Origin of the sequence: Roseinatronobacter monicus, assembly GCF_006716865.1 — a bacterium.
Classification (GTDB): Bacteria; Pseudomonadota; Alphaproteobacteria; order Rhodobacterales; family Rhodobacteraceae; genus Roseinatronobacter; species Roseinatronobacter monicus.
In genome coordinates this window covers 615,001-672,671 of the sequence record NZ_VFPT01000001.1, presented here as the reverse complement: position 1 = coordinate 672,671, position 57,671 = coordinate 615,001, and the positions used below count along the sequence as shown (strand labels likewise).

52 protein-coding genes, 1 tRNA gene, 2 rRNA genes and 1 pseudogene (2 of these 56 only partly in view) are annotated in these 57,671 nt (G+C 57.9%); 28 read left to right on the top strand and 28 right to left on the bottom strand.

Annotation, left to right across the window (positions count from 1 at the left end):
• Window positions 1-946, top strand: partial view of an NAD(P)/FAD-dependent oxidoreductase gene (locus BD293_RS02960; RefSeq protein ID WP_246086193.1) — the 3' portion only. 332 nt of this gene lie to the left of the window's left edge; 946 of the gene's 1,278 nt are visible here — the last part of the coding sequence; its start codon lies beyond the left edge, outside the window; its stop codon occupies window positions 944-946.
• A gap of 21 nt (window positions 947-967) precedes the next feature.
• Here BD293_RS02960 and BD293_RS02955 read toward each other — a convergent pair whose 3' ends face one another.
• The 3 genes from BD293_RS02955 to BD293_RS02945 form a co-directional block, all read right to left on the bottom strand.
• Complete coding sequence (locus tag BD293_RS02955; protein WP_142079792.1) at window positions 968-2,035, bottom strand: 5-(carboxyamino)imidazole ribonucleotide synthase; 1,068 nt, start codon at window positions 2,033-2,035, stop codon at window positions 968-970.
• On the bottom strand, window positions 2,028-2,516 hold the full coding sequence (purE, locus tag BD293_RS02950; protein ID WP_142079791.1) for a 5-(carboxyamino)imidazole ribonucleotide mutase: 489 nt from the start codon (window positions 2,514-2,516) through the stop codon (window positions 2,028-2,030). The genes BD293_RS02955 and purE overlap by 8 nt, the downstream gene beginning before the upstream one ends.
• Window positions 2,517-2,578: 62 nt before the next feature.
• On the bottom strand, window positions 2,579-2,797 hold the full coding sequence (locus BD293_RS02945) for a YdcH family protein (RefSeq protein WP_142079790.1): 219 nt from the start codon (window positions 2,795-2,797) through the stop codon (window positions 2,579-2,581).
• A 190-nt stretch (window positions 2,798-2,987) separates the two neighbouring features.
• Between BD293_RS02945 and BD293_RS02940 the strand changes: the two genes are divergently transcribed.
• Window positions 2,988-3,404 (top strand): Hsp20 family protein, encoded by a 417-nt coding sequence (locus BD293_RS02940; protein WP_142079789.1) that lies wholly within the window; start codon window positions 2,988-2,990, stop codon window positions 3,402-3,404.
• A 14-nt stretch (window positions 3,405-3,418) separates the two neighbouring features.
• Entirely contained in the window at window positions 3,419-3,643 is a 225-nt protein-coding gene (locus tag BD293_RS02935) for a DUF1150 family protein (protein ID WP_142079788.1), read from the top strand.
• Window positions 3,644-3,780: 137 nt separating this feature from the next.
• Here the strand turns inward: BD293_RS02935 and groL are convergent, their stop codons facing one another.
• Both groL and BD293_RS02925 read right to left on the bottom strand, forming a co-directional pair.
• Window positions 3,781-5,433 (bottom strand): chaperonin GroEL, encoded by a 1,653-nt coding sequence (gene groL / locus BD293_RS02930; RefSeq protein WP_142079787.1) that lies wholly within the window; start codon window positions 5,431-5,433, stop codon window positions 3,781-3,783.
• Window positions 5,434-5,479: 46 nt separating this feature from the next.
• A complete protein-coding gene (locus BD293_RS02925; protein WP_142079786.1) occupies window positions 5,480-5,767 on the bottom strand; it encodes a co-chaperone GroES in 288 nt (95 codons plus the stop codon).
• 240 nt (window positions 5,768-6,007) lie between these two features.
• Between BD293_RS02925 and BD293_RS02920 the strand changes: the two genes are divergently transcribed.
• The 4 genes from BD293_RS02920 to BD293_RS02905 all read left to right on the top strand — a co-directional run bounded on the left by BD293_RS02920 (window position 6,008) and on the right by BD293_RS02905 (window position 9,461).
• The gene (locus BD293_RS02920) at window positions 6,008-6,925 is read left to right on the top strand and encodes a manganese-dependent inorganic pyrophosphatase (protein ID WP_142079785.1); all 918 of its coding nucleotides are present in this window, start codon (window positions 6,008-6,010) and stop codon (window positions 6,923-6,925) included.
• Window positions 6,922-7,803 (top strand): TIGR01459 family HAD-type hydrolase, encoded by an 882-nt coding sequence (locus BD293_RS02915; protein WP_142079784.1) that lies wholly within the window; start codon window positions 6,922-6,924, stop codon window positions 7,801-7,803. The genes BD293_RS02920 and BD293_RS02915 overlap by 4 nt, the downstream gene beginning before the upstream one ends.
• Before the next feature lie 259 nt (window positions 7,804-8,062).
• A complete protein-coding gene (locus tag BD293_RS02910; RefSeq protein WP_142079783.1) occupies window positions 8,063-8,506 on the top strand; it encodes a MaoC family dehydratase in 444 nt (147 codons plus the stop codon).
• Window positions 8,507-8,534: 28 nt separating this feature from the next.
• The gene (locus BD293_RS02905; RefSeq protein WP_142079782.1) at window positions 8,535-9,461 is read left to right on the top strand and encodes a bifunctional riboflavin kinase/FAD synthetase; all 927 of its coding nucleotides are present in this window, start codon (window positions 8,535-8,537) and stop codon (window positions 9,459-9,461) included.
• 9 nt (window positions 9,462-9,470) lie between these two features.
• Here the strand turns inward: BD293_RS02905 and BD293_RS02900 are convergent, their stop codons facing one another.
• Together BD293_RS02900 and BD293_RS02895 are read right to left on the bottom strand one after the other, a co-directional pair.
• Window positions 9,471-11,081 (bottom strand): peptide chain release factor 3, encoded by a 1,611-nt coding sequence (locus tag BD293_RS02900; RefSeq protein WP_142079781.1) that lies wholly within the window; start codon window positions 11,079-11,081, stop codon window positions 9,471-9,473.
• 36 nt (window positions 11,082-11,117) lie between these two features.
• Window positions 11,118-11,435 (bottom strand): TraR/DksA family transcriptional regulator, encoded by a 318-nt coding sequence (locus BD293_RS02895; RefSeq protein ID WP_142079780.1) that lies wholly within the window; start codon window positions 11,433-11,435, stop codon window positions 11,118-11,120.
• Between the two features lie 112 nt (window positions 11,436-11,547).
• On the opposite strand from BD293_RS02895, the gene hisF reads away from it, so the two are divergent.
• From hisF to BD293_RS02880, 3 genes are all read left to right on the top strand, one after another.
• Entirely contained in the window at window positions 11,548-12,309 is a 762-nt protein-coding gene (gene hisF, locus BD293_RS02890) for an imidazole glycerol phosphate synthase subunit HisF (protein WP_142079779.1), read from the top strand.
• Window positions 12,306-12,620, top strand: a complete 315-nt coding sequence (locus tag BD293_RS02885; protein WP_142079778.1) for a phosphoribosyl-ATP diphosphatase — start codon at window positions 12,306-12,308, stop codon at window positions 12,618-12,620. The genes hisF and BD293_RS02885 overlap by 4 nt, the downstream gene beginning before the upstream one ends.
• A 67-nt stretch (window positions 12,621-12,687) precedes the next feature.
• Entirely contained in the window at window positions 12,688-13,596 is a 909-nt protein-coding gene (locus tag BD293_RS02880; protein WP_142079777.1) for an SMR family transporter, read from the top strand.
• Here BD293_RS02880 and BD293_RS02875 read toward each other — a convergent pair.
• Both BD293_RS02875 and BD293_RS02870 read right to left on the bottom strand, forming a co-directional pair.
• Window positions 13,591-14,061: a CoA-binding protein gene (locus BD293_RS02875; protein WP_425467941.1), complete on the bottom strand. Its 471-nt coding sequence runs from the start codon at window positions 14,059-14,061 to the stop codon at window positions 13,591-13,593. The two genes, BD293_RS02880 and BD293_RS02875, sit on opposite strands and share 6 nt — an antisense overlap.
• A gap of 235 nt (window positions 14,062-14,296) precedes the next feature.
• The gene (locus BD293_RS02870) at window positions 14,297-15,370 is read right to left on the bottom strand and encodes an AbrB family transcriptional regulator (RefSeq protein WP_142079775.1); all 1,074 of its coding nucleotides are present in this window, start codon (window positions 15,368-15,370) and stop codon (window positions 14,297-14,299) included.
• A 264-nt stretch (window positions 15,371-15,634) separates the two neighbouring features.
• On the opposite strand from BD293_RS02870, the gene BD293_RS02865 reads away from it, so the two are divergent.
• A complete protein-coding gene (locus tag BD293_RS02865) occupies window positions 15,635-16,051 on the top strand; it encodes a PaaI family thioesterase (protein ID WP_142079774.1) in 417 nt (138 codons plus the stop codon).
• Between the two features lie 195 nt (window positions 16,052-16,246).
• On the top strand, window positions 16,247-18,523 hold the full coding sequence (locus BD293_RS02860; protein WP_170207044.1) for a mechanosensitive ion channel domain-containing protein: 2,277 nt from the start codon (window positions 16,247-16,249) through the stop codon (window positions 18,521-18,523).
• 142 nt (window positions 18,524-18,665) lie between these two features.
• Here BD293_RS02860 and BD293_RS02855 read toward each other — a convergent pair whose 3' ends face one another.
• Entirely contained in the window at window positions 18,666-20,129 is a 1,464-nt protein-coding gene (locus BD293_RS02855; RefSeq protein WP_170207043.1) for an ATP-binding protein, read from the bottom strand.
• A 504-nt stretch (window positions 20,130-20,633) separates the two neighbouring features.
• Between BD293_RS02855 and BD293_RS02850 the strand changes: the two genes are divergently transcribed.
• The 10 genes from BD293_RS02850 to BD293_RS02805 all read left to right on the top strand — a co-directional run bounded on the left by BD293_RS02850 (window position 20,634) and on the right by BD293_RS02805 (window position 31,613).
• Complete coding sequence (locus BD293_RS02850) at window positions 20,634-21,656, top strand: LacI family DNA-binding transcriptional regulator (RefSeq protein WP_142079771.1); 1,023 nt, start codon at window positions 20,634-20,636, stop codon at window positions 21,654-21,656.
• Between the two features lie 90 nt (window positions 21,657-21,746).
• Window positions 21,747-23,060 (top strand): ABC transporter substrate-binding protein, encoded by a 1,314-nt coding sequence (locus BD293_RS02845; protein ID WP_142079770.1) that lies wholly within the window; start codon window positions 21,747-21,749, stop codon window positions 23,058-23,060.
• Between the two features lie 98 nt (window positions 23,061-23,158).
• Window positions 23,159-24,025, top strand: coding sequence for a carbohydrate ABC transporter permease (locus tag BD293_RS02840; protein ID WP_142079769.1), 867 nt, complete (start codon window positions 23,159-23,161; stop codon window positions 24,023-24,025).
• Between the two features lie 15 nt (window positions 24,026-24,040).
• Window positions 24,041-24,871, top strand: coding sequence for a carbohydrate ABC transporter permease (locus BD293_RS02835; RefSeq protein WP_142079768.1), 831 nt, complete (start codon window positions 24,041-24,043; stop codon window positions 24,869-24,871).
• 11 nt (window positions 24,872-24,882) lie between these two features.
• Window positions 24,883-25,887, top strand: a complete 1,005-nt coding sequence (locus tag BD293_RS02830) for an ABC transporter ATP-binding protein (RefSeq protein ID WP_142079767.1) — start codon at window positions 24,883-24,885, stop codon at window positions 25,885-25,887.
• Window positions 25,884-26,657 carry an L-iditol 2-dehydrogenase gene (locus tag BD293_RS02825; protein ID WP_142079766.1) on the top strand — a complete coding sequence of 258 codons (774 nt, stop codon included), beginning with the start codon at window positions 25,884-25,886 and terminating at the stop codon, window positions 26,655-26,657. The genes BD293_RS02830 and BD293_RS02825 overlap by 4 nt, the downstream gene beginning before the upstream one ends.
• A complete protein-coding gene (locus tag BD293_RS02820) occupies window positions 26,645-28,150 on the top strand; it encodes a mannitol dehydrogenase family protein (protein ID WP_142079765.1) in 1,506 nt (501 codons plus the stop codon). The genes BD293_RS02825 and BD293_RS02820 overlap by 13 nt, the downstream gene beginning before the upstream one ends.
• Window positions 28,151-28,266: 116 nt before the next feature.
• Window positions 28,267-29,337 carry a LacI family DNA-binding transcriptional regulator gene (locus tag BD293_RS02815; RefSeq protein WP_211840983.1) on the top strand — a complete coding sequence of 357 codons (1,071 nt, stop codon included), beginning with the start codon at window positions 28,267-28,269 and terminating at the stop codon, window positions 29,335-29,337.
• Between the two features lie 80 nt (window positions 29,338-29,417).
• Complete coding sequence (locus BD293_RS02810; protein ID WP_142079764.1) at window positions 29,418-30,470, top strand: sugar phosphate isomerase/epimerase family protein; 1,053 nt, start codon at window positions 29,418-29,420, stop codon at window positions 30,468-30,470.
• A 3-nt stretch (window positions 30,471-30,473) separates the two neighbouring features.
• The gene (locus tag BD293_RS02805) at window positions 30,474-31,613 is read left to right on the top strand and encodes a Gfo/Idh/MocA family protein (RefSeq protein WP_211840982.1); all 1,140 of its coding nucleotides are present in this window, start codon (window positions 30,474-30,476) and stop codon (window positions 31,611-31,613) included.
• A gap of 117 nt (window positions 31,614-31,730) precedes the next feature.
• Here BD293_RS02805 and BD293_RS02800 read toward each other — a convergent pair whose 3' ends face one another.
• From BD293_RS02800 to BD293_RS02755, 10 genes are all read right to left on the bottom strand, one after another.
• Window positions 31,731-33,644: an SLC13 family permease gene (locus BD293_RS02800; protein WP_142079763.1), complete on the bottom strand. Its 1,914-nt coding sequence runs from the start codon at window positions 33,642-33,644 to the stop codon at window positions 31,731-31,733.
• A 130-nt stretch (window positions 33,645-33,774) separates the two neighbouring features.
• A complete protein-coding gene (locus BD293_RS02795) occupies window positions 33,775-34,542 on the bottom strand; it encodes a glutaredoxin family protein (protein ID WP_142079762.1) in 768 nt (255 codons plus the stop codon).
• 112 nt (window positions 34,543-34,654) lie between these two features.
• On the bottom strand, window positions 34,655-35,203 hold the full coding sequence (locus BD293_RS02790) for a response regulator (protein WP_142079761.1): 549 nt from the start codon (window positions 35,201-35,203) through the stop codon (window positions 34,655-34,657).
• A 3-nt stretch (window positions 35,204-35,206) separates the two neighbouring features.
• Window positions 35,207-36,270 (bottom strand): IS630 family transposase gene (locus BD293_RS02785; protein WP_142079576.1). Its coding sequence is split into 2 segments (ribosomal slippage): window positions 35,207-35,782 and window positions 35,785-36,270, totalling 1,062 coding nucleotides; the frame shifts between segments, so codons are not numbered across the junction.
• Between the two features lie 36 nt (window positions 36,271-36,306).
• Window positions 36,307-39,792, bottom strand: coding sequence for a PAS domain S-box protein (locus BD293_RS02780; protein WP_142079760.1), 3,486 nt, complete (start codon window positions 39,790-39,792; stop codon window positions 36,307-36,309).
• Between the two features lie 180 nt (window positions 39,793-39,972).
• The gene (locus tag BD293_RS02775; RefSeq protein ID WP_142079759.1) at window positions 39,973-41,325 is read right to left on the bottom strand and encodes a TadE/TadG family type IV pilus assembly protein; all 1,353 of its coding nucleotides are present in this window, start codon (window positions 41,323-41,325) and stop codon (window positions 39,973-39,975) included.
• Window positions 41,326-41,363: 38 nt separating this feature from the next.
• On the bottom strand, window positions 41,364-42,284 hold the full coding sequence (locus tag BD293_RS02770; protein WP_170207041.1) for a type II secretion system F family protein: 921 nt from the start codon (window positions 42,282-42,284) through the stop codon (window positions 41,364-41,366).
• Window positions 42,285-42,307: 23 nt separating this feature from the next.
• Complete coding sequence (locus BD293_RS02765; protein WP_142079758.1) at window positions 42,308-43,267, bottom strand: type II secretion system F family protein; 960 nt, start codon at window positions 43,265-43,267, stop codon at window positions 42,308-42,310.
• Window positions 43,268-43,301: 34 nt separating this feature from the next.
• Window positions 43,302-44,750: a TadA family conjugal transfer-associated ATPase gene (locus tag BD293_RS02760; RefSeq protein ID WP_142079757.1), complete on the bottom strand. Its 1,449-nt coding sequence runs from the start codon at window positions 44,748-44,750 to the stop codon at window positions 43,302-43,304.
• 65 nt (window positions 44,751-44,815) lie between these two features.
• Complete coding sequence (locus tag BD293_RS02755; RefSeq protein ID WP_281286610.1) at window positions 44,816-45,007, bottom strand: Flp family type IVb pilin; 192 nt, start codon at window positions 45,005-45,007, stop codon at window positions 44,816-44,818.
• Between the two features lie 548 nt (window positions 45,008-45,555).
• On the opposite strand from BD293_RS02755, the gene cpaB reads away from it, so the two are divergent.
• From cpaB to BD293_RS02725, 6 genes are all read left to right on the top strand, one after another.
• A complete protein-coding gene (gene cpaB / locus BD293_RS02750; protein WP_142079756.1) occupies window positions 45,556-46,380 on the top strand; it encodes a Flp pilus assembly protein CpaB in 825 nt (274 codons plus the stop codon).
• A gap of 63 nt (window positions 46,381-46,443) precedes the next feature.
• A complete protein-coding gene (locus BD293_RS02745; protein WP_142079755.1) occupies window positions 46,444-47,634 on the top strand; it encodes a CpaE/TadZ family protein in 1,191 nt (396 codons plus the stop codon).
• Complete coding sequence (locus BD293_RS02740; protein ID WP_170207040.1) at window positions 47,634-48,071, top strand: response regulator; 438 nt, start codon at window positions 47,634-47,636, stop codon at window positions 48,069-48,071. The genes BD293_RS02745 and BD293_RS02740 overlap by 1 nt, the downstream gene beginning before the upstream one ends.
• Window positions 48,072-48,102: 31 nt before the next feature.
• The gene (locus BD293_RS02735; RefSeq protein ID WP_211840981.1) at window positions 48,103-48,546 is read left to right on the top strand and encodes a TadE/TadG family type IV pilus assembly protein; all 444 of its coding nucleotides are present in this window, start codon (window positions 48,103-48,105) and stop codon (window positions 48,544-48,546) included.
• 2 nt (window positions 48,547-48,548) lie between these two features.
• Complete coding sequence (locus BD293_RS02730) at window positions 48,549-48,944, top strand: TadE/TadG family type IV pilus assembly protein (protein WP_170207038.1); 396 nt, start codon at window positions 48,549-48,551, stop codon at window positions 48,942-48,944.
• 283 nt (window positions 48,945-49,227) lie between these two features.
• A complete protein-coding gene (locus BD293_RS02725) occupies window positions 49,228-49,716 on the top strand; it encodes a response regulator (protein ID WP_142079751.1) in 489 nt (162 codons plus the stop codon).
• Between the two features lie 31 nt (window positions 49,717-49,747).
• Here the strand turns inward: BD293_RS02725 and tnpC are convergent, their stop codons facing one another.
• The 8 genes and pseudogenes from tnpC to BD293_RS02685 all read right to left on the bottom strand — a co-directional run.
• Window positions 49,748-51,430, bottom strand: coding sequence for an IS66 family transposase (gene tnpC, locus BD293_RS02720; protein ID WP_142079750.1), 1,683 nt, complete (start codon window positions 51,428-51,430; stop codon window positions 49,748-49,750).
• A gap of 63 nt (window positions 51,431-51,493) precedes the next feature.
• The gene (gene tnpB, locus BD293_RS02715) at window positions 51,494-51,847 is read right to left on the bottom strand and encodes an IS66 family insertion sequence element accessory protein TnpB (protein WP_142079749.1); all 354 of its coding nucleotides are present in this window, start codon (window positions 51,845-51,847) and stop codon (window positions 51,494-51,496) included.
• Window positions 51,844-52,302: an IS66-like element accessory protein TnpA gene (gene tnpA / locus BD293_RS02710; RefSeq protein ID WP_142079748.1), complete on the bottom strand. Its 459-nt coding sequence runs from the start codon at window positions 52,300-52,302 to the stop codon at window positions 51,844-51,846. The genes tnpB and tnpA overlap by 4 nt, the downstream gene beginning before the upstream one ends.
• A gap of 89 nt (window positions 52,303-52,391) precedes the next feature.
• Window positions 52,392-52,969: pseudogene (locus BD293_RS02705) on the bottom strand (transposase); the annotation flags it as partial.
• Window positions 52,970-53,038: 69 nt separating this feature from the next.
• Window positions 53,039-54,322 carry an IS4 family transposase gene (locus tag BD293_RS02700; RefSeq protein ID WP_142079747.1) on the bottom strand — a complete coding sequence of 428 codons (1,284 nt, stop codon included), beginning with the start codon at window positions 54,320-54,322 and terminating at the stop codon, window positions 53,039-53,041.
• 409 nt (window positions 54,323-54,731) lie between these two features.
• A tRNA-Met gene (locus BD293_RS02695) sits at window positions 54,732-54,808 on the bottom strand.
• A gap of 48 nt (window positions 54,809-54,856) precedes the next feature.
• Window positions 54,857-54,971 (bottom strand): 5S ribosomal RNA (gene rrf, locus BD293_RS02690).
• Window positions 54,972-55,077: 106 nt separating this feature from the next.
• A 23S ribosomal RNA gene (locus tag BD293_RS02685) occupies window positions 55,078-57,671 on the bottom strand (it continues 288 nt past the right edge of the window).

Genomic DNA, 57,671 nt, shown 5'->3' with positions numbered 1-57,671 from the left:
GCGCGAGGGGATCGACTGCGAAGCCACTTGCGACGGCACCCTGCACCTTGCGCATTCTGCGGCAGGGTTGCGCGACGTGCAGGACCGCCACCGACAGGGTGTCGCCTTGGGCGCGCCGTTGCAGGTGCTGGATGCGGCTGAAACACAGCGCCGTGTGGGCAGTGACAGGTTTTGCGGCGCGCTTTTTGATCCGCGCGCAGGCACCATACAGCCGCTCTCTTATGTGCGCGGGTTGGCACGGGCGGCAGTGGCGGCGGGGGCCGCACTGCACACCCACAGCCCTGTTTCCGCATTGTCGCGCAAGGGCGGTGACTGGGTGCTGAGCAGCCAAGGGCACACAGTGCGGGCGCGCAAGGTGCTGATGGCCACAAATGCCTATCATCTTGGGCTGAGTGATCCGTTTCAGCCACAATTCGTGCCGGTGAATTTTTGCCAATTTGCCACTGCCCCTTTGCCCGACGCGCTGCGCGCCACCATCCTGCCGCAGGGTGAAGGGTGCTGGGATACTGCGCTTGTCATGTCCTCGCTGCGGATGGATCAGGCGGGGCGCCTGATATTGGGGGGCATTGGCAATGGCGCGGGGCCAGTGGGGGGCGTCCATCACGCATGGGCACAGCGCAAACTGGCAACGCTGTTTCCCGCGCTGAAAGGGCAGGCCCTGCACCACGGATGGAGCGGGCGTATCGCCATGACCAGCGACCATATCCCCAAAATCGTGGCTTTTGGCCCTGATGCGCTGGCCTGTTTCGGCTATTCGGGGCGCGGCATCGGACCGGGCACTGTATTTGGCATGCAGGCCGCACATGCTTTGTTGACAGGCGACATGGAGAGCTTGCCTGTGCGCCCTGTTGCCCGGCATGATGAGCGTTTCACCAGCACCCGCGCCCTGTGGTATGAAACCGGCGCTGGCCTGATCCACGCCACTGCCGCAAGGTTCAGCACCTAACACCCACGCTACGCTTTGGGCTTACCGGATAATTCGGTTCACATGCCCCATCTTGCGGCCTGCCCGCGCTTCGGGTTTGCCATAGAGGTGCACGGCCGTGTCCTTGGCGCGCAGCAAGTCTGGCAAGCGGTCCAGATCATCGCCAATCAGGTTTTCCATCACCACATCGGCATATCGCCCACCATCGCCCAAGGGCAATCCCACAACGGCGCGGATATGCTGCTCAAACTGGTCTACGCTGCATCCGTTTTGTGTCCAATGGCCGGAATTGTGCACGCGGGGTGCTATCTCATTTACGATCAAACCCTGCGGTGTGACAAACATTTCCACGCCCAACACACCAAGATAATCCAGCGCGTTCAGCACCTTCGCCGCTACAAGTACAGCGTCGCTGCGCTGTCGTGCACTGACGCGAGCGGGGACACGCGTTTCGTGCAAAATACCGGATTTGTGCAAGTTCTCACCGGGGTCAAAAGCCGCGACTTCACCGCTCAGGCCACGCGCTGCGATGACAGATATTTCAAGCGAGAAGGTCACGAACCCTTCGAGGATCGCGGGTGCGCCTTGCATTGCGTCCCACGCGGGCTGGATATCAGCGGCCCCGTCAATCCGCGCCTGCCCTTTTCCGTCATAGCCCATGCGGCGGGTTTTCAGTATTGCAGGGGTGCCAATTTGGGCAACCGCGCGTTCCAGCGCCTCTGCGCTGTCTACGAGTGCGAAGGGGGCGGTTTCCAGACCAAGAGTTTGCAGGAACTCTTTCTCATGCAACCGGTCCTGCGACACGGCAAGCGCACGGCGTCCGGGGCGGATGGGGCGCAATGCCTCCAACAGAACAAGGGTCGCTGTCGGGATATTCTCGAATTCGAAAGTGATGACATCGACACTGGCGGCAAACTCCGTCAGGGCTGCAGCATCATCCCAAGGGGCAGTGGTGACGTATTCGGCAACCTGACCCGCTGGTGGTGCCACACCGGGATCATAGATATGGCAGCGATACCCCAGTCGGGACGCGGCGACCGACAACATCCGCCCCAATTGCCCGCCGCCAAGTATGCCGATCACGCGGCCAGGGGCTAATGCGTCAGTCATCAACCGGCACCTCCGGGATTGAGGCCGAAAGTTCAGCGCGCCACGTGTCCAACCGTTCGGCCAGCGCGTCATCGTGCAAGGCCAGAATGCCGGCGGCCATCAGCCCGGCATTCGCCGCCCCCGCAGCGCCGATGGCCATGGTCGCCACGGGATAGCCGCGCGGCATCTGCAAAATCGAATACAGGCTGTCGACGCCTGACAGGGCCTTGGTCTGCACGGGCACGCCAACCACCGGCACGCGGGTTTTCGATGCCATCATGCCAGGCAGATGCGCAGCCCCGCCCGCCCCTGCGATGATGACCTGCAAACCGCGGGCAACCGCCTCGCGCCCATATTCCCACAACCGATCCGGTGTGCGGTGGGCGGAAACGATGCGCGTCTCATAGCTGACACCCAAGTCATCGAGTATCTGTGCGGCTTCGCGCATTGTCGGCCAGTCTGACTGGCTGCCCATGATGATCCCTACCCGAATGTCGGTCATACGGCCCCTCTTGGCTGATTATCTTCGCACTTATAGCGATGGTGGGCACAGGCGCAATTGCGTCAGGCAATGATATCGGGGGTCAGTTCATCTTCGATCCGCGCGATCTGGTCTTTCAGCTGTAGCTTGTCTTTCTTCAGACGCTGAATCGTCAATTGCGCGCTTGGCCCTTTTTCCTGAAGCGCATTGATCGCCTCATCAAGGTCGCGGTGCTTCTGACGCAGCACTTCAAGTTTGACGCGCAACACATCTTCATGGTTCAGTTCCTGCGGAGAATTCATGGGCGCGATTCTGTTCTTGTTACTTCTGCCGCGACGATAGCCGGAAAAACCCCGCGGCAAAAGCCTTTGATCCCGCAGGGCGCGGCACCTTGCCCCTTGCGAGTCGTAAATTTGACCCCATATCTTTACCAATAGGGTCGCCGCATATGGGGCCCGCAGCATTGTCGCTTATCTGAGAGGGCTATCGCTGATGACAAAACTGAATTTCCCGTCGCACCCGCTACTGCTGGGGTTCGACAGGCTGGAGCGGCTGGTTGAACGCACGGCACGCGCGGGCACAGACGGATACCCGCCCTTCAATATCGAAGTGACCGAGCAGAACAAATTTCGCATCACTCTGGCTTTGGCCGGGTTCCGTGAGGAAGACCTGTCCATAACAGTCGAGAAACGCCAATTGCTGGTGCATGGACAGCAGCATGACACAGACAAGGACACGCGTGTGTTCCTGCATCGCGGTATCGCAGCCCGCCAGTTTCAGCGTGCATTCGCTTTGGCCGATGGTGTTGATGTTGCCCAAGCATGGCTTGCAGACGGGCTCTTGCATATCGACCTGATCCGCAAAGAGCCTGAAGATACAGTGCAGACCGTTCCCATAACCCGAGGCTGAAGCGAGGTAAGCAAATGAACAGCGAATTCCCCATCAACACTTCGGGCCGCCCGATTGCGTATGTCCGCCCTATCAAGGCAAGTGAGTTGCCCGAAGATATCCGCGACCAGCTTCCCGGTGTGACGGATTTATATGCGATCCACCATGAAGAAGGCGAGCGTCTGGCGCTGGTGACAGACCGGACAATGGCATTTGTCATGGCGCGCCAAAACGACATGGAGCCGGTTAGCGTGCATTGACCCCGCGGAACAAACACTGCGGAAACTAATGAAAAAAGCGCCCCTATGGGCGCTTTTTTTCGTGGGCAACAGCGCAAAGTATGAAAAAGGGCCGGGAAATTCCCGGCCCTTAATCGTCAATCTTGCGAGGCCGCAGCTTACATCATGCCGCCCATGCCGCCCATGCCACCCATATCAGGCATGCCGCCGCCACCGCCTTGGCCTTTCGGCTCTGGCTTGTCGGCGATCATGGCTTCTGTTGTGATCAACAGGCCAGCAACCGAAGCTGCGTCCTGAAGTGCAGTGCGCACAACTTTCGCGGGGTCGATCACGCCGAATTTGAACATGTCGCCATATTCTTCGGTCTGCGCGTTGAAGCCGAATGTCTTGTCGTCGCTTTCGCGGATTTTGCCCGCAACAACGGACCCGTCCACACCAGCGTTTTCAGCGATCTGACGCAGTGGCGCTTCGAGTGCCTTGCGTACGATCGAGATACCGACAGTCTGGTCGCTGTTTTCGCCAGTCAGCCCACCGAGCGATTTGCCCGCCTGAATCAGCGCCACGCCACCACCGACAACAATGCCTTCTTGCACGGCTGCGCGGGTTGCGTTCAGAGCATCATCAACGCGGTCTTTGCGCTCTTTGACTTCGACTTCCGACATACCGCCGACGCGGATGACCGCAACGCCGCCAGCCAGCTTGGCCAGACGCTCTTGCAGCTTCTCTTTGTCGTAGTCAGATGTTGTTTCTTCGATCTGCTGACGGATCTGCGAAACACGTGCCTCGATCTCGGCTTTCTCGCCTGCGCCATCGACAATAGTTGTGTTGTCTTTGGTGATCGTGACTTTCTTGGCGCTGCCAAGCATGTCCATGGTCACGCTTTCCAGCTTCATGCCCAGATCTTCGCTGATCACCTGACCACCGGTCAGAACTGCGATATCCTGCAACATGGCCTTGCGACGGTCGCCAAAGCCGGGTGCTTTTACAGCAGCAATTTTCAGGCCGCCGCGCAGCTTGTTCACAACCAGAGTTGCCAGCGCTTCGCCTTCAACATCTTCAGCGATGATCAGAAGCGGTTTTTGCGACTGGATCACCTGCTCCAGAAGCGGAACCATCGGCTGCAGCGACGAGAGTTTCTTCTCGTGAATCAGGATGATTGCATCATCCAGATCTGCGATCATCTTGTCGGGGTTGGTGACGAAATAGGGGGACAGGTAGCCGCGGTCGAACTGCATGCCTTCGACAACATCGGTTTCTGTTTCCAGACCCTTGTTTTCTTCGACAGTGATCACGCCCTCATTGCCAACTTTCTGCATCGCGTCCGCAATCTGGCGGCCAATTTCAGCTTCGCCATTGGCGGAGATGGTGCCGACCTGCGCAACTTCGGCAGTGTCATTTACCGGACGTGCAGCAGCTTTGATCGCGTCAACAACTTTGGTGGTTGCCAGATCGATACCGCGCTTGAGGTCCATCGGATTCATGCCAGCGGCAACCGATTTCAGACCTTCGCGCACGATTGCTTGTGCCAGAACGGTCGCAGTTGTGGTGCCGTCGCCCGCTTCGTCATTGGTGCGCGAGGCCACTTCTTTGACCATCTGCGCGCCCATGTTTTCGAACTTGTCTTCCAGTTCGATTTCCTTGGCAACAGTCACACCGTCTTTCGTGATGCGCGGTGCACCGAAAGATTTGTCGATCACGACATTGCGACCTTTGGGGCCAAGCGTGACCTTCACCGCATCAGCGAGAGTGTTCACACCGCGCAGCATGCGGTCGCGGGCATTGGTATTAAATTTGACGTCCTTAGCAGCCATTTGGGTGCCTCCTGGTTGTCTATGTTTTCAGTGGAATTCAGCGAAATCAGGCCATAACGCCCAGGATGTCGCTTTCTTTCATGATCAGCAGCTCTTCGCCATCGATCGTCACTTCGGTGCCCGACCACTTGCCGAACAGAACGCGATCACCGGCTTTTACAGCCATGTCGATCAACTCGCCCGAATCCTTGCGCGCACCATCACCAGTGGCGATGATTTCGCCTTCTGCCGGCTTTTCCTTGGCGCTTTCGGGAATGATCAGACCGCCTTTGGTTTTTTCGTCGCCTTCGACACGACGGACGAGAACACGGTCATGCAACGGTTTAAATGCCATCTGAGAACGCTCCTTTGGTTCCAGGTTAAAATTCTGTTATCACTCGCACTGGCCGAGTGCTAACGACGCAGAGATAGGCGCGCATCTCTGCCCTGTCAACATCAATGTCTGGAAAAAATAGGCGGCCTCGGTGGTTGTAATTTCAAGACGGTGCACCGCGTGACAAGCCCAACGCGCAGGGGTATAAGCGGCGCGAACCGTGCACCCTTGGCACCTCTCACAACACACGGAATTGCAGCGATGATCAAAGTTTTCGGCCATTTCTCTCCAGATGTGGATTCGACCGGCTCCCCCCTGATCTGGGCGTGGTATCTGACCCAGATCCGCAACACCCCAGCCGAGGCAGTGCTTCTGGGCCAACCGAATACCGAAGCGAAGTTTGCGCTGTCACATTGGGGTTTCGAGCAACCAGCGATTTTGCAAGACTTGGCGCCGGGCACCCCGGTCGTGATCGTCGACACCAACAATCCCGACGAGTTGCCAAAGGGCATCAATGATGCCGATATTCAGGCGATCATCGACCACCATAAACTTGTAGGCGGGCTGGAAACGAAAGGCCCGATCGACATTACGATGCGCCCGCTCGCCTGCACGGCGACCATCATGTATGACATGATTGGCAAGCACATGGCGCAGGCTCCGCGCGGGATCAAGGGCATGATGCTGTCATGCATCTTGTCCGACACGCTGGAATTCCGGTCCCCCACCACGACCCAGACAGACCGCGCTGTCGCACATGCACTGGCAGAGGAACTGGGCGTCGAGATCAGCGAGTTGGCGGCGCAGATGTTTGCCGCGAAATCTGACGTTTCGGCCTTTTCTGACGCCGAATTGCTGAAGATGGACGCCAAGAAATTCAATGTCGGTGACAAGAATTTCCGCATCTCGGTTCTGGAAACCACTTCGCCCGATCAGATCCTGTCGCGCAAGGCCGCGCTGATGGCCGCAATGCCCGATGTCGCCGCAGAAGATGGCGCAGATGAGGTGATGCTGTTCATCATCGACATTCTCAAGGAAGAAGCCACATTGCTGATCCCCAATGAGGTGGTCAAATCGGTGGCCGAAAAATCCTTCAACGTGACAATCAGTGGCGATACAGTTGTATTGCCGGGGGTCATGAGCCGTAAGAAACAGATCATTCCGGTGCTGACACAGTGACACGTATCCTTTCAAATTTCGCTGAAATCTCTGCCAACTACAATCTGGCTCTGGTTGATCTATGGGGCTGTGTGCACAATGGGCAGGCCATTTATCGGGCAGCCGAAGCGGCCTTGCAGGGCTTTCGCAAAGCAGGCGGCTGCGTGGTGCTTGTCACCAACTCGCCCCGGCCCACAATCGGCGTTCAGGCGCAGCTTGATGGCATGGGGCTGGCGCGCGACGCCTATGACGGGATTGCCACATCGGGCGATGCTGCGCAGGCGGGCATGCTGATGGGGGCTGTTGGTCGGCGCGTGTGGCATCTGGGTCCGGAGAAAGATGACGGCTTTTTCACCAGCCTGCCCGACTGGGCCAAGGACCAGCCCCCGATTGAACGGGTGCCGTTCGATGAGGCGGAAGGCATTGTCTGCACCGGCCTTTTTGACGAGACGACAGAAGCCCCCGAAGATTATCGCGGGCGCTTTCTGTCTGCGAAAGCGCGCGAATTGAAATTGCTCTGCGCCAATCCAGATATCATCGTTGATTACGGTGACACACGGGTCTATTGCGCGGGGGCCTTGGCGCAACTCTATGACCAGATGGGCGGCGAAAGCTTCTATTTTGGCAAACCACATCCGCCGATCTACGATCTTGCGCGTCGTGTCGCCACAGCGACCGGCCTGAAATTCTCGGAAGAGCGTACAATCGCTATTGGCGACGGCATCGCAACGGATGTCAAAGGCGGCATGGGTGAAGGCGTTGATACGCTTTTCATAACAGGCGGTCTTGCCGCTGCCGAATTTGGCACAGACGTCGAAAGCCCTGATCCTGCCTTGCTGTACAAATGGATCGCACAGCAAGCCATCCAGCCGACATTCTCTATCGGGCGCCTGCGCTGACAACACCCAAGGCGACTTGAACCTGCATCACTCCCCCTGCCCCCGCGCAAGGGGAATGATGCGTCACGCCTCGGTTTTGATTGCCCATATTCTCACCCACATGCGACGCCAAGCCGCGCAACATAATTACCTCATTTTTGCCACTTTGGTATGATTATTACTCAACGCTGTTGCGCGACTCGCGATGATCCGCTATTGCTGCAGCGCAGTAACCATCAGGATTCGGCGAAAAAGGACTTCAGCAATGTTGGACACCGGCATGAATGACAATCTTCCCCGTGGCACAATTTGCATCGAGGATCTGGAAATCGGCATGTTGCGCTATCTGCGCAAGGAAATCACCAACCGCGATATCGAGTTATTTGCCGAAGTCTCGACCGACCGCAATCCCGTGCATCTGGATGATGATTATGCACAGGACACCATTTTTGAAGGGCGCATTGCACATGGAATGCTGACAGCTGGCCTGATTTCGGCTGTGATCGGTGAACAGCTTCCGGGGCATGGCACGATCTATATGGGACAGACCCTGAAATTCATGGCCCCTGTACGCCCCGGCGATGTGGTGTTGGCCGAAGTCAAAGTGTTGACCATTGACTATGCGAAACGGCGCGTCACCCTTGAATGTCGCTGCTCAGTGGGGGATATGACAGTTCTGAAAGGCGAAGCCACAGTTCTGGCACCAAGCCGCAAATTCGACTGAGGGCGGGGAATTGCCCCGCAGGGGGCAGATGCAGACATTCCATCACTGGCGCGACCCAAAGCCCGCAGATAAGGGCGCGTCGGTTGCGATGGGTAATTTTGACGGCGTGCATCGTGGCCATCAACGCGTCATTGATCTGGCGCGCCGCCCGGACGCCCCCTTGGGGATCATCTGCTTCGAGCCGCACCCGCGCGAATTCTTCGCCCCTGACGCCCCCCCTTTCCGCCTGATGAGTTCCGAAACACGCGCCAACCGACTGGCGCGCCTTGGCGTGCAGCGGTTGTACGAATTGCCATTCGGGCAGGCGCTCTCATCCCTCTCCGCCGAAGAATTTGCGCGTGATGTTCTGGCGCAGGGGCTGGGCGTGCGTCATGTCGTGGTCGGTGCGGATTTCTGTTTTGGCAAGGGGCGGCAGGGCAAGGCCAGCGATCTGGAACGCCTTGGGCGTGAACTGGGCTTCGAGGTGACGATTGCGCCACTGCTGGCCGAGGGCGATCAGGTGTTCTCCTCAACCGCGATCCGGCAGGCCATAACCGAAGGGCGCACGCGCGATGCCGCCGATATGCTGGGGCATTGGCACCGGATTGATGGCGAAGTGCTGCATGGTGAAAAGCGCGGGCGCGAGCTTGGCTATCCCACAGCGAATATGTCGATCACCGGCCTGCACCCGCCCCGTTTTGGGGTGTATGCAGTGCTGGTCGATGTGCTGGATGGTGCCCATCAAGGCCAATATCATGGCGTCGCCTCTATCGGGGTGCGGCCGATGTTCGGAGAGAATCTGCCGAACCTTGAAAGCCATCTGTTCGACTTCAAGGGTGATCTGTATGGCAGCCATCTGTCGGTAGCGCTCATTGCACATCTGCGCGGCGAAGTCCGCTTTGACAGCCTTGACGGGCTGATTACACAAATGGACGCCGACAGTGCGCAGGCGCGCGCCATTCTGGGCGCGCTGTAACACCCCACATCAGGTGCCGTGCATTTCCTTGATCGAGGTCAGGCGAATATCTGGATAATCCCGTTCCACCCGGTCAATATCCCATTGCAGGCGCGTCATGTAGACTGGGTCACCATCCGTGTCGGTTGCCATATGCTGTTTGTTGGCAGCGGTGAACTTCTCGACCGCCAGCTTGTCGCCTGCAACCCAGCGCGCCGAAGTGAATTGTGTCGGCTCAAACCGGACGGGCAGGCCGTATTCCAACTCGATCCGGCTGGCCAGAACCTCGTATTGCAACTGCCCAACCACACCCACGATGAAACCCGACCCGAAAACCGGCTTGAACACTTTGGCAGCCCCCTCTTCAGCGAATTGGGTCAGGGCCTTGTCCAGATGCTTGGCCTTCATCGGGTCGCCCGCGCGGCAGGCTTGCAGCAATTCCGGCGCAAAAGACGGGATGCCGGTAAAGCGCAGCGCCTCGCCCTCGCTGAGAGCATCGCCAATGCGCAACTGCCCGTGGTTCGGGATGCCGATAATATCACCGGCCCATGCCTCTTCGGCCAATTCGCGGTCTGCGGCCAGAAACAACACAGGGCTTGCCACACTCATCTGTTTCTTTGAGCGCACATGCAGCAGTTTCATCCCGCGTTCAAAATGCCCCGATGCCAGCCGCACAAAGGCGACACGGTCGCGGTGTTTGGGGTCCATATTGGCCTGAACCTTGAACACAAACCCTGTCACTTTGTCCTCTTCAGGGGCGATCTGGCGGCTTTCGGACTTTTGAATCTGGGGTTCCGGTGCATAGGCGGCGATGCCATCCATCAACTCCTTAACCCCAAAGGAATTGATCGCCGAGCCGAACCAGATCGGGGATAAATGCCCTTCGCGTACAGATTTCGGGTCCAGTGCGGGCAGCAATTCGCGCGCCATCTCGATCTCTTCGCGCAGTTGCCCCAACAGGTCGGGGGGGATATGCGCTTCCATCGCGGGGTCGTCCAACCCCTCCAGCACAATGGTTTCACCGACCTTGTTGCGGTCGGCGCGGTCCATCAATTCCAGCCGGTTGCGCAGCAGATCATAGCACCCAAGGAAGTCGGCCCCGCGCCCGATGGGCCAGCTTGCGGGTGACACGTCGATGGCAAGGTTTTGTTGAATTTCGTCAATAATATCGAAAGTTTCGCGGCTTTCACGGTCCATTTTGTTGCAAAAGGTCAAGATCGGCAGATCGCGCAACCGGCAAACCTCGAACAGTTTACGGGTCTGACTCTCGACACCCTTAGCCCCGTCGATGACCATCACGGCGGCATCCACTGCTGTCAGCGTGCGGTACGTATCTTCCGAGAAATCCGAGTGGCCCGGCGTGTCGACCAGATTGAACCGGTATTTTCCGAAATCGAACGACATGGCCGAGGCCGAGACAGAAATGCCCCGGTCCTTTTCCATCTGCATGAAATCCGAGCGCGTGCGCCGCGCCTCGCCCTTGGCGCGGACCTGTCCGGCCATTTGAATAGCACCCCCGAACAGCAGGAATTTTTCGGTCAGCGTCGTTTTGCCCGCATCCGGATGCGAGATGATGGCAAAGGTGCGACGCCGCGCGATTTCAGGCGGCAATTCGGGGCGGTTTTGTGCGTGATCCAACATGCCGCGCGTATAGGGCCAGACACGGACCCGCGCAAGTTATTGCGCGCAATTCCGACAGAACGGCGTTGCAGGCAAAAGGTTCAGCCGCTCCTCGCTGATTGCGGTGCCGCAGGTCACACAGAACCCGTATTCGCCCGCATCAATACGCGTCAACGCCGCGTCCAGCATCAGGATTTCCTTTTGCGCGGCGTTGCCCAATGCCTCAAGGGTTTCGTCTTCCTCGTGCTCAATCGCGTTATCTTCCCAATCGGGGCTGCCATGCGCGGCAAGTTCCTGATCGACATGGGTAATGCGCGCCAACAACTCCAGTTTGCGTTCCTTGATCTGCGTGCGGCGTGCGGCGATATCTGTCATGTGAGATTTCCCTTTATGTGTTGCAGCCACATTGCGCCCGTTTTGCAGGCCTGTCCTTGATCCGTATCAAATGCCCCTTTTCGGGACCGCTGCCGCAGGCTATGAGAGGGGCATGTTGAAAACGCGTATCATCCCCTGCCTTGATGTCGCCGATGGCCGTGTGGTCAAGGGCGTGAATTTTGTTGATCTGCGCGATGCCGGCGACCCGGTAGAGGCGGCCAAAGCCTATGACGCGGCGGGCGCGGATGAATTGTGTTTTCTGGATATTCACGCCACGCACGAAAACCGTGGCACCATGTTTGATCTGGTCACCCGCACGGCAGAAAACTGCTTTATGCCGCTGACAGTGGGCGGCGGTGTACGCACGGTCGAGGATGTGCGCGCGCTGCTTCTAGCGGGGGCGGACAAGGTCAGCTTCAACTCTGCCGCCGTGGCCGACCCCGAGGTTGTCGCCCGCGCGGCGGACAGGTTTGGCAGCCAGTGCATTGTCGTAGCGATCGACGCCAAGACCGTCAGCCCCGGCAAATGGGAAATCTTCACCCATGGCGGGCGCAAACCGACGGGCATTGATGCCGTGGAATTTGCCCGCATTGTGGCCGCCAAGGGCGCGGGCGAAATTCTGCTGACCTCGATGGACCGTGACGGCACGCGTGCGGGCTTCAACCTGCCGCTGACGTGCGCGATTGTGGATGCGGTGAGCATTCCGGTCATCGCCTCGGGCGGCGTTGGGACGCTGGATCATCTGGTCGAAGGGGTGACAGTCGCCGGGGCATCCGCTGTGCTGGCCGCGTCGATTTTTCATTTTGGCGAATACACGATTGGCGAGGCCAAAGCCCATATGGCCGCGGCAGGCATTCCCGTGAGGCTGGCATGAGCGCGCTGGAACGGCTGGCGGCAACGATTGCCGCGCGGCAGGGCACGGACCCCGACGCAAGCTGGACCGCGAAACTGCTGGCCAAGGGCCCCGAGAAATGCGCCGAGAAATTTGGCGAAGAGGCCATCGAGGCCGTGATCGAGGCCGTGAAAGGCGACAAGGCGCGCCTGACCTCCGAGGCGGCGGATGTGCTGTATCATCTGCTGGTCATGTGCGCCGCGCGCGGCGTGACTTTGGCCGAGATCGAGGCCGAGCTTGCGCGCCGCGAAGGCACCTCTGGCCTGACCGAGAAGGCCGCGCGCAAGCCCTAAGCGGCCTTGCCCTGCCCCGCGCCGGGATATACGCTGCACATGTTAAAAACTTTAGCAGGTTTGCACTATGAATGACTGGCTGCTCTCACTCGTCGGCACGCCAGAGGGCGCGCGCCTTGCAACTTTTCTGGCGCTGACTGCGGCATTGGCACATGCGGTCTTTGGCGCACTCCAGAAAGGCGGGCATGATCCGTGGCTGTCGCGCGGCTCTATCGACCTTGCGCTTGTGGTGCTGTCTGCACCCATCGCGCTGTTCGTTTTTGGCCCCCCTGCCCCGCATATGTGGCCGGTTCTGGTGGGCGTGGTGGTCATTCATTTCATCTACAAACTGGCAATGGCGCTGGCGTATGAGAAGGCGGCCTTTACTGTTGTCTACCCCGTGGTGCGCGGCACTGGCCCGCTGATTACAGTCATCGCCGCCATGCTGTTCTTTGGCGAGCAGTATACGGCGTTGCAATGGCTGGGTGTGGCGTGCCTGTCGGGCGGCATCTTGCTGCTGGCGCTGCGCAATCTGTCGGAAGAACAGATCGACATGCGCGCGCTGAAGACGGGGCTGATCTGGGCCTTGGCGGGCGGGGTGATGGTGGCCGTCTACACCACGTATGACGCGTGGGCGATTCGTCTATCGGGTGATCCGCTGGGCTTTTTGGCGTGGTTTTTCTTCCTGTCCTCAGTGGATTTCATGATTCTGGGCGCGTTGCGCTATCGCAAGATGGCGCACCCGCCGCGCCCGATGCCCTTGTTGCTGCGCGGTCTGGCCGGTGCGCTGATTGCTTATGTCAGCTTTGGCGCGGTGATGATTGCCACGCTGATCGGCAAAGTGGGCGAAGCGGCAGTGCTGCGCGAAACCTCGACCGTGTTTGCGGCCTTTATCGGCTGGTTCATCCTGAAGGAACGCGTGGGGCCACGCAAACTGGCGCTGATGTGCCTGATTGCCTTGGGGGCCGTCATTATGGAGCTGGGCCGCGCATCATAAGCGCGAGGAGATAATGCCTGTGTTGATGCCACCCATCCGCAATTCACCGAACAGGCGCTGATATTCCATTTTCGGGCACAGGTTTTGTACCACATCCAGCCCGCGCGTTTGCGCTTTGGCTGCCGCCTCTGGATGCTGGACGCCGATCTGCATCCAGATTGTGCGCAGATTGGGCAGTTGCGCCAAAGCCTCATCTATAATTGGGGGAACATGCTCGGGGCGGCGGAAAATATCGACCATATCGACCTCGGGCGGGCAATCCGCCAGTGTCGCGCGGACGGTTTCGCCCAGCAAATCTGCGCCCGCATGGCCGGGATTGACCGGAATTACCCGAAAGCCTTTCAGCTTCATGTAGCGCGCCACAAAATAGCTCGGCCGCACAGGGTTGGGCGACACACCCACAACCGCGATGGTTTTGGTGCGCTGCAAAATCTTTCGCAATGTTGCGTCGTCGGTTTGATTCATGTGCATAGTGAAAGCCTGTCCTATGAACAGTTGCAAGATGAAAAAACGCCCGGTCATATGACCGGGCGCAGGTGCGGAACGAGGGACAGTAACAAAGAAGACGCGGATGTTCCGGTCCTGCGTCATAGTGAATATGTTGGGCTGCACCGCAAAATTTCCAGACCCAGTCGCGCAACTGTGAGAGATAGAAGCTAAAAATCCGGGTTGACCTGCCCCAAATTTGCTGTGTGGGACGTCACCCCTGCCGCTGCCCCATCACACGCAGAGCCTGCCCGACGATCAAACCCGAAAACGGCAGGATGATAAAGATGCGCACGATGTGAAACGCTGTGACCACGGCAAGCCCTTCCTGAAGTATTTTCGCGGTCAGCGCCATTTCCGTGACACTGCCCGGCGCCGTTGACAGCACCATGACCTGCCACGGCTGGCCTGTCATCCATGTCAGCCCCATGCCCATAATGGCGCATAGGATAATCATCAGGATCGAGGTCAGCACAGAGCCGGGCAAGAAGCCGCGCGCATTGCGGAACAGATCCCGGTCAATCACCGCGCCAAGCCATATCCCCAGAAATATCTGCGCCCCAGCAAGAACCAGATATGGATAGGTTGAAACCGGCAAGCCGAAGACCGCAGCCAATGCAGCCCCACCCAATGCACCCAGAAAAAACGGATTGGACATCTTGAGCGCCCGCAAGATCAGCGCGCCCGCCAACCCGAAGGCAAACAGCAAGCCCGCGCCCTGCACTGTCCATTCCGCCGCGCGCAACACACCAACCGGATCACCGACACTGCCATCCAGCAGCACAATCAACGGCGGTATCAAAATGACAAGCAGGACAATGCGCATGGTCTGCGCGAAGACTACCGGACCGGGGGCCGTGCCGTGCTTTTTGGCAAGAAGCGCGCTTTCAACTGGCCCCATCGGCAGGGTCGCAAGAATTGCAGTACTTGGCCCGACATGGGTCAGGCGCATCAGCACCCCCGCCACCCCGAAGCTGAGGAAGATTGTCAAAATCGCGGCCAGCACCATCGGAATGGCCAGCGCGCCCATCAATTGCAATGCTTCGGGCGTGAACGACAACCCGACCGAGCTGGCAACAAGTATCTGTCCAAGTTGCCGCGTCTGCACCGGAACACGCACGGGAAAATTCAGCAGACGCACAGTGCCCGAGAATACCAGCGCACCCAGCATCCACGGCAAGGGAAAGTTCAGCCACATGGCCAGAAACCCAAACGCCACCGCACCCGACATAATCGCGGCGATATGCGCAAGGTGTCCAACCCCATCCTTGAACGCCGCTTTGGGCATGACAAGTTACCTTCTGTTGTTTTGCTCAGGGTGTCGTTTGGGCAACTGATCGCACTGCTGCACTATCGCGCATGACACCACCCAAATTTTGCTGGCTGAGCAACGGGTTTCCAAACCTATATAACCAACCGCACCGACTTTACAGTCCGACTATGCCCCCATCGTGCGGTTTGCGACTTTCGCGCGGGTTCGCATCTGCTTACAGTGCAGTGCTACAGGGTTATAGCGTTGCCCGGTCGCTTCAGAAAATGTGGAAATATGCCGATGTCTGACCAAAGCCGATATGATGAAATCGCGCGTCGCCTTCCGCCATTTGGGCAGATTTTTGGACTAAGGATCATACAGGCCCATCCTGATTGCCTGCGAGCAGAGCTGGACGTGACCGAAGCCCTGAGCAATCGCAATGGCGTGCTTCATGGTGGTGCGATCATGGGGCTTGCGGACAATCTGGGCGGATCGGCAACCTTCATGAACATGGCCGAGGGTCAGGGGACGACGACCATTGAAAGCAAGACAAATTTCTTGCGCGCCGTCCCCATAGGCGAGACGATAACCACAGAAACGACACCCCTGCATCGGGGTCGGAAAACCCAAGTCTGGCAAACACGCCTGATCCGTAGCGATGGAAAACTGGCCGCAATCGTGACGCAGACCCAGATGATCCTGAACGCAGAAGACTAAGCCTTTGCCGCGCGGCGGCCCACCCACGCAAACTGCCGAATGCACCGGAAATCGGGCGGGATAGGCGGTTTCAGTAGCACTTTTCCAGTGAAAATCTACATTGATCGGGCGGATAGCACAAATATGTGCCGCACCGGTTTGCGTGTCGTGCAGCAAGCCTTTACACCGGAAAAAGGCTTACTGGAGGACAACAACTTGACGATACTGCGCATATTCTTGTTCTGGCTGATGCTGACATTGCCCGCGACAGCACAATCGACTTTCACGCCGGACGCATCTGATGCGCCTGCGACAAGCGACGCTGCTGCGCTGTTGATCGACATTCTGCGCGACGATGCCGCACGAGAAGCGCTTATCAGACAGTTGGAGGCAGGCGACGTTGCGCCCTCAGCCGCGCCTGCGGCAGAACAACCCCCTTCGCAACAGTCCTCGCTGGCGCGGCAGGCTGCCGAATATACGCGCATTGCAGCCGAAGGCGCGACCGCCCAAATCTTCGGCATCATCGCCTCGGTCGAAGTTGTTTTCTCGGCCTTTACGGATGGAAGCCGCGTCGATTGGGCCGAAGTGACCGCCACTGTCGGCTCGTTGCTGTTGGTCGGGGCCGTCACATTAGGGTTGTTCTTTGCGCTGCGTTTGATGGGGATGCGTATTTTCGCCGTGATGTCGGCGCGCACTGCCGAAGGCAGTTGGTTTACCAAACTGGCGCTGATCTTCGGATCAAGCGTGGTGGATGCTCTGATTATCATTCTGGCATGGTCAGGCGGCTATGTCTTTGCACTCTATCTGGGCGAGCCGGGTGTGATGGATTTCCGCCAAAGCCTGTTTCTCAACGCCTTTTTACTGATCGAGCTGACAAAGGTGGCCCTGCGCAGTGTCTTTGCGCCAAATTTCTCGAAACTGCGCTTTGCGCCAATGGGCGATGAAACCGCGGCTTATTGGTATTTCTGGTCGTCGCGCCTTGTCAGCCTTTTGGGGTATGGCATCCTTCTGATTGTGCCGATCATCAATGCGGCAGTGTCCTTTGCTGTCGGACGCAGTGTGACGGTGCTGATCGTGCTTACCGCCCTGTTGATCGCAATTTTGATCGTGCAGCAAAACCGCGCGCAGATTGCCAGCGCATTACGTGCCCGCAATGAGCGTGACCCCGAGGACATAATCGGACGGGTTGAAGCCATGCTTGCCAAGTTCTGGCATTGGCTGGCGACCGCCTATCTGATTACGCTTTTCCTTGTCTGGACAGCGCGTCCTGCCGATGCGCTGCAATTCATGCTGATGGCGACGCTGAATTCCGTGATTGCTGTGGTCGTCGGCGTTGTGGTTATGGCGTTGATCAGCCGCGCGATCACCGGCGGTATGCGCCTGCCCGAAGACATGCGCACCAGCTTGCCGCTGCTTGAAGACCGGCTTAACGCCTTTGTCCCCTCAATCCTGAAAGTTATGCGCATTCTGGTCGCTTTGGGGGTAGTTATCGCCATTGCACAATCATGGCAGGTGATGGACTTTTTCGGCTGGCTGTCGACCGAAGTGGGGCGCGATGTGTCCGGGCGGCTTGTTTCGGGGGCGCTGGTTGTGCTGATTGCGCTGGGAATCTGGCTGGCGGTATCCTCGTTCATCGAATACCGGTTGAACCCTGTGGTCGGCAGTGTGCCAACCGCCCGCGAACGCACCCTGCTGGCGCTGTTTCGAAATGCGTTCACCATCGCACTTGTCATCATCGCAACAATGCTGGCGCTGTCACAATTGGGGCTGAACATCGCACCCTTGCTGGCGGGTGCAGGTGTATTGGGTCTGGCGATTGGTTTTGGTGCGCAAAAACTGGTGCAGGACATCATCACCGGGGCCTTTATCCAGTTTGAAAATGCCATGAATGAAGGGGATGTCGTCACCGCCGGCGGCACCACAGGCGTGGTCGAGAAGCTGACAATCCGCTCAGTCGGGCTGCGGGATGTAAACGGCACCTACCACCTGATCCCATTCAGTTCAGTCGATATGGTGTCGAATTTCATGAAGGAGTATGGCTTTCATGTCGCCAATGTCACGGTCGCCTACCGCGAGAATATCACGCAGGTGAAGGAACTGATGCAAAAGGCTTTTGATATTCTGAATGACAGTGACCACGGCGAAAACATTGTCGGCGAGTTCGAGATACACGGCGTGGCAGAGTTGGCCGATTCTGCCGTTGTGGTGCGTGGCCGGATCAAGACCTTGCCGGGCCTGCAATGGGGTGTCGGGCGCGCCTATAACGAGGTTATCAAGCAGGTTCTGGATGAGGCCGGGGTCGAGATCCCGTTCCCGCATATGACGCTCTATATGGGGCAGGAGAAGGACGGCACGGCACCACCTCTGAACCTGCGCCGCGTCGCGCGCCTACCGGACGAGAGCGAAACACCAGAGGTGCCCGAAACAGAGCATCCCGCAACACCGCGCGTGGACGCCGCCGAGTTAGACGATGCCGAGCGGGCGAAATCGTAAGTGATACTCTCGCGGCCGCTCAGGCGCTCACGGCCTGAGCGGTTCCTTAAGGTGTGGGCGTGTGATCTGGACTGACGCGAAACGTGTTGTCACAAATTAGAACGTGTCGGCAGACAGGCCGACACCTTTTTGCTTGGAAAACTCAGGTCTTGTGCGTCTGATCATCCGTTGTGGCCTGCCACCCCGCCACCGCACAAACTTCGGCCAGCAGCTCTGCCCTGCCAAGGGGTTTGGATAGAAACCCCTGATACCCTTTTTTCAGGTAATCCATCTTTCGACCATTCATTACATCCGCTGTCAGGGCAATCACAGGGGTATGTGCCACCGGCCCGTCCAGCGCGCGCAACGCTTCGAGTGTATCTGGCCCATTCATGACCGGCATCTGCATGTCCAGCAGTATAATATCGACCTCTGTGCTGGACAGAACGTCAAGCGCCGCACGACCATTTTCGGCCTCGATGCAGTGCGGCCCATAGGGCTTGAGCAGCCCAAGTACCACATGGCGGTTAACGCGGCTGTCATCGACCACAAGGATGGTGCAGCCTTCAAGCTGCCGCTCTGGTCCGTCATATTGTTTGTGGACCACTGAGGCGCGTGTTTCGGGCGTGACACTGCCCGCAAGGAAGGTGAACACAAAGGTAGACCCGCTGCCAAGCGCGGACTCAAGGGTAATATCGCCCCCCATCGTGCGCGCCAGCCTGCGCGCAATGGCCAAGCCCAGACCAGTGCCACCAAAGGTGCGTGCCGTCGCCGTTTCCGCTTGCTCGAAGGGTTTGAAAAGGCGGTCCTGAGCCTCTGGACTGATGCCGACGCCAGTGTCCTGAACACTGAGCGATATCTTCCAGTCCGTCCCTTCTGCCTTGGCCGAAAGCCAGACAGAAACGCGGCCATCCAAGGTGAACTTGACAGCGTTCGACACCAGATTGGCCAGACATTGACGCACCCGGACGGAATCGAAAATGGCCTGTTCAGGAACGCACTGTCCAACCAAGAAAACCAGTTCGGTCCTGTTCTCGGCGGCGCGCGCCTCAAACAGATGCACGGTGTCGCCCAGCAGCTTCGCAACGGGTTGGGGGGTCGGGTCCAGCGATATCTGGCCAATCTCGATCTTGGACAGATCCAGCACATCGGCAATGATCCCAAGAAGCAACTCACCCGACTCGCCAATCGTGCGCAAAGCTTCGCGTTGCTCAGCTGTCAGGTCAGATGCTTCCAACACTTGCGCCATGCCAAGCACGCCGTTCAGGGGGGTGCGGATTTCATGGCTCATATTGGCAAGAAATTCAGTTTTTGCGCGATTGGCCACATCTGCGGCCATCAATGCCCGACGCAACTCAGCCTTGACCCGCAAAGTCCGCCCGATGAGGGCATAGCCAAACACGACCGCAGGTGTGGCCACGACCAAGGCGACAAGCGCGGCCGACATCATGGCAAGCCAAACTGCTTCAGGTTGAGCGCCCCATGGATGCGCGATCGAAAAAAGCTGCCAGAACACTGCCATCAAAAGTACACTTGCAACGACGATTCCGACAATCAAACCGGGAACCAGCCGCCATGGGTTGCTTTGCTCGGCTTGTTCAAGCAGGGCCTCAAAAAACGCGAACATGCGCTTGCAAAATCTTTTGGCAGCCCGTGTCATTGAGTCCCGTTTTCAAAATGGCCATTTTTTCAAACCAATCAGCATACAGAAAACACTATTTTTTTATGTTTGCAAAGCGCGTTGCCGGCTGCGCCCCAGATCACCCGTCAAAAGCATCCTTACTATATCAAGATTGACCACAAGAAATCGTTAAGCGCCCAGACGCCCCAAAAAGACATGGTTCAGACATAACCGATCCACAACGCCCAACCGCCCCCACGAAATCCAGCCACACAGCCAGAGTGGCGCGCTGGACCAACTCACCATGGACCGTTCCGGTTGTGCTGCGCCCTTGCCAAGCACTGGCGGCCAGTGGTCACCCAACGGGATTTGCTGAAACCGCTTGAGGCACAAATACGCTCATCAATCTTACCGGCCAAGGATAGATTTTTATCGCGCGTAAATTATACTTTCCTCTCGGGCAGCTTTCACTATGCTGGTGCAACAATATGCGTGTAGGTGAAAACTCAGATGACCAAGATCAGAAACATGGAGGAATTCGCGAAACTCTCCGGCATTTCGCGCCCCACTGTCTCGAAATACTTTAATGACCCTTCCAGCGTGCGCGCCAAGACACGAGAGCGGATTGAGCAAGCCCTTCAGAAACATGAGTATCGGCCCAATATCTTTGCGATCAACCAAAACCGCAAGCAGACGCGCAACATTGGGGTCGTGGTGCCCTATCTGGCTGACCCCTTCTTTGCAGAGATCGCGCGCAATATAGAACGGCGCTGTCTGGCGTCCGGATACTGGCCCATGTTGTTTAGCGCGCATGGCGACCAGCAATTGGAAAATGACATTCTTGAAAGTCTGCCTGCGCTGAAGCCAGCGGGGGTGCTGCTTGCCCCATTGGGGCGTCGTTCGGACCGCGCAGCGATTGAGCGCTTTTGCAAGGAGGTGCCCACTGTTCTGTTCGACAGCAATATTGAAGGGATCGGCGAGGCTTTTATCGGCTCTGACAACGTGCATTTTGTCGAACAGATCGTTGAATACCTGTGCCGCACAGGCGAGCCGCCGTGTTTTTTCGAAATGGCACCCGTCAACCCCAATGCCAATAAGCGCCGGAATGCCTATGTGCAGATCATGGAGCGGCTGGGCCATGCGCCGCAAGTGCTGCGGGTCGAAGGGTCGGGTTGGGAATTCGAGCGCATTGCCCATGAAGGCGGGTTGCGTGTGCTGGATACGAATCAACTCAGCACCCGCACAGTTTTGTGCAGCAATGACCGGCTTGCGATCGGGTTTTTGTCGGCCTGTTACGAGCGGGGCTTGCGCGTGGGCTATGCCGAAGGGTGCACGATCCGTGTTGCCGGCATCGACGACCACCCGTTTTCGCGCTTCACCTGCCCGCCATTGACAACAGTCGCGCAGGATTACGAGGCCGTCTCAAACCGTGCCACAGAAACACTTTTTCGCATGATCGACGGACAAGCACCGGCAGATGAACGGCTGGAGACCCTTTTCGATGGACGGCTGGTGATGCGTTCCTCTGCATAATTTCACGCGCGCAAAATTTTTATTGACTGCGCGGAAGTATTTGAATTAGCCTGCGATGCATCATCTGGTTAATCCAAGGGAGGAGTTCCGATGTCTTTTAGAACGTCACTCGGTCTGGCGAGTGCGCTGGCGATCGCTGCGGCAACTGCTGGGCACGCTCAATCACTTTCAGGCACAGTCACAATTGCCACTGTCAATAATGGCGACATGATCCGCATGCAGGGGTTGACTGCGGATTTTAACGCGCAGTATCCCGACATCACTCTTGAGTGGGTAACGCTAGAGGAAAACGTTTTACGCCAGCGCGTTACACAAGATATTGCCACAAGCGGCGGGCAGTTTGATGTCATGACCATAGGCACTTACGAAGTGCCGATCTGGGGCGAGAATGGCTGGCTTGTCTCGCTCAATGACCTGCCTGAAGACTGGGATGCAGATGATTTGTTGCCTGCAATCCGCGATGGTCTGACAGTTGATGACGAACTGTATGCCGCGCCGTTCTATGGCGAAAGCTCGATGGTTATGTACCGCACCGACCTGATGGAAGCGGCCGGGCTGGAAATGCCGGAAGAGCCCACCTGGGAATTCATCCGCGAAGCGGCTGCGGCCATGACGGATGGAAATGTCTATGGCATCTGCCTGCGCGGAAAAGCGGGCTGGGGCGAGAACATGGCCTTTCTGACCGCCATGTCCAACAGCTTTGGCGCACGCTGGTTCGATGAAGACTGGAATGCCCAGTTCGACAGCGAAGAATGGGCGAATACGCTGAATTTCTACCATGATCTTATGACCAATTACGGCCCTCCGGGTGCAGCGAATAACGGGTTCAATGAAAACCTGACCCTGTTCCAGCAAGGGCGTTGCGGCATGTGGATTGACGCGACTGTCGCGGCAAGCTTTGTGACCAACCCCGACGATTCCACTGTCGCGGACTCGGTCGGGTTTGCGCTTGCCCCCGATAACGGACTTGGCAAGCGCGGCAACTGGCTGTGGGCATGGTCCTTGGCGGTTCCTGCGGGATCACAGTCCACAGACGCAGCAAAAGCCTTCATCACTTGGGCCACAAGCAAGGAATACACGGCCCTTGTCGCCGAGAACGAAGGCTGGGCGAATGTGCCACCGGGAACGCGGACATCGCTGTATGAAAACGCAGACTATCTGGACGCGGCACCTTTTGCGGAAATGACCCTGCGCTCGATTGAAACGGCTGATCCAACCCAGCCAACGGTTGACCCGGTTCCTTATACCGGCGTGCAATTCGTAGCGATCCCCGAATTTGCCGGTATTGCCACCGAAGTCGGTCAGGAGTTCGCAAATATGCTTGCAGGCCAGCAATCGGTTGAACAAGCACTGGACCGCGCACAGGCGCTGACCACTGATGCGATGGAAGCGGCGGGCTACTAACAAGCGGCCCCTCGCAGGGCAGAGGCTGGCGGCTCCGCCACCCTCTGCCCCCTTTCGATCCGCAAATATCTGCTGTCCTGCCGAAAAGGAATTGCGCCATGTCGACCAAGGCTTCACGCACTGCTGCGCGCCTGATGCTGGCACCTGCTGTCATCTTGCTACTGGGCTGGATGCTGGTGCCCCTGTCGATGACGCTGATCTTTTCCTTTCAACGCTATCTGCCCATGCGTGGCGGGTTTCAGGACTGGGTCGGTTTTGAAAACTATGTCCGGTTCGTCACCTCAAGCGCATTCTGGCCCTCGGTGCAGACCACGCTGGTTATTGTGGGCAGTGTGCTGCTGATTACTGTGGCGCTGGGTGTCTTGCTTGCCATTCTGCTGGACCAGCCGATGTGGGGCCAAGGCATTGTCCGTATTCTGGTCATCGCTCCGTTTTTCGTCATGCCCACCGTCTCGGCGCTGGTCTGGAAGAACATGTTCATGGACCCTGTGAACGGGCTTTTCGCGCATCTGTGGCGGTTCTTCGGCGCGCAACCTGCCCTTTTTCTGTCAGAGGCGGCGACGCCCTCGATAATTCTGATCGTATCATGGCAATGGTTGCCCTTCGCCACGCTGATCCTGCTGACAGCGATTCAATCATTGGACAGTGAACAACTGGAAGCCGCCGAGATGGATGGTGCATCCCCCCTCGCGCGGTTCTGGTTCATAACGCTGCCGCATTTGTCGCGTGCAATCACCATTGTAATCCTGATCCAGACCATTTTCCTGCTGGCCGTTTTTGCCGAAATTTTCGTCACCACCCAAGGGGCATTCGGCACACGCACACTGACCTATCTGATCTATCAGCGCGTGCTGGAAAGCCAGAATGTCGGGCTGGGGTCCGCTGGTGGCGTCTATGCAATCATTCTTGCCAATATCCTTGCGCTCTTTCTGATGCGCATCGTTGGCAAGAATCTGGACCGGTGAGGGGGGATATCCGACATGGCGCGCAACGTCACAACCCAACGCAAGACGCTGAACACAGCCATTGCATGGACCATCGGTCTGATGATCTTCTTTCCGATCCTCTGGACCATTCTGACGAGCTTCAAAACCGAGGCGCAGGCCATTGCCGACCCGCCGGTCTGGTTCTTCTTCGACTGGACGCTAGAGAATTACCGCGTCGTGCAGGAGCGCTCGAACTACAGCCGGTTCTTGTGGAATTCGATCATCATCGCAGGCGGATCGACCATTCTGGGGCTGATGATCGCCATTCCGGCCGCGTGGTCGATGGCTTTCGTCCCGTCGGCGCAGACCAAGAACATCCTGCTGTGGATGCTGTCGACCAAGATGCTGCCTGCGGTCGGCGTGGTCTATCCGATCTATCTGATTTTCATCCAGTTCGGGCTGCTGGACACGCGGATCGGGCTGACCATCGTGTTGATGTTCATCAACCTGCCGATCATTGTCTGGATGCTCTACACCTATTTCAAGGAAATCCCCGGCGAGATTCTGGAAGCTGCGCGGATGGATGGCGCGGGCCTGCGTGAAGAAATCATGTACGTGCTGACACCGATGGCATTGCCGGGCATTGCCTCGACCGCACTTCTGAACCTGATCCTTGCATGGAACGAAGCATTCTGGACCTTGAACCTGACAGCGGCCAAGGCCGCGCCCCTGACCGCGTTCATCGCCAGCTATTCCAGCCCGGAAGGGTTGTTTTACGCCAAACTCTCGGCCGCATCGACCATGGCAATCGCACCGATCCTGATCCTTGGCTGGTTCAGCCAGAAGCAACTTGTGCGCGGTCTGACATTTGGCGCAGTGAAATAAGGACACATGACATGGGACGCATCGTTCTGGACAAAGTCACAAAAAGCTTTGGCGAGGTGACAGTTATCCCTCCGCTGGACCTGACCATTGAAGATGGCGAGTTCACAGTGTTTGTGGGGCCTTCGGGTTGCGGGAAATCCACTTTGCTGCGGCTGATCGCGGGGCTGGAAGATGTCAGTTCCGGTGCAATCTGGATCGACGGGCGCGACGCTGCGTCTGATCCGCCGTCCAAGCGCGGGCTGGCAATGGTGTTTCAATCCTACGCCCTTTATCCGCATATGACCGTGCGCAAGAATATCGCCTTTCCGCTGCGCATGGCGGGCCTTGACCGTGCTGCGCAGGACCGCAAGGTCGAACAGGCCGCTGCGGTGCTGAACCTGACGGATTATCTTGACCGCCGCCCCGGCCAACTTTCAGGCGGGCAGCGCCAGCGCGTCGCCATTGGCCGCGCAATCGTGCGCGAACCATCGGCCTTTTTGTTCGATGAACCCTTGTCCAATCTTGATGCGGCCTTGCGTGTGGGGATGCGGCTGGAAATATCCGAGCTGCATACACGGCTGAAAACGACGATGATCTATGTCACCCACGATCAGGTCGAGGCGATGACAATGGCCGACAAGATCGTGGTCTTGCACGCAGGCCATATCGAGCAGGTCGGCAGCCCGCTGGAGTTGTACCGTGCGCCCCGAAACCTGTTCGTGGCAGGCTTCATCGGTTCGCCAAAAATGAACCTGATCAACGGGCCAGAGGCTGCAAAGCACAACGCACATACCATCGGCATTCGCCCCGAACATATCGCCGTTTCGGACAGCGAAGGGCTGTGGTCTGGCGTGGTTGGTGTGTCAGAGCATCTTGGCTCGGACACGTTCTTTCATGTGCATGACACCGGATTGGCCGACATGATTACCGTGCGCGCCGATGGCGAAGTCGGGTTCAAGCATGGCGACCGCATCCATCTGACGCCGCGCGCAGATGTCATTCACCGTTTTGACGAAGAAGGGCTGCGCATCGCATGAGACGGCTAGAAGGAAAAACTGCCCTGATCACAGGCGCGGCACGCGGCATTGGGCTGGCATTTGCCGAGACATATATCCGCGAAGGCGCGCGCGTCGTGCTGGCCGATATCGACACCCCCCTCGCCCACGCAGAGGCAGCCCGACTGGGCGACGCCGCCATCGCTGTGGAAATGGACGTGACACGCCAAGACAGCATAGATGGCGCTGTCGCAGAGGCTGTTGCGCATTTTGGCCAGATCGACATTTTGATAAACAATGCCGCCATCTTCAGCGCAGCGCCTATTTCCGAGATTACGCGCGACGCGTATGCCCGCTGTTTTGACATCAATGTCGCGGGCACATTGTTCACGTTGCAAGCCGTGGCAAAGCATATGATTGCCCGTGGTCAGGGTGGCAAGATCATCAATATGGCATCACAGGCCGGGCGGCGCGGCGAGGCACTGGTCGCGGTCTATTGCGCGACCAAGGCCGCGGTCATCAGCCTGACGCAATCTGCGGGGCTGGATCTGATCCGGCATGGCATCAACGTCAATGCCATCGCCCCCGGTGTGGTGGATGGCGCGCATTGGGACGGGGTGGATGCGTTTTTCGCCAAATACGAGAACAAGGCACCGGGCCAGAAAAAGCGCGAAGTGGGCGATGCAGTTCCTTTCGGGCGCATGGGCGTTGCGCAGGATCTGACCGGCATGGCGGTATTTCTGGCCACATCCGAGGCCGATTACATCGTGGCACAAACCTATAACGTGGATGGCGGTCAATGGATGAGTTGATCCCCCTATCATGGGCCAATCTGCATCGACTGCCGCGCGGGTTGCGTGCGCCCTCATATGATCGCTCAAGGTTGTCGGCGGGAATTGTGCATATCGGGCTGGGCAATTTTCACCGCGCGCATCAGGCATGGTATACGCATCACCTGTTTGATGCGGGCGTGAACCATGACTGGGCAATCATCGGCGCGGGCGTACGGCAAGGCGACGCCACAATGCGCAAGAAACTGTTGGCACAAGACTGCCTGACAACCTTGATCGAGTTGGACCCCTCGGGCAAATCAGCAGAGGTCACGGGCGCAATGATCGACTTTCTGCCAGTCGAGCAGGACAATACGGCCCTAATTGCGCAGATGGCCGCGCCAGAGATCCGCATCGTATCGCTGACCGTGACAGAGGGCGGGTATTTCACTGACCCGGCCACAGGCGGGCTGGATACAGCCCACCCCGATATTCGGCATGACGCAACCTACCCAGACCGCCCGCGCACCGCATTCGGCGCGATGGTCGCCGCGCTGAAGCGCCGGCGCGCCCTTGGGCTGGGGCCATTTTCCGGGCTGAGTTGCGACAATCTGCAAGGCAATGGCACGGTCTTGCGGCGGACCGTCGTGGGCCTTGCGCGCCTGTCCGACCCTGCCCTTGCCGACTGGATTGCAGCGGAATGCAGCTTTCCCAACTCTATGGTGGATTGCATCGTTCCGGCCACTGGCCCGCATGAGATCGCCCTTGCGCGCGATTTCGGCATCAGCGACGCGGCACCTGTCACGCATGAAAAATTCCGCCAATGGGTTATTCAAGATGATTTCTGCGCGGGCCGCCCCGATTGGGACCGCGCTGGCGCAGTATTCTCGGCCGATGTGCACAGCTACGAGACCATGAAAATCCGTATCCTGAATGGTGGGCATCAGATCATTTGCGGTGCAGGGGAATTGCTGGGCCTTGGAACAATCGCAGCCACGATGGCGCATGACGGAATTGCCAGACTGTTTCACCGCATCACCCATGAGGAAATCGCGCCGCATGTCGCCCCTGTGCCTGAAATGACACCCGAAGCCTATATCGAAGTGATCGCGCGGCGCTTTGCCAACTCCGGTATTGTTGATACGACCCGCCGCGTGGCCTTTGACGGTTTCAACCGTCATGCGGGCTTCATTGTCCCCTCTATCCGTGACGGGTTGGCCAAAGGCACACCGGTCGAGGGGCTGGCACTCGTCTCGGCAATCTGGGCGCGCTACTGCACAGGCCAGCGCGAGGACGGCACCCAGATCGGGGCAAACGACCCGCATTGGTCCAGTTTGCAAGCAACCGCACACGCAGCCCTCACCCAACCAGAGGCATGGCTTGATCAGCGTCAGATTTATGGCGATCTGAAACATGCGCCACGGTTTGCAGAGGCATTTTACGCATGGAGCAAATTTCTGCGCGAGCACGGTGTCGAGGCCGCGATTGCGCAGTATTGCGCAGACCACGATACCTCCCTGAAATCAACAGACTGACCCCTACAGGATAGAACCCTGCACTCTCCTCAACAGAGCGGGAAAACCACGCGCGAAATAAAATGATTGACGCCTATCATTTTATGCAGTCTCTTGGTGAAAGGGAGTGAGAGGTGATGCGCAAGCCAACTTTGCAGGATGTGGCGAAAGCTGCGGGCGTGAGCTACGCAACCGCAGACCGGGTGCTGAACGCGCGCGGCGGGGTCGCGCAAAAATCTGTGTTGCGGGTTCAGGATGCGATCAAAAACCTTGGATATGAACGCGATCTTCACGCCGCAAACCTGTCGCGCGGGCGGCATTTCCAGTTCCATTTCATATTGCCCAAGGGTGACCACGGCTTTTTTCGCTTGCTGCGCGAAGCCGTCGAGGCAGAGTTGGTGCCGCAGCGCGCCGACAGGGTTATCATTTCTGTCACCGAAGTCCCGGCACTGGACCCCGACGCGCAGGCCGAAGCACTGGAAAATACGCCGCCAGAATGTGATTGTGTAGCCCTTGTCGCCACCGAGGCCCCGCGCCTGTCGGCTGTCATAGACGCCCTGTCTGCGCGTGGCATTGCTGTGGTCACGCTTGTTGGCGACGCCGCCCCGAACGTCCGCGTCGCCTATGTCGGCATCAACAATGTCATGGCCGGGCGCACTGCGGGCCGTCTGTTGCGCATGGCGCATACTGCACGACCCGGCTGTGTGTTGCCCATCATCGGCGCGCTGAGTGCGCGCGACCACCGCGAACGGCTGGCGGGGCTTGGCGCAGTTCTGGCCGAGCAGGGGCAGAAGATCACGACCTTGCCAGCTATCTCTGTGCATGACCGCCCCGACTTGATGCGGACAGGGCTGGCGCAAGCGCTTGCAGACCACCCTGAAATTACAGGCATCTATTCCATAGGCGCGGACAACCGTGGCCTGCTTGATGTGCTGGAAAACCTGCCCGCCCCGCGCCCATTTGTGGTGACGCATGAACTGACGCTCAGCACCCGCAACGGGCTGGAACGCGGCCTGATTGACGCGGTGATCGACCAGAAACCCGCGCAGGAGGTGGCACTAGCCATTGACGTGATGAAATCCATCGCCGCCGGGCGCGACTGGCGTGACCCGGCGCGGGATATCACGCCGACCATTTTTCTACGCGACAATCTTCCGCAGCATGAGGGACAGAAGGACGGCCGTCACATGATTGCAGATGCAATCTGAGGGGTGCCGCCTGCCTTGGGCCGCAACGAAAGACATGAAACACGATTAACCACCACGTCTGAAAGGGAGGGAAATACACCATGAAGACGATCAAGGGACCAGCCTTGTTTCTGGCTCAATTCGCCGGGGATGAAGCGCCATTCAACAGTTGGGACAGCATTACAAAATGGGCCGCCGATTGCGGCTATAAAGGGGTGCAGGTGCCATCTTGGGATGCACGCCTGATTGATCTGGACCGCGCGTCCGAGAGCACGGATTATTGCGACGAGTTCAAGGGCGTGGCCGCAGCAAACGGCATCGAGGTGACAGAGCTGTCCACCCATCTTCAGGGCCAGCTTGTCGCCGTCCACCCCGCCTATGACACGGCCTTTGACGGCTTCGCTGTGCCACAGGTGCGCGGCAATCCCAAGGCGCGGCAGGAATGGGCCGTGGATCAGGTGAAAAAGGCGCTTTCCGCGTCGCGCAATATGGGGATCGGCGCACAGGCCACATTCTCGGGCGCGCTGGCATGGCCTTTCGTCTATCCTTGGCCCCAGCGCCCCGCCGGTCTGGTCGAGGCCGCCTTCGACGAATTGGCAAAACGCTGGCTGCCGATCCTGAACCATGCCGAGGAGTGCGGGGTCGATCTCTGCTATGAAATCCACCCCGGCGAAGACCTGCATGATGGCATCAGCTACGAGATGTTTCTGGAACGCACAGGCAATCACGCGCGCGCCTGCATGCTGTATGACCCATCGCATTATATCCTTCAATGCCTTGACTACATTGATAATATCGACATCTACAAGGACCGCATCCGCATGTTCCACGTCAAGGATGCAGAGTTCAACCCGACCGGTCGGCAGGGTGTCTATGGCGGCTTTCAGTCTTGGGTCAATCGCGCAGGGCGTTTCCGGTCACTGGGCGACGGGCAGGTCGACTTCGGCGCAGTGTTTTCCAAAATGGCGGCAAATGATTTTGACGGCTGGGCCGTGGTGGAATGGGAATGTGCACTGAAACACCCCGAAGATGGCGCGCGCGAAGGGGCGGAATTTGTCGCGGCCCACATCATCCGCGTCACGGAAAAGGCGTTTGACGATTTCGCAGGCGGGGGCAGTGATGATGCCACCAACCGCCGTATGCTGGGGATTTGAGCAATGGCACCAATCAGACTGGGAATGGTCGGCGGCGGCAAGGATGCGTTTATCGGGGGCGTCCACCGCATTGCCGCGCGGATTGATGGCGAATTTGCACTGGTGGCAGGCGCGCTGTCCTCGACGCCAGAGCGGTCGCGCGACAGTGGTCAGGCGCTGGGTCTGGCGCCAGAGCGTTGCTATGGCAGCTATGACGAGATGGCCGAGGCCGAGGCCGCTCGCCCCGACGGCATACAGGCCGTGTCGATCGTCACACCAAACCACATGCATGCTGGCCCTGCGATTGCGTTCCTGAAGCGCGGCATTCATGTGATCTGCGACAAGCCCCTGACCGCGACGATGGAACAGGCCGAGGAATTGGCCGACGCCATCCGAGCCTCCGAGGCGCTGTTCATCCTGACGCATAATTATACGGGCTACCCGATGGTGCGACAGGCGCGCGACATGGTGGCTGCGGGCGAGTTGGGCGCACTGCGTGTGGTGCAGGTGGAATATCCGCAGGACTGGCTGGCGGATGCCGCAGAAACGACCGGCACCAACAAACAGGCCGAGTGGCGCACGGACCCCGCGCGCGCGGGCGCAGGCGGATCAATCGGCGATATTGGCAGCCATGCGCATAATCTGGCCTGCTTTGTGTCGGGGCTAAAGGTCGAGTCTCTGGCTGCGGATCTGCATAGTTTCGTGCCCGGACGCAAGCTGGATGACAACGCCCATATCCTGCTGCGTTTCGGCGGGGGTGTGCGGGGCATGTTGTGGTCAAGCCAGGTCGCCACAGGAAATGAGAACGCTTTGCGCCTGCGCATTTACGGCGAGAAAGGCGGGCTGGAATGGGCACAGGAAGACCCGAACTACCTTTGGTTCACCCCTTTTGGCCAGCCCAAGCGCCTGCTGACACGCGCAGGCAGCGGGGCGTCAGATGCCGCGAATGCGGTCAGCCGCATTCCGGGTGGGCACCCTGAAGGGTATCTGGAAGGCTTCGCCAATATCTACACTGGTGCCGCCGCCGCCATCCGCGCGGTTGAGGCAGGCGCGACACCTGACCTGTCGCTTCTGCCCGGACTGGACGCAGGGCTGGACGGTATGCGCTTCATTGCAGCGGCGATCCGGTCATCACAGGCAGATGCTGCATGGGTCACGCTGTGACCCATGCAGGCCGGTATGGCATGTGATGTGGCCGCTCGGTTTGCTTTGCTCAACCGGTCAGCGCAAACCTATGCCCCCTGCGTGGGCATGTGCCCACCGCTGACCGCGATCACCATCTCAGAGCGGCCAGACGATCAGCAGGATCGGGATGCTGACCGCGACCACCAGAATTTCCAGTGGCAACCCCAGCCGCCAGTAATCGCCAAACCGAAAGCCGCCCGGACCAAGGATCAGGGTTGCGTTCTGGTGACCTATCGGCGTCAGAAACGCGCAGGAAGCCCCGATGGCCACGGCCATCAGAAAGCTGTCGGGGTTGACGCCAAGGCTGGCCGCAATCCCGATCGCAATAGGGCATAGGACAGCGGCAGTGGCAGCGTTGTTCATCACACTCGACAGCAATATGGTTGTCACCATTATCACGGTCAGCGCGACAATGGCGTTGCCTTGGGCAACCGCCTCGACCAGAAAACTGGCCAGCAGATCCGCCGCCCCGGTTGCCTGCATGGCCCCTGCAATCGGAATAAGCGCCGCCAGCAGCACGATCACCGGCCAGTCGATGGTCGTGTAGATGTGGCGCAGCGGCACTGTGCGCAGAATCATCGTCGCCAACACACCCAGCGCAAATGCCGCCGCCGCAGGCAATAGACCCGTCGTCGCAATCACCACCGCCCCAATCAGTATGGCCACCGAGAGCACCGCCAGCCGCGCATCCGGCATCCGCAATGCCCGCTCGCCCAGCGGCACACAGCCGGTTTCCTTGACGAACTCGAACAGTGATTCAGACGGGCCATGCATCAACAGCAGATCACCTGATTTCAGCTTGAGTTGGCGCAGCCGCGTTTGTGGTGTGCGCCCTTCACGCGACACCGCCAGCATATTCAGCCCATACCGCGTGCGCAGATGCAAATCGGTCGCGGATTGCCCGACGATGGTCGATCCCGGCAGCACAGCCAGTTCGCGCAGCACAATATCATCATCCTTGCGCGACGGGGTAGCGGCGTCATCTTTCTGGTCTTTGCGCGGGCCGGCCCGCAACCGCTCGAGTCTGGCGGGCAAGGATCGCTTTTTGTCGTCCTTGGCGTTGTCTGCCTTGTCATCCTTGGCCTTGTCCACCTTTTCGCCAGTCTCTTTGTCTTCCGCTGACCCTTTCTCCTCCAGCTGAATACCGAAAATTGCCAGTGCTTCGGCCAGTGCCTCGACCTCTGCCTCCAGCATCAGAATATCGCCTTCCATGATCCGGCGGCCACCATGTGGGGCCGTCATGCGCACCTCGTTGCGCAACAAGCCGACAATCACAGCATGGCTATCCTCGATCTCATTCTCGAAGCCGCGCAAGGTCAGGCCTATGGCCTTGCTTTTGGGCGGGATGCGCACTTCGGTCAGATACGCGCCGGGATCAAAATTTTCACCACTTGCCGCCTTGCGTGCGGGCACCAGCCGCCACCCAAGCAAGGCGATAAACCCGACACCGGCCAGCGCCACCGCCACACCAACTGGGGCGAAATCGAACATAGCGAAATGCCCAAAGCCCGCCTCATTGCGAAAGCTGGACACGATCAGGTTCGGTGGGGTGCCAATCAGCGTGGTCATGCCGCCAAGAATGGTGCCAAATGCCAGAGGCATCAGCACCTGCCCCGGTGTCAGGTTCAGCCTGTTCGACAATTGTATCGTAATTGGCATCAACAGCGCCATTGCGCCGACATTGTTCATAAAGCCCGACAGCACAGCCCCGAGCCCCAGCAGAGCGGTCATACTGGTCAACCGCCCCGCCTCGCGCGGCAACACGCGGCGCGCCAGCCAGTCCACAGCCCCTGTGTCCTGCAACCCCCGGCTGAGGATCAGAACACAGGCCACCGTGATAACCGCCGGATGGCCAAACCCGTCAAATGCCTCGGGGGCGGGAACAAGCCCCGCAATCACGCAAGCCATCAGCGCGGCCAGCGCCACCACATCGTGGCGCAAACGGCCCGTCAGAAACAGCAGCAGCATGGCCGCGATTATCGAAAAGATCAGAATTTGTGGGAGGGTCATGACGTTGGGGTTCCAGATCAGGGGTCATCGCAGCAACTCATCCTGAAGGTGCGGAGTCAATACGAAGCTGCGCGCATAGGCCAAGGTGGCGATGTTGCGCCAATCAGAACATCAGCACGCGCCACAAGCTTCAATACCCGATCCCCAGCCCTGCTGGTTTGGTCAGCATCCAGACCGCCATGCCGATCATCATCAGGTTTTCTATCAGCGATACGAACCCCAGTGGCACATTCGTATCACCGCCAACACAGGCGCATTTCAACTCTCGGCGGTCGATATACACCGCCTTGAAGACCGACACCGCGCCCACAGTGCCAATGAACAGCGCCACAGGAATCGACAGCCACATCAGCGCACCGGCAACCATCAGCACCCCGGCTAGCCCCTCGGCAAAGGGGTAGATATGGCCATAACGGACCCAGCGCTGCGCCAGCAGGTCGTAATTCAGGAACATGGTTGCAAAACTGTCCACATCCTGAAGCTTTTGCAGCGCCAGAAGGCACATGGATATGGCGATGAACCACTCCGCCGTTGCGACTGTCACAAGGCTGCCAAAGCTGGCCCAACTGGCAGCAAGCGCCATCAATGCGGCCATCGAGAAAAGAGCGATGACAGGCGTGTAGGTCACCGCATCATCATCGCCCGCATCCTTGCCAAGAAAACGCAAAACATCCTCGTAGCCGCCTATGCGCTGGCCGTCGACGAATACCTGCGGCGTCGTTTTCACATCGTTGCGCGCCATGAAGTCTTCGGCCTGCGCGCGGGTGGTCAGGGGGTGGTCTTCGACCTCAAACCCTTCGCGCTTGAGCAGATCAAGCGTCTTTAATCCCCACGGACATTTATGCTCGGCTGTTTCCTTGCGGTATATTTCAGCGTGATTGCTTGCGCTGTCTGGCATGTCTGCCTCCCTTCAATATCCGGGTGCCACGCCTGTAGCGGTTGCGCCCGCGCAGCCGATATAGATCAACGCAGCGACAGCGTTGCGGTTGCACGGCGGTCGATACTCGCGCTCAATAGGACTGATCGTTGTCCATGACCTTGCGCAGTTTCGCCGCCAATTCGTCCCGGCGATAAGGCTTGCTGAGAAGTTCGACACCCGGTCCAAGCTTGCCATTATGCAGGATCGCATTCTCAGTATAGCCGGACGTGAACAGGATTTTCAGCTTTGGTTTGATCGTATGGGCGGCACTGGCCAGCGCCTGCCCGCTCATGCCGCCCGGCATCACAATATCAGTGAACAACAAATCAATGTCAGGAACCTGGTTCAGGATATTCAGGGCATCATGGCCATTCGGCGCGTCATAGACGCGATAGCCAAGTTTGCCGAGTTGGGTGACAACATAGTCGCGCACCAGACCGTCATCTTCCACGACCAGAATTGTCTCTGCCTGACCCGTGTTTGGCTGATGCGGGCGATCAGCAACGATACTCTCTTCGCGTGCATGGGTCCGTGGAAAATAAAGCTTCACACAAGTGCCTTCACCGGGTTCGGAATATACAAGGATATGCCCCCCCGACTGCTTTACGAAGCCGTAAACCATACTTATACCAATCAGCATTGATCAGAACTCTTGAGCCCAGTCGCGGGTTCCAATGGAGGTGATTGTGTCGGGCATGCTGACCAATTTGTTCCAAGCCTTGCAGCAATGATCTACGATGTCTTCATAGGTTTCGAAGATGAGGTTTGATAGCCAGTTGTCTCGCATGAATTGCCAGATGTTTTCGACTGGATTGAGTTCTGGGCATTTTGCGGGGATCGGGATGATGGTGATGTTGTCCGGAATGACCAGCTTGTCAGTCATGTGCCATGCGGCTTGATCCACGAGCACAGCCCCATGTGCTTTGGGTGCGACAGTTTGGGAGATTTCAGCAAGATGCAGGGCCATCGCTTCGGTATTGCACGCTGGCAGCACAAGACCTGCAGCTTTCCCGAGGGCTGGGCAAATCGCTCCAAAGATGTAGCTTGAACTCGTGCGCTGATCATGTGGGGCGGAAGGTCGCGTACCGCGCTTCGCCCATCGGCGCGTGATCTTGTTTTTCTGGCCGACACGCGCTTCATCTTGGAACCAGACTTCGATCACAGTGCCTTGCAGGAGCCGTGCGCGGAGCTTTGCTACTGCGGCTGCAAACCCTTTTTTTTAAAGTCCTCCAGTGCGGCTGTATCTTGCGCGTGATGGCGCGGGCGTGCTGTGAGTTTGACATAACCAAGCGCCCTGAGTTCCCGGCTTATCGACGTCTCGTGAAGTGAAATCCCAAATGTGTCTGCAATCCATTTCCTCAGATCACTCAGGCGCCAGCGGACGACCCCATGGACCGATAAGGTCGGACCGCTCTCAACAATTGCAGCAAGCGCCCTGCGCTGCTCATCGTTAAGCTTAGACTGCTGACCAGGAGCTTTGCCGTTGATCAAGCCGTCAGGCCCGCGGGCATTAAACCGCTCCACCCAGTCACGGACAATTTGTAGGCCAACACCACCAATCCGAGCAGCATCGCTGCGCCGACCGCCATCATAGATCTCCGCCAGCGCCAAAAGCCTGCGGGCTTGGTTGGCATCCTTTGTCTTTCGCGCAAGTTCTCTCAACTTCATGCCGTCGTAGTCTGTCCGTAACGCGAGCGCTGCGCCCATAGAGAGGCCCTCCCCAGAAAATCTGACGCCATTGAGTCAGATCTTCATAGATTTGGGAATCCCAAAACCCTCAGAAGAGTCAGATTTCGCGAGACTTGGTATTAGCCCAAGGCCGGTTCCCTTTCCGACTTGCTTGGTGGTGAAGAACGGCTCGAATATTCGGGCAAGGGTTTCTTTTTCCATCCCCTCGCCTGTATCCGTGATCACGATCCGCACATACTCGCCCGCCTCAAGGTGCAGCTCGCTGGCGACGGAATCCTCGTCGAGTATGGCATTGCTGACCTCGATTGTCAGGCAGCCACCGTCGGGCATTGCATCGCGGGCGTTGATGGCAAGATTGAGCAATGCCGATTCCAGTTGCCCGCGATCAACTTCGACCCGCCACAACCCGTCCATGCTGACCGACTTTACGCTAATGCTTTCAGGCAGTGTGCGTTTGAGCAGGTTATCCATGCCTTGGATCAAATCCCCCACATCCAAGATGACCGGGTCCAATGCCTGCTTGCGCGAGAATGCCAGCAGCCGGTTCGTCAGTTCCCCACCACTTTCAGCCGCCGAGACAGTCAGGTTTGCCAGCTTTTGCAGGTGCGGATGACTTTCGAGTTCATCGGACAAGATTTCGGCGCTTCCAAGGATGACAGTCAGAAGATTGTTGAAATCATGCGCGACACCGCCGGTCAGTTGACCCACGGCCTCCATTTTCTGGGACTGGCGCAACCGTTCTTCAAGTTGCACACGTTCGGTTATATCGCTCATTGATCCCAGAACGCGTTTCACACTCCCCTCGCTGTCGCGCAGAACGAAGGCGCGATCTTCGACCTTGGCCCAAATGCCATCGGCGCGACGCACGCGGTATTGCTCGCGCAGGGAGGATTGCTCACCCGACAGCAAGCGCCCCAGTGCGACATCGACCCGCGCTATATCCTCGGGGTGAACATGGTCGCGCCAGACTGTTGGAACAGTGTTTTTCGGGACAGGTTGATGGCCAAAAACCTCGCTCAGCCCCTCGCTCCACCATTGGCTGCCGTTGACAATATCCCATTCCCAGACCGCATTGCCGGTGGCTTTTGCGATCAGGCGGAACCGTTCCTCGTTCAGGCGGATAGATTGCTGGGATCGTTTTCGTTCGGTGATGTCACGCCCGATGGCCACCCAATGTGTAAGCGTGCCCGCCGCATCAGCCAGCGGCATGATGTCCAGTTCCAACCAGAATTCTTCGCCCGCTTTCGTGTGGAAAATCAATTCTGCCCGGACCGGGCGCGCGCTTTCTATCGCGTGGCGAATCCGCTCAAGTTCGGCTGGTTGTGTCTCGGGGCCGCGCAGGATGCTGGCGGTGTGCCGGATTGCCTCGGCACGCGAAAAGCCCGTGCGCTTCTCAAAAGCGTCATTCACAAAGACAACCTTGGGCCAGCCAGCGCTATCGACCGGCTGTGCCTCGGTGATGACAAGAATATCATTCTGACGCGAAACAGCACTTTCAAGCAGCCGCAGTTGCTCTTCCTTGGCCCGTTGTTCGGTGACATCGCGGAAATACACCGCCAGCCCCTCTGGCGTGGGGTAGGCGTCGACTTCAAACCATTTCTGAAGTGCGGAGTTGAACTCTTTGAACTGAACCGCACAGCCTTCTGTAACCGCGCGATTGTATTCCGTATCGAAGGCACTTCCGACTGCCTCTGGAAACTCCTGCCAGATGCTCTTGTGCAGCAGGTGATCCCGCGTGCGTTGCAGCAATTCCTCGGCCTGACGGTTCATGAACGAAAAGCGCCACTGGTCATCCAGCAAAAAGAACGCATCACTGATGCTCTCTAGCGTCTGGCGCAGCCGGCGCGACAAGTCATCCGAGGCATCCTGCGCCGCAACAAGTTCAGAAACATCCTGAAACGCACCCTCGACGGCGATAACCTTGCCCGCGTCATTGCGCGCAGGTTCACCGATTGCGCGCACCCAGATGCGCCGACCTTTCGCGGTCATGATCTGCAACACCTCGTCAAAAGGCTGCCCGTATTGAAAGCATTTGGTAAAGCACGCGACGATACGTTCGCGGTGCTCGGGGACGTAATAGGCTGTGGCATCGTCTAGCGATATATTTACATCCTCAGGCTCGTCATGGATTGCCGCAGTCTCGGGGCTCCATGTAACGCGGTCCGGCTCCAGATCGACCCGCCAGCAGCCCAGTCGGGCGATATCGCCTGCCAGCTTCTGCAATCGCGCCGCGTCTCTCAGGCGGTCTTCTGCTTCTTTGTAGGGGGTTACATCCTGCACATGGCCAATGAAAAACGCGCGGCCTTTGTTCAGTTGCCGTGCCCCGACGCCCCGAATATGCGCGATTTTGCCGTCGCGCCGTTTTATCCGGTGGTGGAACACAAGAACGGGTGCTTCACTTTCGACGACATGCCTGTAATTAGCCAGCATCTGCTCTTGATCGTCGGGGTGGACCATTTCAATATATTCATCAAAGCTTGGCGATGTCTGGTCTTGCGGCACCCCGTAAATTTCACACACCCGTTTCGACCAGAACAGTTTGCCCTGTTGAATGTCGTATTCCCATGAACCGATGCCGAGGAGTGTTTCTGCCGTTCGCAGACGTGCGGCGCGCTCTTGCAGGCCAAGCATTGTCGTGCGCGCATCTGCCACTTGCCGTGCACGAACCTGCGCGCGCGCGGCCTGCCCCTCGGCGCTGCCTGCATCTGCCCCCTCATCGAACATGACTTCGGTCATGTCTTTTGCCTGATGGATGATATAGATCAGTTGGCCCGATTGGTCGAAAACCGGCGTGTTTTCCATGAACCACAACCGTTCCTCAAAAGTCCCGACGGGGTTTCGCATTTTCAATCTTTGGATGTTCATAACATCTGTGACGCCCAATGCGGCCACCCGCTGAAGCGAGTCCAGCAGATTATAGACCTTGCCCGCCATGCGCGCGCTCAGACATTCGGGGAAAATCTCGGCGATGGGGCGGCCCAGAAACGCTGTGCGCGGCATCATCATAGCGCGCGCATATGCATCAGTTGCAGCAACAATGACATGCGCGTCAGGGGTAAGGACCAAAACCCGTTCCGGCAACGCCTTGATAAACTGGGTGAAGCTTTCGGGCGGCGGCGGGGGGGCAAGGTGAAAGGACTGGGCACCCTCTGTCAGGTGTTCGGACGGCACCGGTTCAAGCTTTGTCTGCTCGCCGATACTTGCGACGACGGCGTCTACCCCTTCGAACCACACGTTCCGCCAGTCAAACGCGACCGTGTAGCGATCACCTGACCGCGTGCAAACGGTCCACCGCCCTGCATCTGTGTGTGTTGCGTCGAATTTCTGAACCTGTGCGGCAATGTGCGGCTGCTCGGCGGCCGGGCAGATATCCGCGATTGTCAGCGCATGCAGGCTCTGGGCGTCATATCCCAACCACGCCTGCGCAGCGCTGTTTGATGCCAGTATGTTGAGTGTGTCTCTCTCGAAAAGCACTACGGGGAGCGACAAGAAATCGTAGGCGCGAATATCCGACAGGGATAGTTGCGATGTTTCCTGCATATAGTCCCCCGCATGACGGCCCAGCTTTCAACCCTAGATTGTAAGCGCGGGGGTGCCGGATGTATATATGGAGATGTTCGTTTTGTGCAACTCGGGTGCGCCTGCACCCAATACAGCAGCGTGATCGTGTTGTCAGCGGTATAATCAGCACACCAATATCTGTGGCCGAACCGCGCGAGGCTACTCGACCACCCGAACCACCTCTTTCGTCTTGATCTGACGTGTGCCCAAATTCGAGCAATCCGAGCGCAAATCTGAGTTGCCGGTAAAAGTCACTTTGTACCCGATCACCTGCGTGCAGCCGGTCGTCAGCTTAGTATTCCCGGAAAATTCGACTTCGGATGCAGGCATATAGAGCGCACCTTGCAGGCTGGAGCCGGACGTGCCGTTCATCTGGTGGGTGACACCGGTTGCGCTGCGGCTACCGAAAAATGCAATACCGGCGAATGGACCTGCTGTGGGGGCCGCAAAATTCAGTGTGCTATTGCTGGCAAGGCGGATACGCGCATTTGGGGCGAGGTAGAATGTCACCCCTTCGCCCTCCAAAATATTCTCGTCAGTCGAAGAGACCGTGCCGTTATTGACGGTGAAATCCCCACCCTCAATAATATAGAGGCCCGGCGCGAAGGTAACGTCACCACGCAAATTAAGCCCCTTGCAAAACCGCATGGACTTTACCCCACTTGGATGTGACTCCGTCGCTGTAATGGTTGTGGTGGAATTGTTACTTCCTTGGTCGCTGTCCTGGCATGCACCTTCGGCACTAGGCTCTACAAGATCGGCATAAGGGTCCCGGACCACAGGCGCGAAGGTCTGAACCTCGCCACAGTCGATGGTCAATCGTTTCGTCGTGACCGCTTGACCGACCACATAAGCGCAATTCACATCAAGCGTCGCCCCGTGGCCAGACATATCCAAAGCATCTGGCGCATTAGAATTTGACGCGATGTCGCATCCTTCAAGTGCGACACTTGTCGACCCGGTCACTGTAATCGCACCCGAAGCGTTGGGGGACAGCGCAAGAATACAAGCGACTGATCCGCTATCGGTGATACGCGCCACGGCACGCCCTCGCATATTGACGGGATCACTGCTGACAAGGGCCGAGAAATAGCGCGGCTGCGTCAGAGGCAGGATAACTTCGACACTATTTTTGTCGCCGGCAAACTGACCCGATTCCGGGGGAATGTTTACGACTATGTCACCCGCTCCGCCAAGATAGCCGGACTGGATGGCGACATGGAGTGCAGCGGCGTCGATGTCGACTTTCTCATCCCCTGCCCGCAATCGCGCGCCCGCTGCATGTGCCGCTACATCGGCCGCGTGCTGTAGTTTGCGCTGAGACATGTATTGATACCCGGCCTCGGTTCCCAGCCCCATACCCAGAACCAGCACAGGGGACAGAATTGCGAACAAAACCGCAGTGGCACCGCTGGTGTTGCGCAAAAACCGACCGCAGGCCGCAGGTGCCGCACACATGAAACGGCCTGCGCTGATGCACCATGTGACGACGATATGTGTTTCTTGTGGCATAGGCTTGCTCCCTTGAACAACTTGGTCGGGGTGGCGGCTCAATTACTCAGATGCTGGATGATTGTGGGCGTGATGATTACGGCAAACAGCACAGGCAAGAAGAAAATGATCATCGGAACCGTCAGCTTCGGCGGAAGTGAGGCCGCCTTTTTCTCGGCCTCGGCCATCCGCATGTCGCGCCTTTCTTGCGCCAGAACGCGCAGCGCCTGACCAAGTGGCGTGCCGTATTTCTCGGTTTGCACCAGACATGTGACGACGGCTTTCACCACATCCAGACCGGTCCGCGCGGCAAGGTTCTCGAACGCCTGTCGGCGATCTTGCAGGTATGAGAGTTCTGCCGTGGTCAGCACGAATTCTTCCGCAAGTTCGGGCGATTGCACGCTGAGTTCATGCGCGACCTTGCGCAAGGCGCTTTCGATACCCATGCCGGATTCGACACAGATCAGCATAAGATCAAGCGCATCCGGCCAGCCGCGCCGGATTGCCTGCTGGCGCTTGACGGTGCGGTTTTTCACATACAGCGCAGGCAGGTGACACCCCGCATACCCCGCCGCCAACACAATCCCGATCCGGACAATCAGCGGCTGATCATTTGGAAAGACCACAAACAGGTAAAAACTGGCAATCGCAAGCAGTGCCACCGGCGTCAGGATCAGAAACCCCAGATAGGTGATGACCGGCGCGTGGCCGCGATACCCCGCCATGCGCAATTTGTGCACAAGCTTTCCGTCCTGAATCCGGCTGGTCAGGTTGAAGCGCTGGACCAACTCCCTGAATATCTGCTTGGGTTCCTTGCGAAGCGTCAGGGGCTTTCCCGCTTCACCCATACCCGTTTTCAGATTTCGATTGCCCACAACAGTTTGAACCCGCCGCCCCAAGGCATCGGGCACCAGATACCGCCAGCACACCGCCAGAACGAGGCAGAATGCGGAGAGGAAGGTCATGGCGACAACAAACATGGCAGGGGCTTTCTTTCACACAGTTACATGTCGAAATTGATCATTTTCTTCATCACCATAACGCCGGTGAACATCCATAAGGCGCAGCCCACGAGCGTCACGTTTCCAAGCGTGGTTGTGAACAAAAGCGAGATGTATTCCGGGCTTGTCAGATACACGAAGATACTCACCAGAAAGGGCAGTGCAGCAATAATGCTGGCCGATGCCTTGGCTTCCGAGCTCATGGCCTTGATCTTCTCGCGCATCTTCTTGCGTTCGCGCAGCACCTTGGACAGGTTGCCCAGCGCTTCGGACAGGTTGCCGCCAGTGCGGCCCTGAATGGTGATGACAATCGAGAAGAAACTCGTTTCAGGCAATGGCATCCGCTGGAACAGCCGATGAACCGCCTCTTCGTTCGTCATGCCGAATGTATGGTCTTCGACCAGCTTCTTGAACTCGGACTTGACCGGCTCTTGGCTTTCTGCCGCGATGATGCGCAGACAGTCGCCCAGCGGCAGGCCCGACTTCACGCCGCGAATGACGATATCCAAGGCATCTGGAAACACCTCGGTAAATGCGCTTAACCGCTTGTTGCGACGATGATTCACATAGAAATGCGGCAGCGTGAAACCGAGTATGACAGCAGGAACAACAGCAAGCGCCACGTTTTGCCACAGCGCAAAGATTAGCACGGCGCAAACCGCGCCCACTGCCGCGCAAATCCCGTAATATCTGGCTTTGGTCCACCGCAGCCCGGCCTGTCGCAAACGCTCTCGAAGTGACGGGCGCGCGCCCTGCTTTGCTTTTTGCTTGGTCTCAAGCTCGCGCAGCACCTCATCCAGCGATGACTTGCCGGGCGCAGCCGGAAGGCCTGCGCCGGTGGACAGGATGGCCGCGCGGCGGCGGTTGCAAATATCCTGCCGCTGAAGCTGGGGCTGGAACAAGGCATAGAGCACGCCCCCCACGGCGAAGGTCACCAGCAAAAACAGCATGAGCGTGGTCATCGGCGTGCCTTCATGCGGGATGTTGCGCTTGGGGTCATGACGCGTCGCTGACCTTGGCTGCGGCCAGCGCTTCAAGCAGTCGTTTTTCCTCGCCGAAATAGCGCGCACGTTCTGCGAATTTGGGGCGGCCGATCCCGGTGGACCTGTGGCGTCCGACAAGATTGCCGTCAGCATCTTCGCCAGTAATGTCATAGACAAACAGGTCTTGCGTGATCGGAACATCGCCCTCCATGCCAAGCACTTCGGTGATGTGGGTGATCCGGCGCGAGCCGTCGCGCAGGCGCGCGGCCTGAACAATCACATCGACAGACGAAACCATCATCTGCCGGATCGTCTTTGCTGGCAGGCTAAAGCCACCCATCGTAATCATGGATTCGATGCGCGACATCGCCTCTCGCGGTGTGTTCGCGTGCAGCGTCCCCATCGAGCCGTCATGCCCGGTATTCATCGCTTGCAGCAAGTCAAAGGCTTCGGGGCCACGAACCTCGCCCACGATAATGCGTTCGGGGCGCATCCGCAGACAGTTTTTCACCAGATCGCGCATGGTAACTTCGCCGCTGCCCTCGACATTGGGGGGCCGGGTTTCCAAGCGCACGACATGGGGTTGTTGCAACTGCAATTCGGCAGAGTCTTCGCAGGTCACGATCCGCTCTTGCGGGTCGACGAAACCGGTCAGGCAATTCAGCAACGTGGTCTTGCCCGACCCTGTGCCGCCCGAAATGATGACATTGCAACGCACCCGACCGATGATTTCAAGAATGGTGGCCCCTTCGGGACTGATCGAGCCGAACTTCACCAACTGTTCCAGCCGGAGTTTGTCTTTCTTGAACTTACGGATGGTCAGGGTGGGGCCGTCAACGGCCAGTGGCGGCACGATCACATTCACGCGGCTGCCATCGGGCAGGCGCGCGTCACAGATCGGGCTGGATTCGTCCACACGCCTGCCGACCTGACTGACGATACGCTGGCAGACGTTCAAAAGCTGTTCATTGTCACGAAACCGGATATTGGTTTCCTGCATCTTGCCGTTAACCTCGATATAGATCGGGTCGCAGCCATTCACCATGATGTCGGCAATGTCATCGCGCGCCAGCAAGGGTTCCAGCGGGCCGTATCCAAGAACGTCGTTACACAGATCCTCGATCAGATCCATCTGATCGGCGGAAGAGAGTGCGACATTGCGCACCGCCATGATTTCATTGGCGATAACGCGGATTTCCGCGCGCGCATCGGCCACATCAAGGGCGGTCAGTTGCGCCACGTCAATCGCTTCGATCAGCGCGGCAAGCAGGTCTTTCTTCAGGGCAAAATAGGGTGCCCTGTTGCCCGTGGTGGTCGCCGCCGGGCGTTCAGACTTTGGGCGCGCGGCGGGTGGAGTTGGTGGCGGGGCCAGCGCGACGGCTGGCCCTGCGACTTGTGTATCTTGCACCCCCTGCACTGGAGCGGGTTTTGCAGCGTCAAAGCCTACTCTTCTGCCAAACATGGGGAGTCCTTAAGTCACACGAACTGGGTACGGAGTAATATTGGATTTCGTCAGCCTTGGGTTTCTTATGCTTCGCAGCCAGCAGCGTCGGCACCAAGCGCTACTGCGACGTCACAGAAGGTGTCTGAAAGACTGGTACCGGTTAGAGTAACAACCGTAATAATTATAACAGAAATCAGGCCCGCAATCAGCCCGTATTCGATAGCTGTCGCACCGGACTCGTCTTTGCCGAAGCGCGCGATAAGATATTTCATCATGTTCCGTGGTCCTCTCGGTCATTGTTTTGTTTGCGCACCGAACCGAACACGTGACCTCAGCGTCACTATCCATCGGGCATACCCATAGTGAGTACCCGACTGGCCCGCGAAAACTATCTGGCCAGGTGGGCTGGTCATATGCACCGTCACAGGCTGGCAGTTCGGCCAGTCTTAACCGCGCGACCCTAGCCATAAGGACAGGTTTCTGGCCCGTCAGACCTGGCCGATAGGCTAGTGAAATCTAACAATATTTATTACTATCAGACACTTACCCCAAAACCCCGCCAAACCTGAATGAAAGGCCTGTCTCCAATGGCCAGCGGTCGCGCCGATGATTCGGCCAGTCCGGCAGCTTGTCCGTCTGGCCAGCTAGCGCCCTCGCATGATTCTGGACGATACCCGCTCCAAGGTTCAGCCCCCCAGACCCGAGGATGCAGATATATGCCCATCAGCAAGATCCGCGATTACCCTGACCGCAGGGTTACAGCCGGTTTCAACCAACCGACAGAACATGCGCGCCCGCCCCGCCACTTTATCGGTGGGGGTTCATGATGCGCGCCCTTATCATGATGATCGCGTTGGCGTCGGGGCTGGTCGCGGTGTTTCTGACCTATCCGACATCGGATGACGGACGCGCCGAAGCAGTGTTCGTCGATGAGCAGCCGGAAGTTCTGATGCAAGAGGTGCTTGTCGCGTCGGTCACGATCGAGCAGGGCGAGATACTGGGCACACAGAATATCCGCTGGCAGAAATGGCCCGAAGCCGCCGTGCATGAGGGTTTCGTCACCCGTGACAGCCGCCCCGAAGCCATCGACGACATTGCAGGCACAACAATGCGCGGGCGTCTGTTCCCCGGCGAGCCTGTGCGCGAAGACCGCCTGACAGCCAGCAACACCAGCTATATGGCATCTCTTTTGCCCGCAGGAAAACGCGCAGTCGCAGTCAAGGTATCGGCGGAAAGTGCGGCGGGGGGCTTTATCCTGCCCAATGACCGTGTCGATGTTTTGTTGACGCGCCAAAGGGAAGGTCAGGGCGGTGTTCACACGCGCACCATCCTGCGCAGCGTCAAGATACTGGCCATTGACCAACTGGCCGATGGCGCGGAATCGGACACACTGGTCGGGCGGACAGCCACGCTGGAACTGGACGCAGAGCAGACCGAAACGATCACCTCGGCCGAAGCCTCTGGGATGCTGTCGCTCGCACTTCGGTCAATGACAGACCCACATGATACCGAGGTTGTTTCCCTGCCAGAGCCGGAACCCGTGGCCGCACTGCCCGAGATTGTCTTGACCCAAACCGAACCGGAACGCGAAGCAACCACCATTCGTATTCGCCGCGCAGTCACAGTCGAAACCGTGACCTTGCCATGACCCCAGAAAGTGCCGGTTCAGCGAACTGGTCAGCGACTGTCTAATCTTTCGAAAGGACCTCTTGTGACGCCACATTTATCCGTTCAGGCCTTTACCCAGACCCCCGATGTGCACACTGTATTTGAGCGTGCCTTGCGCGACCGCCGCCTTGCGCGCGTCACCAGCGAAGCGCATCCGGGGGGAATGCGTGCAGCACTGGCCCGCTTTGAACAGGCGCAGTCACCCGATGTACTGGTACTGGAAGCCGACCGCGCAGCCCTTGCCGATCTGCCCGCCCTCGCGTCGGTCTGCGACCCGCGCACGAAAGTGATTATCGTGGGCCACGTCAACGATGTGGTGCTGTACCGGGAACTGATTAACCTTGGTGTCTCGGAATATCTGGTGGCACCGGTTGACGGCGCAGAACTGGCAACAGCCATTGAACGGATCGCCTCTGAGGGTGAGATGCGCAGCAAAAGCCGCGTGTACGCCTTCATGGGGGCCAATGGCGGTGTCGGGTCTTCGACCATCGCACAGAACGTCGCATGGGCGATGGCAAACAAGGTCGGCGCGGGGATCATGCTGGCTGATCTTGATCTGACATTCGGCTGCGCGGACCTGAATTTCAACGTCGAAACAGGCACCCAGTTTTTCGATGCGCTGAAGGCCGAAACCAAAGTGGATGACGCGCTGCTGGAACGGTTGCTGGTCAAGCGGGGCCAGAACCTGCATGTATTGACCCACCCTGCCCTGCTGGACCGGGAACCCGAGCATCTGGTGCACCAGCTTGTCGAGATGCTGAAACTCGCCCGCTCCAATTTCAACCATATCGTGCTGGATCTGCCAAATCATTGGTCCGCGCTGGTGCAGGATGCCATTCTGGACGCTGACGAGGTCATTGTAACGGTTACGCCCGACCTTTGCAGCCTTAGGAATGGCAAGGCGCTGCTGGAACGTCTTGGGCGTTTACGTCCGAATGATGCGCCGCCAAAGCTGGTTCTGAACCAGTGCAGAATGCCCAAGCGCGCAGAAATCAAGGTCAAGGAATTCTCTCAGGCGTTGAATATCCAGCCTGTCGCAACCATCGCATTTGATGCCGGGCGTTTCAGCACCGCGGCAAGCACCGGCCAGATGCTGAGCGAGATCAACCCGAAAGGGGCGGCCGTTACTTCCTGCGCGCAAATCGCAGATCGCCTTGTAGACCCCACATCCCAACGCAGCAAAGGCACCACATGGGCACGCTTCTGGAATTTTCGACAAAGAAAGTTGGCATAATGCATGGCGTTGAACCCACCAGTGACATGGTCTCGGCCCTGATCTGTGCGCAGGACGGGTTCTATCGCACTGCGCTGGAGAGCATTCTCAAGGATCGGCTGTATTTTCAGCACATCGCTTCGGTCGAAACGCTGGATCAGGCGGTCGATCATATTGCTGGGGCTGATGGACGCGTCAACTTGGCGCTATTCGACCTCGACACGCGGGGCCTGAACAACCGCAACGCCATTCAGGCGCTACGCGAGGGCTTTCCCTCTATGCTGGTGGTTCTCATCGCGTCATCGCAGTCGCGTCAGGCGATGGTGGGCGCACTCGAAGCGGGTGCTCATGGATTTCTGAACCGGGATCTTGGGGTCTCAGGCTTCGTCGAGGCGCTTCATCAGATTGCGCGGGGGCAGATTTATGTACCGCCCTATCTGGCCTATCCAGATACGTGAAAGGACAGGTCAGATGAGGGGGTTGCGCAGATTGCTCAGAACCACACGGTGCTTTGCTTCGGACACGCGCGGCGTCGCCGCAGTCGAATTTGCGTTGTTCGGCCCGTTGCTGGTGTTCGGTCTGCTGGCGATGACTGATGTGGGAATGGCGGTTTATCAGCGGATGAGCGTCGATCATATCCTGCGTTCTGGCGTGCATCATGCCATCGAAGACCCTGGAAAAGTGGCCGTGTTGGCCACCCTGAAAGACAATGCACGTGAGGACGGAATGTGGGCGGAAGATGAGATCGCCTTCGATGTGGATCGATTTTGCGCCTGTGCCGAGGCACCAGAAACCAAAGTTGTTTGCGCGACCTCCTGCGATGGCTCTCGGCCTACGTCGATTTACTACAGCCTGAGCGCTGATCTGATTGTGCCCGGCCTTATTCTTCCGTCATTCCACCTTCAACCGGCCATGCGGGTTCAGATCAGGTGAAAGTGGCCCGTCGGATCATAGGCTGGTGGCGCTGCACCTCTGGCACGACAGCGATTGAATTTGCCCTCGTGGCACCGATTGCAATCTTGCTCTGCCTTAGCGTGCTGGAGATCGGCCGCGCCCTTTATACGCGAAGCGAACTGTCTTACGCGGTCGACCTTGGTGCGCGCCGGGTATTGCTTGATCCAAAGATTGACGATGAAGTTTTGCGCGAAGTTATCCTTCAAGGCCTGACCGCGTCCATCCGGTCCCAAGCCATTATAACGACGCCAGATACGGTGACCCCACAAGACACCCATATATTTATAGAGGCCAGCGTGCCATTCAGATTTATCGTACCCATTGTGCCACGGGGAACATTTGAGCTTGTCGTCGGGCGTCGAGTTCCGCTGATGTGACCAAGGCTTGAAACTGCCAGAGGATGCCTGTTATCAGGCCTTATCCGTGCCCTGTGCGGCGCGAACTTACGTTCACTTCGCGCCACAATTCGTTGACACTATTTGTTCCTTCAACTAAACCTTAAGTTGTATAGGTTGTTGAGCGCGATGATGGATGACCACTTCCTCGCATGAGTAGGAATAGCCTTGGGATACTCCTCTTACATGAACAAGTTGCTAATTTCGACCAGCGTTGCCTCGTGCTACGCCAGCATGGACTGCGCCGAAATCGGCGGGATGACGCGTGTTGATTGATAGAAAATCAAGTCAACGGGGAATTGTCTCATCACTGATTGTCGATGATGATGAATATTTCCGCATTGCGTTGCGCAATATCCTGTCTGTCAGACTTGGGGTTTCCACCATCAACGAGGCGGAATCCTTTGACGAGGCCATCGAATACCTGACCAAGGCAGAGGACACCGACCTTGTTGTTTTTGACCTTGGGATGCAGGGAATGAACACGCGGGCTGCCATTCGCACGGTGCGCGATTCATTTCCCAATGCACTCGTGGTCGTCGTCTCTGCGTCGTGCAATCGGCAAGATATCCTGTGCTGTCTGGAGGCAGGGGCGCATGGATATGTCCATAAGGGAATTGGGCCTGGGGGGCTGACATCTGCGCTTAATCTGATCTGTGAAGGCACAGTGTTCGTGCCATCGTTCTTGCCCGATCTCGAATCCTCCGTATGCGCCGTTTCTGACCCATTGTTTTTTTCGATGCGCGCGGGTTGACATGCTTTGGGTTGGCGCGTTTTTGAGCTCGTCAGGGAGTCCCGGGCGAGCTCCTTTGTGAGGCGGCAGCATAGGCCCATGGCATCAAAGCATCGATATCTTTTTCGAGATGCCCATTGGCCAGCTTTGTGTATAGGTCATGTAGATAGGCGTATGGCTCGACGCCATTCATGCGACAAGTTCCGATCAGGCTCGCGAAGCGCGCCCAAGAACGGGCACCGTCATCGTGACCTGCAAAAAGTGTGTTGCGCCTTGTCATTGCGGGGGTTCTGATCGCGTTTTCGACCAGGTTGGAATCCATGTCCACATGACCGTCCTCGAGAAAGAGGCAAAAGCCATCCTGTCGGCTGAGCATATAGGCCAGAGCCTTGCCCAGTTCGGACTTGCGCGACACCCGGCCGGCTTGGGCATTGAGCCAGGCAAAGAATTTATCGACCAGTGGACGGGATTGATCCTGCCGGACGGCCCTACGCTGCTCGGGTGGCGCCCCTCGGATTTCGGCCTCAATCTTATATAGGGCTGCAATTCGCACCAGAGCCTCATCAACGATGGGCGATCCCGCTTTCGGCTGGGCTTTAATCAAGGCTCTTCGCCCATGCGACCAGCAATAGGCCAGTTTCAAGGGCTTGCCACCCACCCGCTTGGGCGTCGCCAATGCGCTATACCCGCCATAGGCATCAACCTGGATTGTGCCGTTGAAGCCGTTGAGGATTTCTGCCGCGTATTCCCCCTTTCGCCCGGGTCGATAGTGGAACACGACACCAGGTGGGGATGATCCGCTCCAACCACGATCATCTCGCAGCACGGCCCAGAAATATCCCGTCTTGGTTTGGCCGCGACCAGGATCAAGTACTGGCGCTGTTGTTTCATCGACGTAAAGCCGCGTGCTGCCCTTAAGCAGAACCATCGCCATGTGATCGACCACAGGGGCAAGCAGTGCCCCTGTGCGTCCCATCCAATCTGACAGGACGGCGCGATCAATTGGGGCGCCATTGCGGGCCATTGCTACGGATTGCCGGTTCAAAGGGTTGAAGTCACAGAATTTGGCTACACTGATATGGGCCAGCAAGGCTTCGGTCGGCCAGCTGTTTTCCAATAGATGCGCAGGAGCTTTGGCTTGGGTCACGCCCGTGCGGCCTTTCGGGCAGGCATACTTTGGACGCACGGTGACGATGACTTGGTACTGGGCGGGAATGATATCCAGCCGCTCCGAGCGATCCTCTCCGATCTTGACCATATCGCCGCAACCACATGGACACGCGATGCTGTCGGGTTCAATCACGCGCTCGACCCGGGGCAAGCCCTCTGGAAGGGCGCGAGGCTTGCGTGGTTTGCGCGGAGCCTTGCTCTTGTTTTGGGATTTTTTCTCGAGCGCGGCCTGAACAGCCTCGATTTCCGCCTGCGTCTCGGCGATGGCGGTCTCTTGATCTTCGAGTGCCAGCTCCAGCTGATCAGGGGTCAGCTTTTCGGATTTGGGTCCGAATTTTGTGCGCCGGTAGTCGGCCACCTGACTTTCCAGCTTCTCGACCAGCGCGGTCAACGTGACAACCAGCGCACCTTTTTCTTCGGCTTCCGCCTGATGATGCAGACGTGCTGCACGCTCAACAGTGACCTCGAACTGGGCCTTTTCGAGCGCTGCTTGCTGCGTCTCGAGGGCCTTGATGACCTCGGACGGCAAGTCAGGAAATCGGCTGAGATCGAGTAGTTTTGACATGACCATTTCTACCAAGAAACGTCAGAAATGGCCAGCAAAATAACACTATAATCAGTGTATTAGTTATCCTGCCGCAGTCGGCGGAGCAACCCGTTTGGGCACCATTTGTCGCCAATCCAGACCTTCGAACAGAGCCTCGTACTGAGCCCGAGACAGCTGCATGACGCCGTCCTGGATTTTGGGCCAGACGAAGTTGGAAATCTCCAACCGCTTGTAAATCAGCACCAGTCCGGTGCCATCCCAGAGCAGGATTTTCAACCTGTCACCACGCTTGGAGCGGAACACCACCGTCAGGCCAGAATGCGGATCCAACCCCAGTTCGTTTTGCACTGTAGCGGCCAGACCGTCATGTCCCCGACGGAAGTCCACTGGTTTTGTCGCAATCACAATCGGCAGTCGCTGCCCTGCAACAATCACGACACCCCCCGCACCAAACGGATCAATTCAGCCGCGCGCGCCACAGCAGCACTGGCCGGAACGCGGATAATGACATCAGATCCAATCGTCACCGTTATCTCATCACACGTCTCGTCGCGTTCACCGTACCCTGACATGCTGCCAGCGCCCTGTCGTGTCATTGCAACTTCCAATGGCACAAATGCAGGCTCAGACTTATCGGCTGACAGGGTTGCATCACTGACTGCTGTCATGACATCCGCAGGCAGAACCAATTTGCCATCACGCGCCATCCGCCGCCAATCTGACAACTGATGTGGGACAATGTCATAGCGTTTCGCAACGTCCACAACGCGCGCACCAGGTTGAAAACTCTCTGCCACAATCTGCGCTTTCACATCATCTGGCCAACGACGGTTGCCCCGAACAGGCTCAACGAGCCCCAGCCGTCCATCGAATCCACTTCCATCCGCCATAGCATCCTCCAACAATATCAGTCAGAGATTTATCGGCCCGAGACAGAAATGGCGAAAGACCTCAAATCAATGGGACGCAGACGGCGCATACGTTTCAGCCTCTTGCGGGGCTTGATCCGCAGGTTCAGCTCCAGCTGGCAGTATATCCGGTAGACGCGCTTGTGGTTCCAGGGATGCCCCTTCACGTTGCGCAGATGCAGAAAACACAGGCCAAATCCCCAAGTTTTGCGGGCATCGGTCAGCCCCGTGAGCAGATCCGCAATCTCTTCATTCTCGTCCTTGAGCTTCGGGCTGTAGCGATAGCAGGTCTCGCTGACCCCGAAGGCACGGCAGGCCAGCGCGATGCTGACGCCCCGTCGTTCCACCGCCGTTTCGGCCATCTCACGACGCTGAGATGGCCCACCTACTTTTTTCCAAGGGCTTCCTTCAGCAAGTCATTCTGCATGCTCAGATCAGCATACATCCGCTTGAGGCGGCGGTTCTCGTCCTCGATCGCCTTCATCTGGCTGACCATGGACGCATCCATCCCGCCATACTTGGCCCGCCATTTGTAAAACGACGCATCGCTCATGCCATGCTCACGGCACAACTGCGCCACCGGCACACCGCCTTCGGCTTGGCGCAGGATCGCGATGATCTGAGCTTCAGTGTATCTGCTTGTCTTCATTCGAATTCTCCTCATGCATCTTGCCGAGAAAATTCTACTTTTGCAGCCCCTTAAATTCGGCTAGGCGATTCACACATTTCTGAGTTTCCATCCGTGTGAGACGGATTTGAAGTATTGTAGGCCATGTCGGAATGTAATTGGACCTGGCGGTTTGGATTTTGGGTAGCCGTCCCATCCGCCGAGCTTGGCGATGATCCACGCGGCCCAGGCAAGTGTTTCCGGCGGGTGAGGGTTTTTCTGGAGCGCGGTCTTGCCTTCGAGTTCGGGCAGGAGAGCATGAAGGGTCTGGATTTCGGAGGATGAGAAGGCGATTTTGGCGTCTTGCCCGGACTTGCCATCGCGCGCCTGAACGAGTTGCATGATGGTGCAGGCCGCGCGGGCGGCAATCGCGGTCAGCTTGATCAACCGCTCGGCATTTTCCAGTTGGCTGTCCTCCAGTTGCAACCCCTGTTGCTTCAGGGTGCGGAAGAATTGTTCGATATGCCAGCGTTGCCGGTACCAGCTTACCGCGCGCCAGGCCATGTCCGCATCCTCGACCTTGTGAGTGGTCAAAAGCCGCCATGAGATGGGCTCGGCGCCCGGTGGCGCATTCACCTCGCTGACTTCGATCAGGCTGACCTCCACCGTCTCGGCCAGCCCCGGCTGTCTGGCCAGATTGGCAGGACGCTTGATCGTAACGGGGCCAAATCGGGCCTCAAGTCTGGCGGTGCGCGCCGGGCGCCCTGGGCGTGCGCGCATCGCCACTTGTGCCGTACCTGCCAATTTCAGCGGGGCAGAGGACAGCTTGCCGCCACCTTCCAGGATTGAGCGATCCGTCATGGCACGGGTCAGGATGTGAAAGCCCGGCTCCGGCAATCGTGCCCATTTCTCATAGATATCGCTCTCGCGATCGCCGATTTCAGTCACCATATGCGCCTGGGCCAGAACTGTCTTGGCAGCCTCTGCCGTGCTCAGCCACCGATGCGATTCCTTCTCGGACAGGGGGCGGGCCCGGTGGGGAACACTTACGCGGCCATCGCGTGTCCATATCCGGCCCGCGGCCAAACCCAGAATGCCACCCGTCTCGGCATCCACACCCAGCATCGCGTGGAGCAAAACACCGCGCCCAGACCCCTTGCCGATTGCACCCAGTCCGCGACTGCGCTCTTTGGTTGTCGAGAAATTGAAGTCGCTGCTGTCCTGAATCGCAAGAATATGCCGCCCCGCGCAGGCTTGCGAAAGCTCCGCTCCCCAGCCTTCAATCACCGCCTCAGCCGTCACGCGCGGATTGGCCAGAAAGCGCGAAAATCCGACAATCCCACTGCGGCGGCCACCCGCCAGACGCCGAAGACAGGTGCTCGTGCGCGCCACCATTGCTGCGAGCAGCAGACCCCCCTTTTTGCCAGGCGTTCGTCTCCGAAATCACCCAGCCTCCAGCCTTCCGAAGTCACCACAGACGCCCTCCCACTTTAGGTAGAGCGATCGAATCATGCGCAACAAAAACGGTCAAGTGCCGAAAACCGGAGCGCACAGCCAAAGATGTGTGCATCCCTTAGTTAAATTCGGGGGGGATTACCGGGGCTGATCGAGAAGATCGTGCTTGAGCCGCGCGCGGATGGGACGGGCCTTGATATCGACCTGCATGGTGCGCTTGCGGGGCTGTTGCGGCTTGCGACTGGCGCACAGGAACAAAGGGCTGCAGGTGCTGGCAAAAAGACCGCAACGCATGACGGCCCCGCGGGTGCGGGGCAGGAGGGTGTTGATATTGCTAATGAAATAGTGTTGGTTGCGGGGACAGGATTTGAACCTGTGACCTTCAGGTTATGAGCCTGACGAGCTACCTGGCTGCTCCACCCCGCGTTGGTTTTTTGTGTGTGTCGTTTTGAGAGGTTTTGTGTTTCTTGTCAGGTTTGGCGGTGAGCTACTCTCCCACGTCTTGAGACGCAGTACCATTGCCGCTGCGGCACTTAACTTCCGAGATCGGGACGGGATCGGGTGTTTTGCTCGCGCTATTGCCACCAAACCTGAGAAGAAACACATATCAGTGAGGTGGGTTTGTTTTTCCACCTGGCTATTTAGTCAATGCTTTTGGTTGCTTTGATTGTTGGTCAGTTTGGTTGTTACTGGATCAAATCAAGCCTATCGAGCCATTAGTACCGGTCAACTGAACGCATTGCTGCGCTTACATCTCCGGCCTATCGACGTGGTGGTCTACCACGGCTCTCAAGGGAGACCTTGTTTTGAGGGGGGCTTCCCGCTTAGATGCTTTCAGCGGTTATCCTGTCCGATCATAGCTACCCTGCACTGCGGCTGGCGCCACAACAGGTCCACCAGTGGATCGTTCACCCCGGTCCTCTCGTACTAGGGGCAACTCCTCTCAAGTCTCCAACACCCACGGCAGATAGGGACCGAACTGTCTCACGACGTTCTAAACCCAGCTCACGTACCTCTTTAAATGGCGAACAGCCATACCCTTGGGACCTACTCCAGCCCCAGGATGAGATGAGCCGACATCGAGGTGCCAAACGATGCCGTCGATATGGACTCTTGGGCATCATCAGCCTGTTATCCCCGGCGTACCTTTTATCCGTTGAGCGATGGCCCTTCCACTCGGGACCACCGGATCACTATGGCCGACTTTCGTCTCTGCTCGACTTGTCAGTCTTGCAGTCAGGCTGGCTTCTGCCATTGCACTCAACGAGCGATTTCCGACCGCTCTGAGCCAACCTTCGCACGCCTCCGTTACTGTTTAGGAGGCGACCGCCCCAGTCAAACTACCCGCCACACAGGGTCCCGGATCCGGATAACGGACCGCGGTTAGACATCAAGAGTGCGAAGGGTGGTATCTCAAGGATGGCTCCATGGGAACTGGCGTTCCCACTTCAAAGCCTACCACCTATCCTGCACATCGCAATCCTGATGCCAGTGTGAAGCTGTAGTAAAGGTGCACGGGGTCTTTCCGTCTAACCGCGGGAAGCCTGCATCTTGACAGGCAATTCAATTTCGCTGAGTCCATGTTTGAGACAGCGGGGAAGTCGTTACGCCATTCGTGCAGGTCGGAACTTACCCGACAAGGAATTTCGCTACCTTAGGACCGTTATAGTTACGGCCGCCGTTTACCGGGGCTTCAGTTCGGAGCTTGCACTCCTCCCTTTAACCTTCCGGCACCGGGCAGGCGTCAGACCCTATACGTCGTCTTGCGACTTCGCAGAGCCCTGTGTTTTTAATAAACAGTCGCCACCCCCTGGTCTGTGCCCCCCGCCAAGACTTGCGTCCTGACGGGGCCTCCTTCTCGCGAACTTACGGAGGTATTTTGCCGAGTTCCTTAAACATGGTTCTCTCAAGCGCCTTGGTATTCTCTACCAGTCCACCTGTGTCGGTTTCGGGTACGGTCTGATGTGGGGCTATTTCCGGGAACCTCTAAACGGCCCGCCCAATCCGATAAGGGCGAACAATCTTCGAGATCCGTCACTTCCCACTGGCCCTGGAATATTAACCAGGTTCCCATCGACTACGCCTTTCGGCCTCGCCTTAGGGGCCGGCTTACCCTGCTCAGATTAGCTTTAAGCAGGAACCCTTGGACTTTCGGCGACAGGGTCTCTCACCCTGTTTGTCGCTACTCATGTCAACATTCTCACTTCTGAACGCTCCACCGGTCCCTCACGGGCCGGCTTCACAGCAGACTTCTGATGCGTCCGTCACGCCCCAAAGGGCGTGCAAGACGCAAGAAGTACAGAACAGAACGCTCCGCTACCATGCGATTGCTCGCATCCTAAGCTTCGGCTCATGGCTTGAGCCCCGTTACATCTTCGCCGCAGGACAACTTATTTAGACCAGTGAGCTGTTACGCTATCTTTAAAGGATGGCTGCTTCTAAGCCAACCTCCTGGTTGTTTTGGTCGTCCCACCTGCTTTCCCACTTAGCCATGAATTAGGGGCCTTAGCTGTAGGTCAGGGTTGTTTCCCTTTCCACGACGGACGTTAGCACCCGCCGTGTGTCTGCCATCTAGTACTCCCGGGTATTCGGAGTTTGGTTAGGATCAGTAAGCCTGTGGGGCCCCATTACCCATCCAGTGCTCTACCCCCCGGGGTATTCGGATGACGCTCTACCTAAATAGATTTCGCGGAGAACCAGCTATCTCCGAGTTTGATTGGCCTTTCACCCCTAGGCACAGTTCATCCCGATCCTTTTCAACGGATGTGGGTTCGGCCCTCCAGTTAGTGTTACCTAACCTTCAGCCTGACCATGCCTAGATCACTCGGTTTCGGGTCTGATCCATCTAACTCATGCGCCCATTTAAGACTCGCTTTCGCTGCGCCTACACCTATCGGCTTAAGCTTGCTAGATAGACCAAGTCGTTGACCCATTATACAAAAGGTACGCTGTCAGGGGTCATGCCCCCTCCAACTGCTTGTAGGCGTCCGGTTTCAGGTCTGTTTCACTCCCCTCGTCGGGGTGCTTTTCACCTTTCCCTCACGGTACTGGTTCACTATCGGTCAGTAAGGAGTACTTAGCCTTCGGGGGTGGTCCCCCGATCTTCAGACAGAATTTCACGTGTTCCGCCCTACTTGATACGTCCTATCATGCTTCCTGTACGGGGCTGTCACCCACTATGGCCTGCCTTTCCAGACAGTTCCAGTCACACTCAAGGCTCGGCTGGTCCGCGTTCGCTCGCCACTACTAACGGAGTCTCTATTGATTTCCTTTCCTCCGGGTACTTAGA

What these genes read in the sequence shown, in the direction of transcription:
- BD293_RS02955 (WP_142079792.1), bottom strand. Translation starts at nt 2,035, where the DNA reads ATGACTGACGCATTAGCCCCTGGCCGCGTGATCGGCATACTTGGCGGC.
- purE (WP_142079791.1), bottom strand. Translation starts at nt 2,516, where the DNA reads ATGACCGACATTCGGGTAGGGATCATCATGGGCAGCCAGTCAGACTGG.
- BD293_RS02945 (WP_142079790.1), bottom strand. Translation starts at nt 2,797, where the DNA reads ATGAATTCTCCGCAGGAACTGAACCATGAAGATGTGTTGCGCGTCAAA.
- BD293_RS02940 (WP_142079789.1), top strand. Translation starts at nt 2,988, where the DNA reads ATGACAAAACTGAATTTCCCGTCGCACCCGCTACTGCTGGGGTTCGAC.
- BD293_RS02935 (WP_142079788.1), top strand. Translation starts at nt 3,419, where the DNA reads ATGAACAGCGAATTCCCCATCAACACTTCGGGCCGCCCGATTGCGTAT.
- groL (WP_142079787.1), bottom strand. Translation starts at nt 5,433, where the DNA reads ATGGCTGCTAAGGACGTCAAATTTAATACCAATGCCCGCGACCGCATG.
- BD293_RS02925 (WP_142079786.1), bottom strand. Translation starts at nt 5,767, where the DNA reads ATGGCATTTAAACCGTTGCATGACCGTGTTCTCGTCCGTCGTGTCGAA.
- BD293_RS02920 (WP_142079785.1), top strand. Translation starts at nt 6,008, where the DNA reads ATGATCAAAGTTTTCGGCCATTTCTCTCCAGATGTGGATTCGACCGGC.
- BD293_RS02910 (WP_142079783.1), top strand. Translation starts at nt 8,063, where the DNA reads ATGAATGACAATCTTCCCCGTGGCACAATTTGCATCGAGGATCTGGAA.
- BD293_RS02905 (WP_142079782.1), top strand. Translation starts at nt 8,535, where the DNA reads ATGCAGACATTCCATCACTGGCGCGACCCAAAGCCCGCAGATAAGGGC.
- BD293_RS02900 (WP_142079781.1), bottom strand. Translation starts at nt 11,081, where the DNA reads ATGTTGGATCACGCACAAAACCGCCCCGAATTGCCGCCTGAAATCGCG.
- BD293_RS02895 (WP_142079780.1), bottom strand. Translation starts at nt 11,435, where the DNA reads ATGACAGATATCGCCGCACGCCGCACGCAGATCAAGGAACGCAAACTG.
- hisF (WP_142079779.1), top strand. Translation starts at nt 11,548, where the DNA reads ATGTTGAAAACGCGTATCATCCCCTGCCTTGATGTCGCCGATGGCCGT.
- BD293_RS02885 (WP_142079778.1), top strand. Translation starts at nt 12,306, where the DNA reads ATGAGCGCGCTGGAACGGCTGGCGGCAACGATTGCCGCGCGGCAGGGC.
- BD293_RS02880 (WP_142079777.1), top strand. Translation starts at nt 12,688, where the DNA reads ATGAATGACTGGCTGCTCTCACTCGTCGGCACGCCAGAGGGCGCGCGC.
- BD293_RS02875 (WP_425467941.1), bottom strand. Translation starts at nt 14,061, where the DNA reads ATGAATCAAACCGACGACGCAACATTGCGAAAGATTTTGCAGCGCACC.
- BD293_RS02870 (WP_142079775.1), bottom strand. Translation starts at nt 15,370, where the DNA reads ATGCCCAAAGCGGCGTTCAAGGATGGGGTTGGACACCTTGCGCATATC.
- BD293_RS02865 (WP_142079774.1), top strand. Translation starts at nt 15,635, where the DNA reads ATGTCTGACCAAAGCCGATATGATGAAATCGCGCGTCGCCTTCCGCCA.
- BD293_RS02855 (WP_170207043.1), bottom strand. Translation starts at nt 20,129, where the DNA reads ATGTTCGCGTTTTTTGAGGCCCTGCTTGAACAAGCCGAGCAAAGCAAC.
- BD293_RS02850 (WP_142079771.1), top strand. Translation starts at nt 20,634, where the DNA reads ATGACCAAGATCAGAAACATGGAGGAATTCGCGAAACTCTCCGGCATT.
- BD293_RS02845 (WP_142079770.1), top strand. Translation starts at nt 21,747, where the DNA reads ATGTCTTTTAGAACGTCACTCGGTCTGGCGAGTGCGCTGGCGATCGCT.
- BD293_RS02840 (WP_142079769.1), top strand. Translation starts at nt 23,159, where the DNA reads ATGTCGACCAAGGCTTCACGCACTGCTGCGCGCCTGATGCTGGCACCT.
- BD293_RS02835 (WP_142079768.1), top strand. Translation starts at nt 24,041, where the DNA reads ATGGCGCGCAACGTCACAACCCAACGCAAGACGCTGAACACAGCCATT.
- BD293_RS02830 (WP_142079767.1), top strand. Translation starts at nt 24,883, where the DNA reads ATGGGACGCATCGTTCTGGACAAAGTCACAAAAAGCTTTGGCGAGGTG.
- BD293_RS02825 (WP_142079766.1), top strand. Translation starts at nt 25,884, where the DNA reads ATGAGACGGCTAGAAGGAAAAACTGCCCTGATCACAGGCGCGGCACGC.
- BD293_RS02820 (WP_142079765.1), top strand. Translation starts at nt 26,645, where the DNA reads ATGGATGAGTTGATCCCCCTATCATGGGCCAATCTGCATCGACTGCCG.
- BD293_RS02815 (WP_211840983.1), top strand. Translation starts at nt 28,267, where the DNA reads ATGCGCAAGCCAACTTTGCAGGATGTGGCGAAAGCTGCGGGCGTGAGC.
- BD293_RS02810 (WP_142079764.1), top strand. Translation starts at nt 29,418, where the DNA reads ATGAAGACGATCAAGGGACCAGCCTTGTTTCTGGCTCAATTCGCCGGG.
- BD293_RS02805 (WP_211840982.1), top strand. Translation starts at nt 30,474, where the DNA reads ATGGCACCAATCAGACTGGGAATGGTCGGCGGCGGCAAGGATGCGTTT.
- BD293_RS02800 (WP_142079763.1), bottom strand. Translation starts at nt 33,644, where the DNA reads ATGACCCTCCCACAAATTCTGATCTTTTCGATAATCGCGGCCATGCTG.
- BD293_RS02795 (WP_142079762.1), bottom strand. Translation starts at nt 34,542, where the DNA reads ATGCCAGACAGCGCAAGCAATCACGCTGAAATATACCGCAAGGAAACA.
- BD293_RS02790 (WP_142079761.1), bottom strand. Translation starts at nt 35,203, where the DNA reads ATGCTGATTGGTATAAGTATGGTTTACGGCTTCGTAAAGCAGTCGGGG.
- BD293_RS02780 (WP_142079760.1), bottom strand. Translation starts at nt 39,792, where the DNA reads ATGCAGGAAACATCGCAACTATCCCTGTCGGATATTCGCGCCTACGAT.
- BD293_RS02775 (WP_142079759.1), bottom strand. Translation starts at nt 41,325, where the DNA reads ATGCCACAAGAAACACATATCGTCGTCACATGGTGCATCAGCGCAGGC.
- BD293_RS02770 (WP_170207041.1), bottom strand. Translation starts at nt 42,284, where the DNA reads ATGTTTGTTGTCGCCATGACCTTCCTCTCCGCATTCTGCCTCGTTCTG.
- BD293_RS02765 (WP_142079758.1), bottom strand. Translation starts at nt 43,267, where the DNA reads ATGACCACGCTCATGCTGTTTTTGCTGGTGACCTTCGCCGTGGGGGGC.
- BD293_RS02760 (WP_142079757.1), bottom strand. Translation starts at nt 44,750, where the DNA reads ATGTTTGGCAGAAGAGTAGGCTTTGACGCTGCAAAACCCGCTCCAGTG.
- BD293_RS02755 (WP_281286610.1), bottom strand. Translation starts at nt 45,007, where the DNA reads ATGATGAAATATCTTATCGCGCGCTTCGGCAAAGACGAGTCCGGTGCG.
- cpaB (WP_142079756.1), top strand. Translation starts at nt 45,556, where the DNA reads ATGATGCGCGCCCTTATCATGATGATCGCGTTGGCGTCGGGGCTGGTC.
- BD293_RS02740 (WP_170207040.1), top strand. Translation starts at nt 47,634, where the DNA reads ATGCATGGCGTTGAACCCACCAGTGACATGGTCTCGGCCCTGATCTGT.
- tnpC (WP_142079750.1), bottom strand. Translation starts at nt 51,430, where the DNA reads ATGTCAAAACTACTCGATCTCAGCCGATTTCCTGACTTGCCGTCCGAG.
- tnpA (WP_142079748.1), bottom strand. Translation starts at nt 52,302, where the DNA reads ATGGCGGATGGAAGTGGATTCGATGGACGGCTGGGGCTCGTTGAGCCT.
- BD293_RS02700 (WP_142079747.1), bottom strand. Translation starts at nt 54,322, where the DNA reads ATGGTGGCGCGCACGAGCACCTGTCTTCGGCGTCTGGCGGGTGGCCGC.